The sequence below is a fragment of the Arthrobacter sedimenti genome, assembly GCF_042652025.1.
GTDB classification, from domain to species: Bacteria; Actinomycetota; Actinomycetes; order Actinomycetales; family Micrococcaceae; genus Arthrobacter; species Arthrobacter sedimenti.
Map to the genome: position 1 here is coordinate 50,338 of NZ_JBHSDQ010000001.1, position 57,671 is coordinate 108,008.

Sequence of the window (57,671 nt, forward strand, 5' to 3'; positions counted from 1 at the left end):
GCGCCGGTGGGTGGGCCCACGCCGGCAGGGTTCCCTGACCGAAGCGAAGCGAGGTTAGGGTGCCGGTGGGTGGGCCCACGCCGGCAGGGTTCCCTGACCGAAGCGAAGCGAGGTTAGGGTGCCGGTGGGTGGGCCCACGCCGGCAGGGTTCCCTGACCGAAGCGAAGCGAGGTTAGGGTGCCGGTGGGGCCTAGCGGAGGCCAGTCTTGCGGTTCAGCGCCAAGTAGATAAGCTCATCGATCAGGTCGGCGTATTCCAAGCCGGAGGCTGCCCACATCTGCGGGTACATGCTCTTGGGCGTGAAGCCGGGCATCGTGTTGATCTCGTTGATGATCAACTCGCCGTCGGGCGTGTAGAAGAAGTCCACGCGGCTCAGGCCCTCGGCTCCCACGGCGTCGAACGCGGTGGCCGCCAGTTCGCGGACCCGGGAGATAGCCTCTGCCGGGATGTCCGCTGGGCAGCTCAGCGCCGCGGCATCATCCTCGACGTACTTGGCATTGAAGTCGTAAAACTCGTGGGTTCCGCCGGACACCTCGATTTCCCCCGGCATGGATGTCCGCGGCGCGTCGGTGCCCCTGCCTTCCAGGACCGCGCATTCGATCTCCCGTCCCACGATCCCGGCTTCGATCACGAGTTTGAGGTCGTGGCGGCGGGCTTCTTCGATGGCGGCATCCAGTTCCTCCAGGGAGTCCACCTTCGAGATGCCCATGGACGAGCCCGCACGGGCCGGCTTGACGAATACGGGGAACCCGAGCCGGTCCACCTGCTTGCGGACAGATTCGGGATCCCGGCGCCACTGCCTGTCCGTCACTGCGACGTAGGGGCCCACGCGGAGCCCGGCAGCTTCGAAAACAACCTTCATGTAGTGCTTGTCCATGCCGACGGCGGAGGCCAGTACGCCCGCGCCAACGTACCGGGTATCTGACAGCTCCAGGAGCCCCTGGATGGTGCCGTCCTCGCCGAACGGGCCGTGCAGCAGCGGGAAAACCACGTCCACGGCGCCCAGTTCCTGCGGGACCTGGTTGGGCGACGCCACGATCAGCTGGTGTTCCCCGCCGATCTCGGCCAGGGTGACAGTGTCCGACGACGGCACGACCTCCGGGAGGGATGATGCCGCGAGGGACCACTGGGCCGTTTCCGCCGGGGCAAGGACCCACTGGCCGGTCTTGGCGATCCCGATGGGGATAACGTCGTACTTGTCCTTGTTGATCGCGCCCAGGACACCGGCGGCGGTAACGCAGCTTACGGCATGCTCGCTGGATCGTCCGCCGAAGAGCACGGCAACGCGCGGTTTCCGGCTGGAGGCGGTTTCCCCGTGGGTGTTTGTGTCGTGGGACATGGTCAGTAATCGCCTTCAGGTTTCAATTCCCGGGACAGCAGAACCGGCCCCAGTTGGTCAACGGACAGCTTGCCTGCCAGCACCGCCACAACGGCGGCAGTAATGGGCATTTCGACGCCGAGCTTGCCGGCGAGTTCATGGACGGCCTGGCCTGACTTGATGCCTTCGGCGGTCTGGGTCATCTTGCGGCCCACCTCCTCCAGCGTCAGGCCCTGGCCCAGCAGCCTGCCGGCGGTATGGTTCCGGGACAGCGCGGACGAACAGGTCGCCACGAGATCGCCAAGCCCGGCGAGCCCGGCCATGGTCTTGGCCTCGCCGCCCAGCGCCAGCGCGAGGCGGGACGTTTCCGCGAGCCCCCGGGTGATCACCGAGGCCTTGGTGTTGTCCCCCATCTCCTTGCCCTCACAGATTCCCACGGCCAGCGCGATCACGTTCTTGACGATGCCGCCGATTTCGACGCCGACGACGTCCGTGGTGGTGTACGGCCGGAAGTAGGGGGCGGTGCACGTCCTGGCAAGCCAGCCTGCCGTGGCGGAGTCCGTGCAGGCCACGACGGACGCCGTAGGCTCCTCGCGGGCAATCTCCATGGCGAGGTTGGGCCCGGAAACGACGGCGATGCGTTCCGGCGGGAGGCCCAGTTCCTGGCTGATAACCTCGCTCATCCGGGCATCGGTTCCAAGCTCCAGGCCCTTCATGAGGGATACGACGACGGCCCCGGGGGCGATCATGTCCTTCCACTCCCGCAGTTGCGGGCGCAGGGATTGGGCCGGAACGGCAACCACCACAAGTTCGGCTCCGGCCAACACCTGGCGGACGTGGGTGGACGCTGTGATGCTCTCCGGCAGGACGATGTCCTTGAGGTAGTCGCTGTTGCGGTGGCTGGTGTTGATCTCCTCCACCACTTCGGCGCGCCTGCCCCACAGCTTGATGGCACGCGGAGTCCCCGTGGCGATGGCTGCGTCCGCGAGGATTTTAGCGAACGTGGTCCCCCAGGACCCTGCCCCGAGGACAGCCACGGTGCGGGCTGCTCCCGGCTTTGCGTCAGCGGTCACGGAGCGTCCGTTCCTGTCCCGGGCTGCTGTCCGCGTTCGACGAACCGTCCGTGCTTGGATTGCTGCTGCTTGGCCGGGTCCCAGCGTTGGGCCGGCGGCTGCTCGCCGCGCAGGCCGGCCAGGAGTGTGGTGATGGCGTCCATGATCACGTCGGTGGCTTCCGTCAGCGTTGCCTTGTCCAGGGGACGGCCGCTGAAAGCGCTGAGGTCCACCGGATCTCCCACCACCACGCGGGAGCGCTTACGCGGGAACAGGTGGAATGTCTTGCCGTACCTGGGGAAGACTTCATGCGCGCCCCAGTGGGCGATGGGCACTACCGGAATTCCGCCTTCAAGGGCCAGTCGGGCTGCGCCCGTGTGCCCCTTCATCGGCCACAGGTCCGGGTCGCGCGTCAGCGTGCCCTCAGGGTAGATGATGATGGCTCCGCCCTCAGCCACGATCTCCTGCGCCACCTGCAGCGAGCGGTTCGCTCCCGCCGTCGAACGCTCCACCGGCACCTGCTTGGTGGCCGTAAGGAGCGGGCCCAGGCCGGGGACTTTGAACAGCGAGGCCTTGGCCAGGAAGTGCGGCGCCCGCTTCTGGTTGTAGAGCATGTGGCCCACCACCAGGGGGTCGATCTCGGTGCAGTGGTTGGGGGCGGCGATGAAGCCGCTGGCGGGAAGTTTTTCGGTGCCTTCCCACGTCTTGGACATCATGAAGTTCAGCAGCGGCCGGGCGATGCCGGCAATGAACACAAATGTGGCCCTGCTCTTGGCAGATTCCTTCACAGTCCGCTCTACTTCGTGGTGGTGATGTCGAAATCGGCACCGAGACCGGCAAGCTTTTCGGTGAAGCGCTCGTAGCCCCGGTTGATGATGTCGATGCCGGTGACCCGGGAGGTTCCCGTAGCCGCCAGGGCGGCAATGAGGTGGCTGAAGCCGCCGCGCAGGTCCGGAACATCGATGTCGGTGCCCTTGAGCTGGGTGGGCCCCGAAATGACGGCTGAGTGCAGGAAGTTACGCTGTCCGAACCGGCACGGGACGCTGCCCAGGCATTCGCGGTGAACCTGGATGCTGGCGCCCATGCGGATCAGGGCGTCTGTGAAGCCGAAGCGGTTCTCGTAGACGGTTTCGTGAACGATCGAGACGCCCTCGGCCTGGGTGAGCGCCACGACGAGCGGCTGCTGCCAGTCGGTCATGAAGCCTGGGTGGACGTCCGTTTCAAGCACCAACGGATTGAGCTTTCCGCCCTTGTGGTAGAACCGGATGCCGTCCTCGCCGATATCCATTCCGCCGCCCACCTTGCGGTAGGTGTTCAGGAACGTCATCATGTCGCGCTGGGACGCGCCCTCGACGAAGATGTCGCCGCGGGTCACGAGAGCAGCTGAAGCCCAGGATGCCGACTCGTTGCGGTCCGACAGCGCCCGGTGGTTGTAGCCGCCCAGGTCGCGGACGCCCTCGATGCGGATGGTGCGGTCCGTCTGGACGCTGATGATGGCGCCCATCTTCTGCAGCACCGCGATGAGGTCAACGATTTCCGGCTCGGTGGCTGCGCCGGAAAGTTCGGTGATGCCCTCGGCGCGGGTGGCGCTCAGCAGGACCTGCTCGGTTGCGCCCACGGACGGGTACGGCAGCGAGATCTTGGCCCCGTGCAGTCCCTTGGGCGCGGAGATGTGGATGCCGCCGGGGCGTTTCTCCACCACGGCGCCGAACTGGCGCAGGACGTCCAGATGGTAGTCGATGGGGCGGTCGCCGATCTTGCAGCCGCCCAGGTCCGGGATGAAGGCCTCGCCGATGGCGTGGATCAGCGGCCCGCACAGCAGGATGGGAATTCGGGAGTCTCCGGCGTGCGCGTCGATGGCCGTGCTGGGCGCCGTCTTGGCCGCCTTGGGGTCGAGGGTGAGATCTCCGTTGACCGGATCCTTCTCCACGGTCACGCCGTGCAGCTGCAGCAGGGAGGTGACCACCTCCACGTCCTTGATTTCCGGCACGTTCCGCAAAACCGAGGGTTCGTTGCCCAGCAACGCCGCCACCATTGCCTTGGGGACAAGATTCTTTGCCCCGCGGACGCTGACGCGGCCTGTAAGCGGGACACCGCCGCGGATTGTCAGAACACTACTCATATACCGGTTTCCTCACGATCACTAGCCCCCAAATACCTTGCAAAGGCTCCAACCAAGCATAGGAGGTCGCGTTACCGAACCGAAATAAGGGGGCACCGGCGGCGGGGCGTGGCGGGACGCATCCCGCCACGCAGCTGCCAGGCGGCTAGGAAAGCTTTGCCGGCAGGGTCTTGGGCTTGAAGGCCGGGCGGGTCGCCTCGTACGCGGTGATGTCGGCCTCGTGCTGGAGGGTCAGTCCAATGTCGTCCAGGCCTTCCAGGAGCCGCCAGCGGGTGTAGTCGTCAATCTCGAAGGGTGCCACGATGTTGCCGCACACCACGGTCTTTGACTCGAGGTCCACCGTCACCTGGGTGCCCGGGGCGTTCTCGAGCTCCTTCCAGATGAGCTCGATGTCGTCCTGGGCCACCTGGGCGGCCAGCAGGCCCTGCTTGCCCGAGTTGCCGCGGAAGATGTCGGCGAAGCGGGAGGACAGGACGGCCTTGAAGCCGTAGTCCTTCAGCGCCCACACCGCGTGCTCGCGGGAGGAACCGGTACCGAAGTCCGGGCCGGCCACCAGTACTGAACCGGCGTTGTACGGCTCCTGGTTCAGGATGAAGGAGGGGTCCTTGCGCCAGGCGGAGAACAGGGCGTCTTCGAAGCCGGTGCGGGTGATGCGTTTGAGGTACACCGCCGGGATGATCTGGTCGGTGTCAACATTGCTCTGGCGCAGCGGGACGCCGATGCCGGTGTGCTTGGTGAACTTTTCCATGGTGTTGTCCTAGGCTGCGTCGATGCGGATGGCGGCGGGTTCGGGAGCCGGTTCAAGGTCCGACGGCGAGCTGAGCGTGCCGCGCACCGCCGTGGCCGCCGCCACCACCGGGGAGACCAGGTGCGTGCGGCCGCCCTTGCCCTGGCGTCCTTCAAAGTTGCGGTTGGACGTGGAGGCGCACCGCTCCCCCGGCTCCAGCTGGTCCGGGTTCATGCCCAGGCACATGGAGCAGCCGGCAAACCGCCATTCGGCGCCGAAGTCCTTGAACACCCGGTCCAGGCCCTCGACCTCGGCTTCGAGCCGGACACGGGCCGAACCCGGAACCACCAGCATCCGGACCTTCGGGTCCTTTTCGCGGCCGCGGATGATGTCCGCCGCGGCGCGCAGGTCCTCGATGCGCGAGTTGGTGCAGGAGCCCAGGAAGACGGTGTCCACGCGGATGTCCTTCATGGGGGTCCCGGCTTCCAGGCCCATGTACTGCAGGGCGCGTTCGGCGGCCGCCTTGGCATTTTCATCACCGAAATCTGCCGGGTTTGGTACGGCCTGGGACAGGGAGACGCCCTGCCCGGGGTTGGTGCCCCAGGTGACGAACGGCTCCAGCGTGTCGGCGTCCAGGTCCACCTCGACGTCGAAGGTGGCGTCGTCGTCGGTCTTCAACGTGTTCCAGTATTCGACGGCGGCATCCCACTCAGCGCCTTCCGGCGCGTGCGGGCGGCCCAACATGTAGGCATAGGTGGTTTCGTCCGGGGCCACCATGCCGGCCCGGGCGCCGGCCTCGATGGACATGTTGCAGATGGTCATCCGCGCTTCCATGGACAGGGCGCGGATGGCGGAGCCGCGGTATTCCAGGACGTAGCCCTGCCCGCCGCCCGTGCCGATCTTCGCAATGACGGCCAGGATAATATCCTTGGCCGTGACACCGGGACGCAGCGTCCCTTCAACATTGATGGCCATGGTCTTGAACGGCTTCAGCGATAGGGTCTGGGTGGCCATGACGTGCTCCACCTCGGAGGTGCCAATGCCCATGGCCAGGGCACCGAAGGCGCCGTGTGTGGAGGTGTGGGAGTCGCCGCAGACGACGGTCATGCCCGGCTGTGTGAGGCCCAGCTGCGGGCCCACCACGTGGACGATGCCCTGTTCGGCGTCGCCCAGGCTGTGCAGCCGGACACCGAACTCCGCGCAGTTGTGGCGCAGGGTCTCGATCTGCGTGCGGCTGGTGAGATCGGCAATCGGCTTGTCGATGTCCAGGGTGGGGGTGTTGTGGTCCTCGGTGGCGATGGTCAGGTCCGGGCGGCGCAGTTTGCGGCCGGCCAGGCGCAGGCCTTCAAACGCCTGCGGGGACGTGACTTCATGGACCAGGTGGAGGTCGATGAACAGAAGGTCGGGCTGGGCGTTGGCACCTTCGCCGTCACCTTTGCGCACCACGTGTGCGTCCCAGACTTTCTCGGCCAATGTCTTTGCCATGGCCATCTCCCTTCACTGCTGTTTGGCTGATTAGTCCAACTGAATCAGGACGGCTCCGCGCTGCGCCAGCCGAAAGATTTGCATCTCAGATACTGAGACGGCAATATCATTACATGGACAATTCTAGTGGAGTCGGTGTCATTGATAAAGCGGCCCAGGTGCTCGACGCACTCGAGGCAGGACCCACCACGCTGGCGCAGCTGGTGGCCGCTACCGGACTGGCCCGGCCCACCGTCCACCGCCTCGCTTTGGCACTGGTGCACCACCGGCTGGTCAGCCGCGACATCCAGGGCCGGTTCGTCCTCGGCAGCCGGCTCGTGGAGCTTGCCTCGGCCGCCGGCGAGGACCGCCTGATCGCCTCCGCGGGCCCCGTGCTGATGCAGTTGCGCGATGCCACGGGTGAAAGCGCCCAGATCTTCCGGCGGCAGGGCGACTGGCGCGTGTGCGTCGCCTCCGCCGAACGCCCCATCGGCCTTCGCGACACCATCCCCGTCGGCACCCAACTGTCCATGAAAGCAGGCTCCGCCGCCCAGGTCCTGCTCGCCTGGGAGGACCACGACCGGCTCCTCGAGGGACTGCAGTCGGCGCGCTTCACGCCCACCGTCCTGGCAGGCGTACGACGTCGGGGCTGGGGACAAAGCCTTGGCGAACGCGAGCCCGGGGTCGCCTCCGTCTCGGCCCCCGTCCGCGGTCCGTCCGGAAGGGTGATTGCCGCCGTCTCGATTTCCGGCCCCATCGAGCGGCTGACCCGCCAGCCGGGGCGGCTGCACGCGGAAGTGGTGTGCAACGCCGGCCGGATCCTCACCGAGGCGCTGCGGAAAAACAACGACTAGCACCTTCCACTCCCCCGCCCGTTCCCGCCGCTAGGCTGTGGCCATGGACAGCTACGCAGTGTTCCTCCGCGGCATCAATGTGGGCGGAATCAATATCAAGATGGCGGACCTTCGGGACGCCCTGAAGAACTGCGGTTTTCCGGACGCAAAAACCCTGCTGGCCAGTGGAAACGTGGTGCTCTCCAGCAACCTGGACGCGGCGGCCGTCAAGCAGGAATGCGAAAAGTGCCTCCGTGCCACCTTCGGCTACGACGCATGGGTGGTGGTCCTGGATGCCGGCAGGGTGGCCCAACTGGTGGATGCCTGTCCCTATCCAGAAGACGACAAGTCCACGCACACGTACATCACCATCTCGTCGGACATCCCTAGCCTGGATGAGCTGGAAGCAGCGGGGTCGTTGCTGGAGAAGCATAACCAGCAGCGGCTGGGGCCGGAGGCCCTTGCCTGGCTCGCCCCGGTGGGCGGAACCCTTGACAGCCCCTTCAGCAAGGTCAGCTCCAAGGCGAAGTTCAAGGCGGCCACCACCACGCGGAACCTGCGCACCTTGATAAAGGTCCGTGATGCCGCGGCCGCCCTCGACGCCGGGCAGGCAAAAGGCTCCTAGCCTGGCCCTGCCTTCTTCAGCGCCTTGTTGAAGGCTGCCAGCCGGGCAATCTCCGCCTCCACCGGGGCCACCACCAGCTCCTGAGCCGCACCTGCAACGGCACTGTTGAGCCGCCGTCGGGCCCTTGCGGCACGCGCCCGTGCAGCGCCTGCCGCAATAAAGCGGCCGGTGATGGCGAGGAAGATCCCCAACACCAAGCCGAACGCGATCATCAGGGTGGGCACCGGCCATCCCTCTACGCGGGGCACTTCCGGCACCGGCAACTGCAGGTAGGCCAGCCCGGCCAGGACACCCAGCCAACCCAGGCCGCCCAGCACCGTCAGCAGCGCCAGCCACTGCGGGATGTTGAAGAGCCCCCACCACCAGGCTTTGCGGTTGGCTCCGAGATCGGTTCCGGCGATGGCCTGGTCCAGCGCGTCGGGAAGCCGGTCCCTTCCGGCCCTTGCCGTCGCCCGGATCGCCGCCCGCCAGGGTCCCGGCGCTCCCGCACTGGCCGAATCCGCAAACTCCCTGACCGCCGCATCCGTCCTGGCCCGTTCCGGGGCGCCGGCTGGCGGCAGCGATGTCCTGTTCAGCTCCGCAGGAGCGTCCCTCCGCAGGTTGAGCCGCCGCAGCGGGTCCGGCCGGAAGCGGGAGAGCCAGCGGGTTACAGGCCAGCCCGTCCTGCGCACGGACTCCAGCCGGTAGGACTGCCCCACGGCCCGTACCACGGCAGGGACGTTCGCTGCCTGGGCCAGTTCCTCAGCCAGCCTCGTCTTTGCCGCGGCACGCACCCCCGCAGCCTCCCCTTCGCCGGAAGCACGCCGCAGGTCCTCCGCCGCTTTGGTCAGATCGGCGTCCAACCGCCGGGACTGGGCCTGGCGTAGGACGGCGACCTTGCGGATGGCAGCGCGCACTTCGGGGATGCCCGCTCCCGTGACGGCCGACGAGGCAAGCACCCGCACCTGTCCCAGTCCTTCCCCTGCGAGGATCGCGTGCAGCGAGTCGAGCACCGGCTGCACATCATGCGCCGGCAGTCGGTCCACCTGGTTCAGGACCACGAGCGTGACGGCCCCGTGGGTTGCGAGGGGCGCCAGGAATCCGTTGTGGAGGGCGGCATCGGCATATTTTTGCGGGTCGAGCACCCAGACCAGGACGTCCACCATGCCCACCATCCGCTGCACGATCTCGCGGTTTGCCGCCCGGGTGGAGTCAAAGTCAGGCAGGTCCAGCAGGATCAGCCCGGTCTGTTCATCGGCGAAGCCGTCCACCGCCGCCGCTTGGTGCCGGTTTCCCACCTCCAGCCAGTCAAGGAGTGCCTCGCTCCCCGTCGCCCCCCAGACACCTGCCAGTGGTTCCGACGTCGTGGGACGGCGGGCGGCCGCCGTCGCGACTTCCGCGCCGCTAACAGCGTTGAACAGGGAGGACTTACCGCTGCCTGTCGCGCCGAAAAAGCCCACCACGGTGTGGTCGGCGGACAACGAGCGGCGGGAACTGGCGCGCTCCAGGACATCGAATGCTTCCTGCAGCGCCTCGTCCGGAACCACCCCCTCCCCCAGTTCGCGGGCGTCCTGGAGTGACTGGAGCCGGTCGTCCAGCCGCGTGGACCCCCGCGCCCCGCTATGGCGGCTCACGCCTTCTCCGCCAGCCGTGCAAGTTCCCCGGCCTGGGCAGCAAGCCGCTGCGCGAGCTCGGAATTTTCGTCCGGCAGGCGCTGCAGGAACTTCTGCTGTTCATCCTCCAGCAGTTGTTGGCAGCGCGCCGCCAGGTCCTCGCGGGCCTTGTCCGCCATGCGGCGCACCGCGTCCTCGCCGAAAACGGCCTCCAGCAGGCGCTGGCCCACGACGGCGGTGCCGCCCGCGACGCCGATCTCAAGACCGGTCAGTCCGGCTGTCATGGAGAACACCACGATCATCAGCGCGGCACCGAGCCCGTTGATGCCAAAGGACAACCAGCGGGCCTGAGTGCGCTTGCCCTGCCCTTCCGTGCGGATCAGCTCCATCAATGCTTCCTGCCAGGCCCGGATTTCGGCCGCCGCCCGATCGGCGAAGTCCGGCGTGGTACCGGACAAATCGTCCAGGCCCAGCAACTGGCGGCCGGCCGGATCCGACCGCCACCGCCGGTCGGTGTCGTCTGCAGCGTTGGCTGCTTCATCAACGATCACTGCCTGCAGCCCGGTCTCGATGGCCGCCTCAACCCGGACCGCCGGAGCCGGCTCACCCCGGAAGAAAGCGCCCAGGCGGTCCCTGAACCGCCCCACGTTCTGCTCAAGCGTCCGGAAGAACTCGCCGGTGCCCACAAAGTCCTGCCAGCGCGCCAGGACCTCGCCGCGAAGCAGCGCGCCGTCCCGGGTGGCATCGAGGATCCGGGTGGCCGCGTCACCGTAGGCTGCCACGGCATCCGCTTCGAGCCGTGCAGCTGCCCTTTCCTGTTCACGGACGGCGTCCGCGATGTCCGTGATGCGCTGGGCCAGTGCGCGGACGGCGCCGTTCAGGGTCCGACGTGCGACGTCGGCTCTGCCAGCGGCGTCGGCGGCCAGCGACGAGAGCCACCCGTGCAGCTCGTCCACGGTTCCCGCAGGCAGCATGCCGCCTTGGTCCAGGACGGTTTCCTGGATTACGAAGAGGCGGCTTGCCGAGAGTCCTTCACGGTCGAGAAGTCCCCTGAGGTCCTGGCTCACCTCGGCCTCGGCGCCCTGCGGCACACGGTCCAGCACCACCGCAACGGTGATGTCCCTGGAAGCGGCGTCCAGGAGCAGCTTCCAGGGCACGGCGTCCGCGTACCGGTTGGCTGTGGTGACAAATACCCATAGGTCCGCCGCGGCCAGGAGCTGCCCTGCCAGCAGGCGGTTTTGGTCGGAGATGGAGTCGACGTCGGGGGCGTCAAGGAGGGCGATGCCGGCAGGCACGGCAGGATCGGCCAGCAGCACCAGCGAGTCGATGGCAGTGTTTGCCGCGCCGGTCCGGACCGTGGGTACGGGGCTGGCCGCCAGGGTTCCGCGGATCCGGCTCAGTCCCGGCAGGACGCGCTGGCCTTCAAACCAGCCCGCCTCAGCGGGATTGTGCAGCAGGATGGGCTGGCGGGTGGTGGGGCGGATGGCGCCTGCGCGGGTCACGGGGTGCCCCACGAGCCCGTTCACCAGCGTGGATTTCCCGGCGCCGGTGGAACCGCCGACGACGGCGAGCAGCGGGGCGTCCAGGCTGCGGTACCGGGGAAGGACGTAGTCATCAAGTTGCGCTCTTGCAGCCGACGTTTCCCTCCGCGCCTGCTCCGCACCCGGCAGGGCCAGCGGCAGCGCGACGTCGTCCAGGCCGTCACGGACCTCCTCCAGCAGCGTCACCGCCGCCGCAGCCTGCGGTGCCGTCTGGGCGGGGCGGTGGTGCTCGTTGTGGGAGGTCACAGCAACATCATGCCAGTTCAGGATTCCTTGGGCGCTGGCGCGGCGCGTCCCCCACAGTCTTGCACTCCCCGCCTGAAGGACAACTCCCCACTAAAGGACGAGGGGTCTTGTCCATCTACAGGGGATTCCAGCAACCGGCATTGGGGGGAAACAAAAATGGCCCCGGGCTATTGCCCGGGACCATTTTCGATGGTGACCCCAGCGGGATTCGAACCCGCGTTACCGCCGTGAGAGGGCGGCGTACTAGGCCGCTATACGATGGGGCCAGGTACTTTCAACAGCATTTCCGCTGCTCAAGCTCAGTGAGTATTTCACACACTTTGCTTTGGTTTCAAATCGGCGAACCGAGTGGAAACCTCCTGTTTGGCCGCTGAAATCAGCGTTCAAATCAGAGCTGGGATACCAGGACTCGAACCTAGAATGACGGTACCAGAAACCGTAGTGTTGCCAATTACACCATATCCCAATGGTACTTTCGGGCCGGTTTTCAGGGCGTTCTCCCTGCTCCGTGCGCCTCAGCACGAGAAATTACTTTACCCGAGACTTTCGGCTGGCACAAATCGGCATCCGCGCCCCCGGTGGCCCGGCCAAAGCAATCCATCAAAACCCTTGCCGTCCCTCCAGCCCTGTGGTTACTCTCGAGTAAGTTACCCATCGGTAACAACCTCCCCGCCCTACCCACCGGGCACCCATGAGGAAAACGGGAACGCCTTACCAACCACGGTTCACACCGCCGGGCAGCGCCGTCCAGCGGAGAGTTAGGAAGTGTCAGCGTTGACAACCCGCACAGCAACCATCGCAGCAGCCAAACCTCGAATCCGCTCCCAGTCCACCGCCATCATCGTCCTGTCCCTCTTGTTGGTTCTCTTTCTTGCCTTCTACACCTATCTCACAGGCCAGATCTCCAACGGTGCCGCACAGCTCATGGATGGAGCTGAGCAGGCCGCCGCAGGAGCTGCCCAGCTCAAAGACGGTTCGGGCCAGCTGGCCACTGGCGCCGGGGCAGCCAACCAGGGAGCGGTGCAGGTCAAGGACGGCGCCGTCAAAGTCAAGGACGGCAGCACCGCATTGAACGCGGGCGCGGCGGAACTGCAGACGGGTGCCGGGAAGATCTATACCGGAGTCCGCGACCAGCTCGCGCCGGGGGTGGACAAGCTGCACGCAGGCACCACCAAGCTGCAGAATGATGTCCTGAACAAGCTTGTTCCGGGCGTCTACCAGGTGGACGACGGCGCCAAGAAGCTGCAGGCGGGCGCCGTCGCCCTGTCCGCGGCACTGACCCCCACTCCTGCTGGAAACGCCCCCAACAACCTTGCGGACGGGGCTGGCCAGTTGGCTGCCGGCACCAACCAGCTCGCAGCGGGAGCCGGACAACTGGATGCCGGGGCCGGCAGCCTGAGCGCCGGCACTGGGGCGCTCAAGAGCGGAACAGCGCAGCTGAAGGGTTACCCGGGTGCGGGCAATGATCCCACCAAGGGCGACGGGCTGGCCGCGCTCAGCCAGGGGCTGGACCAGCTTGAAGCGGCGGCGAACGGCCCCCAGGGCCTGGTGCCGCTTGCGGTGATCAAGGACCAGATTGCCAAGCTGGCCGACGGCGGGCGGAGGGCCTACGCGGGGGCAGGGCAGCTCGATGCGGGGGCAGCAAAGCTGAACGACGGCGCCGCGCAGCTCAAGGCCGGAACGGACAAGTTGAACACGGGAGCCGGCCAGTTGAACGACGGCGCAGGCCGGTTGAAGGCAGGCTTCGCCACCCTGGCGGAGAAGCTCAATGCGACGGACCCGCAGAATCCAGGCGTGGTGCTGGGCACCACCATGCTGGCGGAGGGCACCACAAAGATCCGCGTGGGCATGGACGGTGTCCCAGGCAACCCGGACAGCCCCGGCCTGATCTACGCAGCGAACAGCCTGCAAGATGGCACCACCAAACTCAGCGCGGGAGTTAACGGCGACGGCGACCCGGCCAACCCTGGCCTGCTGGCCGGAACCCAGGCGCTCTCCGACGGCACGGTAACCCTAAGCCAGGGCACAGGCCAGCTGCAGTCCGGTTCCGCTAAGCTCGCTGACGGCACGGGGCAGCTGGCAGACGGCAACGGCAAACTGGACGACGGATCAGGCAAACTGGCCGAGGGTGCCGGCAAGCTGGCGGACGGCAACTCAAGGATCGCTGCCGGAACCGAGGAACTGCACACGAAGGTTGCGGCTGTCTCGCCGTCGTCGTGGCTCAACAGCCCCGCAATCGCGCTGCTGCTCGTGGCACTGCTGGTGGCTGCCGCCGTCGCCGCCTACCTGGTCCTTCGCCGACGGGCAGTTGGCCTCAAAGCCGCCTGACGGGCATCAAACCAGTTGACCTGATGGCCGCGGTCCTTTGCGAAGGGCCGCGGCCGACGGGTTTATGCCAGCAGCTGGCCTATGGCAGCAGCTGATTCAGGGAAGCCACCATGCCGCCGTCGAAGTCCTCCACGACCTCGCCCGAACGGTTGAGCCACACGCCTACCAAACCTGCAGCCGTGGATCCCTCAGCATCAAGCAGCCGGTTGTCGCCCACATAGAGCGTCTCGCCGGGGGCAGTGCCCAGCAGCCGGACGCCTTCCAGGTACATTGCCGGATTCGGCTTGGCGACGCCCAGGGTGTCGGTGCCCACCAGGTGGGTGACCCGCTCCAGTCCGGCACCGTCCAGCTTGGCCCGCTGGTAGTCGTGGACGTTGTTGCTCACGGCACCGTAAGGAATGCCCGCGGCGTCGAGAATGTCCAGCAGGGGCAGCACGTCGGGAAATGGTTTGACGTATGCGGGCTGCTTCTCCATATAGGCGCTCAGCCACCGGTGTGATTCCTCGCCGTCGGCAAGTTCCACACCGAAGTGCCCCAGGGCGGCCCGCCCCCGGAGCAGGCGCTGTTCGTTGAACGTCAGCTCCCCCGCAAGGTAGCGGTCGTAATAGTGCGTGGTTTCGTGCGTGAAGATGCGCCCAAAGTGTTCCCACCCGGCCTGGTCCAGGCCGGGCAGGAGGTGTTCGCTGACCTCGCGCAGGGCGGTGGTCATGGAGTACTCAAGGTCCACCAGGGTGTCATCGATGTCGAACAGGACGCCCCGGACCACCCCGAACGGCGTATTCAGGGCGGCGGCACGTGCCGGGCTGGGGGCGGCCATCAGCCGCGGAAGGCGCGAAGCCGGCGCAGTGAGGACTCCTTGCCCAGGATCACCATGGACTCGAACAGCGGCGGCGACACGCGGCGGCCGGAAACAGCCGTCCGCACGGGGCCGAAGGCAAGCCGCGGCTTGATCCCCATGTCCTCCACCAGGGCCTGCTTGAGGGCAGCCTGGATGTCCTCCGCGGTCCAGTCCTCAACCGACTCCAATGCGGCAATGGCGGCGTCCAGCACCTCGGAAAGGTTGGCCGAGAGTCCCTTGCGGGCGTCATCGGCAATATCGATGGCGTCGTCCGCCTTGAACAGGAACGCCAGCATCTCCGGCGCCTCACCCAGCAGGGTGATGCGCTCCTGGACCAGCGGTGCGGCCTCGGTGAGGATCTCTTCCTCGCGGTCGGTGAGGATCTCCCCCACCAGGCCCGCCTCGCGCAGGTAGTGCGCCACGCGGTCGCGGAACACCTTGGGCTCGAGCATCCGGACATGGGTGCCGTTGATGGCCTCGGCCTTCTTGAGGTCGAAGCGTGCGGGGTTGCCCAGGACGTCGTGGATGTCGAAGTGCTGCACGAGCTGCTCCACGGTGAAGATGTCCTCGTCCGCGCTGAGGGACCAGCCCAGCAGCGACAGGTAGTTCAGCAGCCCTTCGGGAATGAAGCCCCGCTCGCGGTGCAGGAAGAGGCTGGACTCTGGATCGCGCTTGGAGAGTTTCTTGTTGCCCTGTCCCATGACGTAGGGCAGGTGGCCGAACTCCGGCATGTACTCGGCCACGCCAATGGCGTACAGCGCCCGGTACAGGGCCACCTGGCGGGGCGTGGAGCTGAGCAGGTCCTCGCCGCGCAGCACGTGGGTGATGCCCATCAGGGCGTCATCCACCGGGTTGACCAGGGTGTACAGCGGCGCGCCGTTGGCCCGGACCACCGCGAAGTCGGGCACGGATCCGGCTTTGAAAGTGATCTCGCCGCGCACCAGGTCGGTGAAGGTGATGTCCTCGTCCGGCATGCGCAGGCGGAGGACAGCCTGCCGGCCCTCCGCCCGGTACTGGGTAAGCTGCTCCTCCGTCAGGTGCCGGTCAAAACCGTCGTAGCCAAGCTTCGGGTCCCGGCCCGCGGCACGGTGACGTGCCTCGATCTCCTCCGGGGTGGAGAAGGACTCGTAGATGAATCCGCCCTCATGCAGCCGCTTGATGACGTCCTGGTAGATGTCGCCGCGCTGGGACTGACGGTAGGGCTCGTGCGGGCCGCCCACTTCCACGCCCTCGTCCCAGTCGATGCCCAGCCACTTCAGCGCGTCCAGCAGCTGGTGGTAGCTCTCCTCGCTGTCCCGTGCCGCGTCCGTGTCCTCAATCCGGAAGACCAGCGTGCCCTTGGTGTGGCGCGCGTAGGCCCAATTGAACAGGGCCGTGCGGATCAGTCCGACGTGCGGGGTACCCGTGGGTGAGGGGCAGAAACGGACGCGGACGGGCGTTTCGGCAGTGACGGGCGGAATGGAGGCGGCAGGTGACGAAGAAGCGATACTCATAGTGGCTTCAACTTTACCCGCCTGGCCGGGCCCGGCCTCCCGCCCGGCAGGACGGTGCCCGGGACAGCGTTACCGGCGGACGATGGGGTTGGACAGCCGCCCGATGCCCTCGATTTCCACCTCGAAGCGGTCGCCTTCCTTGACCAGGCCCACGCCTGCGGGTGTCCCGGTCATGATCACATCGCCGGGCAGCAGGGTGAAGGCCTGCGACACCAGCGACACGAGTTCGCGCACGCCGCGGATCATCTGGCTGGTGCTGCCGTCCTGGCGCACCTCGCCGTTGAGCCGGCCCTGGATCTGCAGGTCCTCCGTGTCCAGGTCGGTCTCGATCCAGGGACCCAGCGGGGCGGAGGTGTCAAAGCCCTTGGCACGGGTCCACTGCAGGTCGGTCTTCTGGACGTCGCGGGCAGTAAGGTCGTTGCCGCAGGTGTAGCCAAAGATGACGTCGTCCACGCGCTCTTCCGGCACGTCCTTGCAGATGCGGCCGATGACCACGCAGAGTTCGGCTTCGAACGAGACCTCTTCGGAGAACTCGGGCAGCACCACCGGATCATTCGGGCCCACGACGGCAGTGTTGGGCTTGAGGAACAGCAGCGGCTGGGCCGGCACTTCGTTGCCCAGTTCCTTGGCGTGCTCCACGAAGTTCCGGCCCACGCCGATCACCTTGCTGCGCGGAATGATGGGTGCAAGCAGCCGGACGTCCTCCAGCTTGTGGCGCACGGAGGTGCGCTCCACGCCATTGAAGAAGGGGTCGCCGTGGATGACAGTGATTTCCTCACTGCCGGGTTCACCTTCCACGACGCCGTACAGGGGATCGGAATCGACTACAAACCTGGCAATACGCATGGCTCCTACCCTACCGTCCCGCCGCCGTCGTCCTGCCCGCCATTCCCGCCGCGCAGGTAGGAAAGCTGCGCCGCCACGGACAGTTCCGCGGCCCGCCGGACGGAAGGCTCGACGTCGGCATAGACGGCGTCAGCCACCTCCCCTACGGACGCGTCCCGGCCCAGCCGGTGCAGCGCCGCGCGGATCTGCGCCAGCCGTTCCTCCCGGTGGCTCCGGTAGCTGCGGACGATGCCTTCAAGGGACGGCAGCACCGGCCCGTGCGCCGGCAGGACGGTTGCGGGGCCCAGCGCCGCCATCCGGTCCAGGGACGCGAGGTAGTCACCCAGCGTGCCGTCCGGGTAGTCGAGGACGGTTGTCCCCCGCCCAAGGACGGTATCACCGGTCAGCACCGCACCGGACTCCCCGTCTGCGGGCAGGTGGAAGCAGACGGAGTCCGATGTGTGGCCAGGCGTGGCAAGCACAGCGATCTCCAGCCCCGCCGCCCTGATCAGCTCGCCGTCCTGGAGCGGGTCTCCCCCACCATGGCAGTGGAGTGGGTCCGCTGCGCGGACCGGCGCCCCTGTCAGCTGGTGCAGGCGGGCAGCACCCGCGGTGTGGTCGGCGTGCCGGTGGGTCACCAGGACGAGCTCGACGGCGCCGGCACCGGCGAGTGCCGCCAGGTGCGTTTCGTCCCGGGGCCCCGGGTCCACCACCACTGTGCGCGGGTGGCCGGGGGCGCGCAGGATGTACGAATTGGTACCGTCCAGGCTCATGGGCCCGGGGTTGGGGGCAAGGATGAACTGGGTGAGGCCGGAGCTGCGCTGCAGGGTGGGGCCGGAATCAGAGGTCACGACCCCATCCTTGCATGCAGGGCCCCTGCAATTTAGGTCGGCGGCTCCCAGCCTGTGCCCTTCACCGCAGCGGCGGAATAGAACGCCCGCAGCCCGGAGTTGGCACCCAGTGACAGCACTACGATCACCACCAGGAAGCCTGATACCTCCCATGAGCACAGCAACACTCGCAGACCTTCTCGCCCAGGCGGACACGGACGGCCACGACCATTCCGCAACCGAGAAGGCCACCGGCCTCCTGCACATCCACAACCACGCCACCGGCAGCATCGTCTGGTTCCCCACGTGGAAGAAATTCCGCGAAACGGCTGACTGGACGGAAGCTGTTTCCGGGATCACCGCGGAATTGGATGCGGCCTCCGCACCTGCGGACCAGGCCGGCGCGGCCATCCTGGCCGCCGACCTGGAGGCCCTGCTGGAGCAGGCGTCCCGGTCCGGCGACGCCAGCGTGTTCGTACAGGAAAACCTCACCCGCCACCTGACCAGGGCCTGGGCCGTGGGCGACGCCGTGACCAAGGCCAACAACAAAGACCTGTTCGGTGCCGGCGCCACGCCCTCCGTCTACGCCGGTTACCCGTACGACGTCTACGCCCAGGACGGCGGCGTTTTTGCCACCACGCTCTGGAACGACCTGATCGATGCCCGCCGCAACCGGGCCCTGGCGGAGGAAGCTGCCCGCAAGGCACTCAAGCCGGTCTCGCGCAAAGCCATGAAGAACGCCGCCCGGAAGGCAGCGCGGCGCTGACCACCCGCCGTCGGCGGAAACGCAGAACGGCGCCTGCCGGACCTAAATCCGGCAGGCGCCGTCGTACTTAAGACGCCTGACTATGCCAGGCGGGTGAGCCAGCCGTGGGTGTCCGGTTCCGCGCCGGTCTGGATGCCCAGGAGCCTTTCGCGGATGGCCATGGTCACCTCGCCTGCCTTGGCGTCCTCGGAGCCGATGAACTCGGTGGCGTCCTTGAGGACCCCGATGGGGGTGATGACCGCTGCGGTGCCGCAGGCAAACACCTCGGTGATCTCGCCGGAGGCCACGCCGTCGCGCCATTCGTCCAGGGTGATTTTGCGCTCGGCCACCTTGCGCCCCATGTCCTTGGCCACCTGGATCACGGACATCCGGGTGACGCCTTCCAGGATGGTGCCGGTGAGCGCGGGCGTTGCCAGCGAACCGTCCTTCAGGACGAAGAACACGTTCATGCCGCCGAGCTCTTCCACCGCGTTGTCGTTGGCCTGGTCCAGGAACAGCACCTGCTTGCAGCCGTTGGCTTCCGCTTCCTGCTGGGCGATCAGCGAAGCTGCGTAGTTGCCGCCGCACTTTGCGTCGCCGGTGCCGCCGCGGCCGGCGCGGGCGTACTGGCGGGAGATCCAGATGGAGACGGGCTTGAGCTCGCCGCCGAAGTAGTTGCCGGCGGGCGAGGCGATCACCCGGAAGGACACCTCACGGGCAGCCCGGACACCCAGGAAGGCCTCGGTGGCGATCATGAAGGGCCGCAGGTACAGGGCTTCGCCGTCGCCCGAGGGCACCCATTCCTTGTCGGCGGCCACCAGTTCGCGGATGGCGCTGAGGAAGTACTCGGCCGGTAGTTCGGGCAGGGCCAACCGGCGGGCTGACTTGTTCAGGCGCGCCGCGTTGGCCTCGGGACGGAAGGTCCAGACGGAGCCATCGGCATGCCGGTAGGCCTTGAGTCCCTCGAAGATCTCCTGGCCGTAGTGGAAGACGGCGGCGGAGGGGTCCAGGACGATCGGACCGTAGGGTTCGATCCGGGCATCGTGCCAGCCGCCGTTGCCGTCCGCGTCCACGCTGTAGTCGACGATGGCGGTGTGGTCGGTGAAGTAGTTGCCAAATCCCGGGTTCGCCAGGATGGCTGCACGCTCTTCGGCGGACTTCGGGTTCTCCGAGGGCTGCCGGGTGAATTCGACGCCATGGGCGGTCTGAGTCATGGTTCCTCCACGATCGGCCGCCCGCGGTTCAGCGCTGAACAACGAGGCGGCATTTGGTGATTCGAGACAAGCTTACGCCCGAAGCCGGCGGCAACCTGCCGGGGCAGTTGCAGCTACAGGCCGGCGGCGATGGCGTCGCCGATTGCGCTGGTGCTGCGCACGGTTCCGTCGCGCTTTTCGACGTCGGCAACCACTGCGGTTTCGATCTTCCGGGCGGCTCCGGGGTAGCCCAGGTGGTCCAACAGGAGCGCGGCGGAGAGGATGGCCGCGGTGGGGTCCGCCTTGCCCTGGCCGGCGATGTCCGGCGCGGAACCGTGGACCGGCTCGAACATGGACGGTGCGGTGCGGTCCATGTTGATGTTGCCGGAGGCGGCCAGGCCGATCCCGCCGGTGACGGCCGCGGCAAGGTCGGTGATGATGTCGCCAAACAGGTTATCGGTGACGATCACGTCGAAGCGGGACGGGTCCGTGACCATGAAGATGGTGGCGGCATCAATGTGCAGGTAGTCGTGGGTGACCTCAGGGAATTCCTGCGCAACGGCTTCGACCGTGCGCTTCCACAGGTGCCCGGCGTAGACCAGGACATTGTGCTTGTGGACCAGCGTGACGTGCTTGCGCTCCCTTGCACTGGCGCGGCGGAACGCGTCGCGGACCACCCGCTCCACGCCGTGGGCGGTGTTCAGGGACACCTCCGTGGCGACCTCGTGCGGGGTTCCGGCCCGGAGGCTGCCGCCGTTGCCGACGTAGGGGCCCTCGGTTCCTTCGCGCACCACGATGAAGTCGATTGTGCCGGGGTTGGCCAGCGGGCTGCCGACGGTGCCGTAAAGCCTCGAGGGCCGCAGGTTGACGTAGTGGTCCAGGCTGAAACGGAGCTTGAGCAGCAGTTCACGCTCGATGAGTCCGGATGGGATGCGGGTGTCGCCCGGGGCAGCGCCCACGGCGCCGAAGAGGATGGCGTCGCGCTTCTTCAGGTCTTCCAGGACGTGGTCCGGGAGGGTTTCCCCCGTGGCCAGCCAGTGCCCGGCGCCCAGTTCGTAGTGCGTCGACTTGAGCTCCACACCCTCCGCGGCCACCGCCTTTTCCAGGACTTTGAGGGCCTCGGCGATGACCTCGGGGCCGATGCCGTCGCCGGGAATTACTGCAAGATCGATGGAGGATGCGCTCATGTTTTCAGGGTAGCCAAGACATCCATATGGTGGTCAAGCTGTCTCAACCTTTGGACACGAGCGCATCGCCCCAGCGTTTTGCTACTCCGCGGGTTCCTCGAATTTGGGGAACACAGGCGTGGGAGCGGGCAGTGCAGCGCCCGGAACAATGGGGGTGGCAATCGCGGTGAACAGCCGTGCATCGCCTTCCGGCTGGCCGAGCGCATCGAGGAGCTTGGCGGTGGCGTTCGGCATCACCGGCTGGGCCAGGATGGCCACGATCCGCAGTACCTCCAGCGTCACATACAGCACCGTGTTCATGCGTTCGACGTCGGTCTTCCGCAGCACCCAGGGCGCCTGCTCGGCGAAGTAGGCGTTGGTGTGGTGCAGTACGCCCCAGATGGCCTCCAGGGCGCGGCTGAATTCCTGCTTGTCGAAGGCGGCGCGGGCTGCGTCCAGCAGACCGTTGGCCTGGGCCAGGATGGCGTCGTCCTCCGCAGTGAACGCACCGGGCGTGGGCACGGCAGCGCCGCAGTTCTTGGCCACCATGGACAGCGACCGCTGGGCCAGGTTGCCGAAGTTGTTGGCCAAGTCGGAGTTCATCCGGCCCACAATGGCGTCGTGGTTGTAGCTGCCGTCCGCCCCAAACGGGACCTCGCGCAGGAAGAAGAACCGCACCTGGTCCAGGCCGTAGCGGGCCACGAAATCCGCCGGGGCCACTACGTTGCCCAGGGATTTGGACATCTTGACGCCGTTGTTGTGCAGGAAGCCGTGGATCATTACCCGTTTGGGCAGCTCCAGTCCGGCGCTCATCAGGAAGGCAGGCCAGTAGATGGCGTGGAACCGGGAGATGTCCTTGCCGATGATGTGCACGTCGGCGGGCCAGAACTTCCGGAACTTCTCCGAGTCCACGTCCGGGTAGCCCACGCCGGTGAGGTAGTTGGTCAGCGCATCCACCCACACGTACATGACGTGCTTGTCGTTGCCGGGTACGGGAACACCCCAGTCGAAGGTGGTGCGGCTGATGGACAGGTCCTCCAGGCCGCGCTTGACGAAGCTGATGACCTCGTTGAAGCGGTACTGCGGGGCGCCGAACTCCGGGTGGGACTCGTAGAGGGCCAGCAGCTTGTCCTGGTAGGCGGACAGCCGGAAGAAGTAGCTCTCCTCCGCCGTCCACGTCACCTCGGTGTCCGTCTCTTTCGAGTAGCGCACGCCGTCGTCCTTCACCACCGTCTCATCCTCGGCGTAGAAGGCTTCGTCCCGGACGGAATACCAGCCCTCGTACTTGTCGAGGTAGATGTCGCCGTTGGCTTCCATCTTCTTCCAGATGGCCTGTGACGCCGCGTAGTGGTCGGCGTCGGTGGTGCGGATGAACCGGTCGTAGCTGATGCCGAGGGCCGAGTGCGCCGCCTGGTAGATCTCCGCGTTCCGGTCCACCAACTCCTTGGGGGTGATGCCTTCCTTCTCCGCCGTCTGGGCAATCTTCATGCCGTGCTCGTCGGTGCCGGTCAGGAACATCACGTCATAACCGTCCAGCCGCTTGAAGCGCGCCATGGCGTCGGTGGCAATGTACTCGTAGGCGTGTCCAATGTGCGGCACGCCGTTGGGGTAGGTGATGGCCGTGGTGATGTAGAACGGCGTTTTCTCTGGAGCAGTCACGGTTGGACGGTTACCTTCGGTGCAGTGGAGTGGGCTAGATCAGTTCTGTCAGGGTATCGCTCAACCGGACCAGTTCGTGGTCGTGCGAGGCCACCAAGACGGCGATGCCGTCGGAGGTGGTGTCCTTCAGGATGCTGATGATGCGGTTGGCTGAGGCCCGGTCCAGCGAGGCGGTGGGCTCGTCCACCACCAGCACCCTGGTGCCCAGGATCAGTGCACGGGCGATGGCCACGCGCTGCCGTTCACCGCCGGACAGCTGGGCGGGACGGTGCCGCATGCGTCGTCCCAGGCCCACCAGGTCCAGCAGGTCCTTGGCCATGTCGCGGCGCTGGTCCACTTCGCCGTCGGGGACGGCGGGCAGGAGCACGTTCTCGAGGGCGCTCATGCCGTCGATAAGGGCGCCGCCCTGGTCCACGTAGCCAATGAGGGCACGACGGCGGTCGGCGATTTCATCGTCGCCCATGCTTTCGAGCGAATCGCCTTCCCAGAAGACGCGGCCCGACGTCGGCAGGGTAAGTCCCGCGCCGACGGTCAGGATGCTGGTCTTGCCGGAGCCGCTTCGGCCGGCGACGCAGTGCATCTCGCCCGAGTGCAGGGTCAGGTCGAAGCCCTCCACCACGCTTACAGCCTCGGCACCGCCCTTGCCGCCGCCGTAGCGGATGGTGATGTCGCGCATCTCCAGCGGGGTGGCGTGGTCTGCCGACTTGACGATGGTGTTGGCCCGGGTCTGCAGGGGGACCTCATTGGAGCCGCTCCTGCGGCTGCGCTGGACGTTCGTCGGGTTTGTCATTGGACCACTTTCGTTGCAATCGGTATCCAGCAAATTACAGCCACCAGCCCGGCCACGGCAGCCCAGATGGCTGCATAGGGGGCCAGCAGCAGGCCGATGCCCAGGGCGCCCAGCACGCCCAGCGGCAGGGCCACGGTTCCCACCAGCGCGTTTTCGAACAACCGGACCTGGCGGAGCATGTCCGGGTTCCAGCCCATGGCCTGGAGGATGCCCAGGTACTGCCGCTTGGCGTTGAGCTCGAACCGGCCGGTGACCAGGGTCAGCACCAGGCCCACGGCAACCCCGGCGACCGCCAGCAGGATGCTGGGCAGCGTCACGCTGGCTGCGGCCAGGCCGCTGAGGGCGCTGGCGCCGGCTGCCCGCGGGATGTCGATCAGCAGCGAGATCAGCCCGCCCACGGCGGCACCGAAGACGCCGACCGCGACAGCCAGGGACAGCGTGTTGAACTTGTTGGTGCTCAGCTGCCGGTTGGCGAAGGTCAGCGGGGAATCGACCTGGATGAGCCGTTCGTCATGCTGCGGCTCCTGGTCGATCACGTCGCGGTGGCGCAGCTGCTGGGCGGCAAAGAGGGCCGCGCCGCAGTACAGGACCAAGACGGCGGCACACACCAGCGCTGTGGCAAGGCTCCAGCTCAGCAGGCTAAGCACAATCCCGGCGGCGGCGAGCAGCACGGCTCCCACGCCGAATTCCTCAAGCACCCAGCTGCGGATCCGCCGCTGGGTCCAGCCCATGGCCCGCAAGGTGCCCGCTTCGCTGCGGCGCTTCCGGATGTAGCTGACGGTCGATGCGCCCGTCAGCAGGGCTGCTCCGCACAGCGTCAGGAAGAGCAGGGTGATGTTGGTTCCGGACAATGCTCCGGTGACGGCATCGGCCGCGTTCTGCCGGACCCAGGACTGCTGGACCGTGCCCAGGGCCGATTCCTTGCCGGCTCCGTCCTTGGAGTAGCCGGGGACGAAGATGCTGGTGTCCTCGCGGGCCGAACCGGCCACCACGGTGGCGTCCAGGCCCATGTCCCGGATCTCGGCGGCGAGCTTCTCCACCTCGGGCTGGGCGTCCTTCCAGCTGCCCGGCGCCTTGGCGCGGACGCGTACGGCGTCGATGACGGCCGCGTTCTGCTTGTAGCCACGCGCCGCTGCGAGGCCGTAGAAGTCGGTAATGGCACCGGCGGACTGGCTGGCGAGTCCTGTGGCACTCAGCGACGGCTTCAACTGTGCCTCGGGAACGTCCTTCCCGGCAGCATCCTTGACCAGGGTGAACGGGGTGGGGTCGTACCCGCCCAGCGGAAGCTTGTTGACGTCGCCCGAGGCTGCCTCCACGGCAGCGGGGTCGAACGTGCCGTAGACCATGGGCAGCGGCTGGGCAGCCTGCTGCTGGCCGGTGGACAGGTTGTCCCGGTAGGACCGCTCGTCCACCGGGTCGCGCTGGGTCTGGTCAACGGGCGCGCCGTTGGACGCCTTGTCCGGCAGGCGGTTGACGGTGACCCATTCTCCCGGCACGGCCGTCTTGTCCACTGCGCCGTTGGAGGCGGTGCCGCCATCGGTGTACTTGGGTGCGCCGGCGAAGTTGGTGCTCCACTTGGCCGGCGTGTACAGGCCCGGGTTGAAGTTGCCGTTGGCCCCCAGCAGGGAGGAGTGGTCGGTCGAACCCGGCCACGACAGCGTGAAGGGGTCCTTGGAGACAAAAGGCAGGTAATCCTTGCCCAGGGACTTCGAAACGGTACCGACGTCCTTGACCACCTTGCCGGCGTCGTCAATTTCCTCGATCTTGACGTTGTACTTCAGGTCCAGCGACGTGCCGGAACGAACGATCAGCGGAACCGCCTGGGAGGCGCTGGTCAGCTGGCCGGTGCGCTTGGCCTGCTGGTACTGGGTCATCAGGGGTGCCCAGTACTTAAGCTTGACGCCCAGGAAGTCGGGGCCTTCCTTGAGCTGGTCCATGCTGATGCCGCTGGTGAAGAGGCCTTCCAGGTAGCGGCCCACAGCGCCGGCGTCACGTGCGTCGGCCGGCGGCGCCTTCTCCAGCGGAGCCAGGAAGTCACCGGCCGAGCCAAGCAGCGCACGCTCGGCGGCGGGGTCCACGGCAACCACGGACTCGGTGACCTCAGGGGCGAGCGGCAGTGCCACGGAAAGGTTGAAGAGGTTGTGCTCGGAGCCGCCTGCCGGGGCAGGGAACTTGATGCCGGTCTCCCCTGCCGGCGCGGCAATTCGGATGCTGCTGCCGCCGGCCGCCTTCTCCTCCACGAGCTTGGCCTTGCCAAGGGTTCCTTCGGCGGTGGTCTTGAACAGCGTCTGCTCGGAGCTGCCGTCGGAGCTGACGGCGCTGGCCGTGAGCCGGTACTTCTTGGCGGAGTCGGTCAGCACGGATTCGGCTGCAGGCCACTTGTCCGGGGCGGTGGCACCGGCGGCCTGGTCGGAGGTGGCGGTGCCGGCCAGGCCGGCGTTGTAGCCCAGGTAGTCCATGGCGTCGAGGCGGGGCGTTTCCAGGTTCTGCGTGACGCGGGAAACCAGGCTGATCGGGGCGGCCACGGAGGTGCCGGACAGCTTCCTGATGGAGTCCAGCTGGTCGAAGCCGATGCCACCGGCGCCATTGGCGATTTCCGGCTGCAGGAGTGCCCCGGAGGGAGCCTTGGCCTGGACCAGGATGTCGTAGAGCCCCCTTGAGTTTTCATCGACTGTCCGGTTGAGCGCAGCCTGTGACTGGCTTTGGACGAGGACCGACAAGCACATGGCTGCGATCAAGATGGCCGCGGTCAACAGCAGCACCCTGCTTCTGATGAACCTCTGGACGGCGTTCATGGAACTCCCTGAAACCTGGATTGCGTGCGCACACGTCCATCCGCCCGGGCAGACGTGGACAATGACGGACGGATGTGCAAAAGGTATTGGCCGGTCTGCCGGCTACGGTCCTGAATCAGGACTTAGCCATTGTAAGCAGACCGGCCAATCATATGTGGCTCCGCCTGGACGTGCCCTTGCGGAGGAGCGGTTTACGGCGTTTCGGCCGGTGTGTCGCGCTGGTCCTGCCGCGCTAGTCTTCCAGGTCCACTTCCCGGACCATTTCGGCGCCGATGCCCGCCTTGATGGCATCCAGCACCTGCTGGGGAACGGAGCTGTCGATGGTCAGCAGCGCCAGGACCTGGCCGCCCTCGTTGGAGCGGGCCACCTGCATGCCGGCGATGTTGATGTTGTTCATGCCCAGGATGTGGCCGATGGTTCCGATGACGCCGGGGCGGTCGGTGTAGGCAACCACCACGAGGTGCTCGCTGATTGGGATCTCAACCTCAAAGCCATTGATGCCCACCAGCTTCTCGATCTGCTTGGGTCCGGTCAGGGTGCCGGACACGGAGATCTGGCTGCCGTCGCTGAGGGCGCCGCGCAGGGTCAGGACGTTGCGGTAGGACTCGGTCTCCGGGGTGGTGATCAGGCGGACGTTGATGCCGCGCTGCTCGGCGATGACCGGTGCGTTGACGTAGGACACCTGCTCGGTCACGACGTCGGCGAAGATGCCCTTCAGTGCCGCGAGTTCCAGGACCTTGACGTCGAGGGAGGAGATCTCGCCGGCCACTTCGACGTCGAACTGGGTCAGGGAGGCGTGGGTCAGTGCGGTGAAGATGCGGCCCAGCTTCTCGATCAGCGGGATGCCCGGGCGGACGTCGGGGGCAATGACGCCGCCGGCAACGTTGACCGCATCCGGCACCAGCTCGCCGGCGAGGGCCAGGCGGACCGACTTGGCAACGGAGACGCCGGCCTTTTCCTGGGCCTCATCCGTGGAGGCGCCCAGGTGCGGGGTGACCACAACGTTGTCGAGCTTGAAGAACGGCAGGTCGGTGCTGGGCTCCTTGGCGAAGACGTCAACGCCGGCGCCGGCGATCTCGCCGTCCTGCAGGGCAGTGAAGAGTGCTTCCTCGTCCACCAGGCCGCCGCGCGCCACGTTCACCACGTAAGCGGTCTTCTTCATCTTCTTGAAGGCGTCGGCGCCCAGCATGCCCACCGTCTCGGGTGTCTTGGGCATGTGGATGGTGATGAAGTCGGACTGTGCCAGCAGCTCATCCAGGGTGACCAGCTGCACGCCCAGCTGCGCGGCGCGGGCCGAGGTGATGTAGGGGTCGTAGGCCAGGATCTTGGTGTCGAAGCCCTTGAGCCGGGCTGCCACCAGGGCGCCGATGCGGCCAAGGCCGATGATGCCGATCTTTTTCTCGAACAGTTCGATGCCCGTGTACTTGGAGCGCTTCCATTCGCCGTCCTTGAGGGCGGCGCTGGCCTGCGGGATGTGGCGGGCCAGGCTGAGGATGTGGCCCACGGTGAGCTCGGCAGCGGACACGATGTTGGACGTGGGGGCGTTGACCACCATCACGCCGGCCTGGGTGGCGGCCTTGATGTCCACGTTGTCCAGGCCTACGCCGGCGCGGGCGATGACCTTGAGGTTCTTGGCCGCGGCGATGGCTTCGGCATCCACCTGGGTGGCGGAGCGGACCAGGATGGCGTCTACGTCACTGATCGCCGAGAGCAGCTGGGAACGGTCGGCGCCGTCGGTCTGGCGGATTTCGAAGTCCGGGCCGAGGGCCTCGACGGTGGCGGGGGAAAGTTCTTCGGCGAGCAGTACTACGGGTTTTGACACGGCTGATCCTCTGCGTTGCAGTCCTGGGGATGGAAACAAGTCTAGGCCGACGGAAAGGCCGGGCTCACATTGTTAAGTGTGAGCCCGGCCTCACCGGTGCGGTCTCTGTGGTTGCGTCGCAGCCTTAGCGGGCTGCGGAGCCTTCCACGTAGTCGACGTCCTGCTGCTGCCAGGAGAACAGGGAGCGCAGTTCACGGCCCACAGCCTCGATGGGGTGCTGTTCTGCCTTGGCGCGCAGTTCCTTGAACTCCACGGCGCCGTTGTCCTGGTCCTCGATGAAGCGCTTGGCGAAGGCACCGGACTGGATGTCGGCCAGGACAGCCTTCATGTTTTCCTTCACCTCGGGGGTGATGACGCGCGGGCCGGAGACGTAGTCGCCGTACTCAGCGGTATCGGAGACGCTCCAGCGCTGCTTGGCGATGCCGCCTTCCCACATGAGGTCGACGATGAGCTTGAGTTCGTGCAGCACCTCGAAGTAGGCGATCTGCGGCTGGTAGCCGGCCTCGGTGAGGGTTTCGAAGCCGTACTGGACCAGCTGGGACACGCCGCCGCAGAGGACAGCCTGCTCGCCGAAGAGGTCGGTTTCGGTCTCTTCGGTGAAGGTGGTCTTGATGACGCCGGCGCGGGTGCCGCCGATGGCCTTGGCGTAGGACTTGGCCAGCTCCCAGGCGTTGCCGGACGCGTCCTGCTCGACGGCGATGATGTCCGGGATGCCGCGGCCGGCCTCGAATTCGCGGCGCACGGTGTGGCCCGGAGCCTTCGGGGCCACGAGGATGACGTCAACGCCTTCCGGAGCCTGGATGTAGCCGAAGCGGATGTTGAAGCCGTGGGCGAAGGCCAGGGCCTTGCCCGGGGTCAGCTTGTCCTTGATGGAGTCGTTGTAGATGGCGCGCTGGTGCTGGTCCGGCGCCAGGATCATGATGACATCGGCCCATTCGGCGGCGTCCGCAACGTTCTTGACCTGGAAGCCGGCGTCCTCGGCCTTGGCGGTGGACTTGGAGCCTTCCTTCAGGGCGATGACGACCTCGACGCCGGAATCGCGCAGGTTCAGCGCGTGGGCGTGGCCCTGGGAACCGTAGCCAACGATGGCAACCTTCCGGCCCTGGATGATCGAGAGATCGGCGTCGTCGTCGTAGAACATTTCAGTCACTTGCGTAACTCCTCTTGAGTGGTTTTCTAGATAGTGGTCTTGCGGTGCTGCGGTTACGGGCGCGGGTGCCGCCGTGGGCTGGACGCCTAGGCGGAGCGGAGCGCCCGGTCACTCATGGAGCGGGATCCCCGTCCAACGGCCAGGGTGCCGGACTGCACAATTTCGCGGATGCCGAAGGGCTCCAGCACTGAGAGCAGGGCTGTGAGCTTTTCGGGGTGGCCGGTGGCCTCAATGACGACGGAGTCGGTGGACACGTCAACCACTGAGGCGCGGAACAGGTCTGCGGCCTGGGTTACCTGCAGGCGTGTTGCGGCATCCGCACGTACTTTGACCAGGATGTGGTCGCGCTGTACGGAAGATTCGGGGGTGAGCTCAACGATCTTGATGACGTTGACCAACTTGTTGAGCTGCTTGGTGACCTGCTCGATGAGGTCGCCGTCGGCGTCGACCACCACAGTCATGCGGGAGACACCCGGCACTTCGGTGGGGCCAACGGCCAGGGAGTTGATGTTGAAGGCGCGGCGGGCGAAGAGGCTGGCCACGCGGGTCAGGACGCCGGGCTTGTCCTCAACCAGGACGGAAAGTGTATGGCGGGTCATGCTCAGTCTTCCTCTTCCCATTCCGGGGTCATGTTGCGGGCAACCTGGATCTGGTCGTTGCTCACGCCGGCGGGCACCATCGGCCACACCATGGAGTTGGGGCTCACCACGAAGTCGATAACCACGGGGCGGTCATTGATCTCGAGGGCCTTCTGGATGGTGGCATCAATGTCCTCTTCGCGCTCAACACGGAAGGACGCGCAGCCGTAGGCCTCCCCCAGCTTGACGAAGTCCGGGATGCGGACGGTGTCATAGCCGGTGTTGAGGTCGGTGTTGGAGTAGCGGCCCTCATAGAAGAGGGTCTGCCACTGCCGCACCATGCCCAGCGAGGAGTTGTTGATGACAGCAACCTTGATGGGGATGTTGTTGATGGCGCAGGTGGCCAGTTCCTGGTTGGTCATCTGGAAGCAGCCGTCGCCGTCGATGGCCCAGACCACGCGGTCCGGCTCGCCCACCTTGGCACCCATGGCCGCCGGGACGGCGTAGCCCATGGTGCCGGCGCCCCCGGAGTTGAGCCAAGCGTGCGGGCGCTCGTACTTAATGAACTGGGCAGCCCACATCTGGTGCTGGCCCACGCCCGCCACGTACACGCCCTCGGGACCGGTCAGCTCGCCAATCCGCTTGATGACCTTCTGCGGGGCGATGAGGCCGTCGTCCGGTTCGGTCCAGCCCAGCGGGTAGGTGTCCTTGAGGTTGTTCAGGAACGCCCACCAGGTGGTGAGGTCCGGGGTGCCGGAAGCCTCAAACTGGCTTCGGACGGCCTCGGTCAGCTCCGGGATGATCTCCTTGACGGACCCGACGATAGGCACGTCCGCGGTGCGGTTCTTGGAAATCTCGGCGGGGTCGATGTCCGCGTGGATGACCTTGGCGTTGGGCGCAAAGGTCTTCAGCACGCCGGTGACGCGGTCGTCAAAGCGGGCGCCGAGGGTGATCAGCAAGTCGGACTGCTGCAGGGCAGTGACGGCCGAAACGCTGCCGTGCATGCCCGGCATGCCCACGTGCTGGGGGTGCGAGTCCGGGAACGCGCCCTTGGCCATCAGGGTGGTCACCACGGGGGCCCCGGTTGCTTCGGCGAGGGCGAACAGTTCGGCCGAGGCGTGGGCCTTGACCACGCCGCCGCCCACGTACAGGACCGGCTTGGTGGAAGCGGCGATGAGCTTCGCGGCCTCCCGCACCTGCTTGTTGTGGCCGCGGGTGACCGGGCGGTAGCCGGGAAGGTCGATCTTCGGCGGCCAGGAGAAGGTCATCTGGCCCACCTGGGCGTCCTTTGCGACGTCCACCAGGACGGGGCCGGGACGGCCGGTGGAGGCCAGGTGGAAGGCCTCGGCCATCACGTGCGGGATGTCGTTGGGGTCGGTCACCAGGAACGAGTGCTTGGTGATGGGCATTGTGATGCCCACGATGTCTGCTTCCTGGAAGGCGTCGGTGCCGATGACGCCGCTGGATACCTGGCCGGTGATGGCCACCAGGGGCACGGAGTCCATGTGGGCATCCATGATGGCGGTAACGAGGTTGGTGGCCCCGGGTCCGGAGGTGGCGATGCAGACGCCCACCCGCCCGGTGACCATGGCGTAGCCTTGCGCGGCGTGGCCGGCTCCCTGTTCGTGACGGACCAGCACGTGGTTCATGGTGGAGGCCATCAAGGGGTCGTAGGTGGGCAGGATCGCGCCACCAGGCAAACCGAAAATGTCGTCGACGCCGAGTTCTTCGAGCGAGCGGACGATTGCTTGCGAGCCGGTCATCACCGTCGGGGGTACGACGTTGTTCGGCCCAAGGACAGGAGAGACGGCAGCAAGGTCGGCGACGACGGCGGCATGGTCAGCCGTCCGGTCGGCGCGTTCCGGGGCCTTGGCGGCTCCAGCGGACTTGGTGGCCATCAGCGAGGGGCTGATGGGCGATCCTTTGCTCATCGGACTCTTCCTTGTGGATCTTCTCTGGTTTTGGAACTGGTTAAAGCGGTGGGAATAAAAAAACCCCTCGGCCTGGCGGCTTGTGAGGGGTTTGCGCGTGACTGTTCGTTACCAGGGGCTAATGTGCCACGCGCTTGGTAAGGACGACGACGGTGCCGGCGGTAACGAAAGTCATGCGTTCAGTTTTCCCTCTTGGCAAGATGGGTGTCAACGAGCAACAACCCTATCTCACCATGTGGACCCCGTTGTCCACCTATTGATCCTATCGCAGCTCGATCACGCCCGGAGCCTGCCCAACTCAGGCGGCAGGCGGAGGCTCCTTCCCCAAGCGTACGGCGCGGACGCCGAACGCTTGGGTCCCCTCGGAGCTTCCTTATTAAGCCAAGCCACTAAGCGTAGGGCTTGCTAGCCGGTCCAGGCGCCCTGACTGGCGCTGTGGACCAGCTTGGCGTACTTCGCCAGGACGCCTTTGGTGTACCTGGCGGGCAGCGGCTCCCAGCCCACCTTGCGGGCCTCGAGTTCCGCGTCGTCCACCAGCAGGTCGAAGGTGCGTGCGGCGATGTCCACCCGGATCCTGTCTCCGTCCTTCACGAAGGCGATGGGGCCGCCGTCGACCGCCTCCGGCGCAACGTGCCCGATGCACAGGCCGGTGGTGCCCCCTGAGAACCGCCCGTCAGTGAGGAGCAGGACGTCCTTGCCCAGGCCGGCGCCCTTGATGGCGCCGGTGATCGCGAGCATTTCACGCATCCCCGGGCCGCCCTTGGGGCCCTCATAGCGGATCACCACGACGTCACCGGCGTGGATCTGGCCGTTGTCGAGCGCGTCCAGGGCGCCCTGTTCGCGCTCGAAGACGCGGGCGGTCCCTTCAAAAACGTCGGCGTCGAACCCGGCGCTCTTGACCACGGCGCCTTCGGGAGCCATGGAGCCGTGCAGGATGGTGATGCCACCCGTCTTGTGGATGGGGTTGTCCAGGGCGCGCAGGATCTTGCCGTCAACGTCCGGTGGGTTGATTGCGGCGAGGTTTTCCGCGACGGTCTTGCCGGTAACGGTGAGGCAGTCGCCGTGCAGCAGGCCGGCGTCGAGCAGTGCCTTCATGATCACCGGCACGCCGCCGATCCTGTCGACGTCCGTCATGACGTAGCGGCCGAACGGCTTGAGGTCGCCCAGGTGCGGAATCTTGTCGCCGATGCGGTTGAAGTCGTCGAGGGTCAGTTCCACTTCGGCTTCGCGGGCGATGGCCAGCAGGTGCAGGACGGCATTGGTGGAGCCGCCGAACGCCATGGTGACGGCGATGGCGTTCTCGAAGGCCTTCCTGGTCATGATGTCGCGGGCGGTAATGCCCAGGCGCAGCAGGTTGACCACCGCTTCGCCGGACTTGCGTGCGAATTCGTCACGACGGCGGTCTGCCGAGGGCGGTGCGGCCGAGCCGGGGAGGGACATGCCCAGGGCCTCGCCGATGCAGGCCATGGTGTTGGCCGTGTACATGCCGCCGCAGGCGCCTTCGCCCGGGCAGATGGCCTTTTCGATGCGGGTCAGGTCTTCCATGCTCATCTTGCCGGCCGCGCAGGCGCCGACGGCTTCGAAGGCGTCGATGAGGGTGACTTCCTTTTCGGAGCCGTCCTCAAGTTTGACCCAGCCGGGCATGATGGACCCCGCGTAGAGGAAGACGCTGGCAAGGTCCAGCCGGGCGGCCGCCATCAGCATGCCGGGCAGGGACTTGTCACAGCCGGCCAGCAGGACCGAACCGTCGATCCGTTCGGCCTGCATCACGGTCTCCACGGAGTCGGCGATGACTTCGCGGGAGACCAGGGAGAAGTGCATGCCTTCGTGGCCCATCGAGATGCCGTCGGACACGGAGATGGTGCCGAACTGCATCGGGAAGCCGCCGCCCGCGTGCACGCCCTCCTTGGCGCCCTGGGCAAGCCGGTTGAGGGAGAGGTTGCAGGGGGTGATCTCATTCCACGAGCTCGCCACGCCCACCTGGGGCTTGGCGAAGTCGTCATCACCCATGCCGACGGCCCGGAACATGCCCCGCGCTGGGGCTGCATGGATTCCGTCGGTTACGACGCGGCTGCGGGGCTTGATGTCAGGCTGGGTATCGGTTGCGATCCGGCTGTCACTCATAGCGGAAAGTCTAGGGCTCGGACAGCGCCAGAACGACCGGTTGGCGGAGGTAAAGGCGGAAATGCGACACATTTCTGCCCAATTGGTGGACGCGCATCTCATATTTCGAGACAGGCCGGGCGCCAGGCCGCCCAAGAGCTCTCCGACGGCGGGCAACCGCGCGGCATTTCCCCCGTGCGCGCGGCTTCTCTGGACAGCAGTGGTGACCCGACGTAGCGTCGGGGCAGGACACCCATCCACCTTGGACCGAAGGGCCTGCCATGGACATTATTTTCTGGATCATCCTCGTCGTCATCATCGCCGCCATCATCCTGTGGCTGCTGAACCGCAAGAGAACAGCCAACCCGCCCGGCGGACCGTCAGCCGGCACCGGGACCGGCGGGACCCGGACCGACGGGGCCCTCGAGGGCGGCAGCGCTGCAGCGTCCGCCCAGGCCGCTGGAACCACCGGCATCCCCACAGCAGCTGGATTCGGCCGGCCGGCTGAACCGGCAGCGCCCTCCACGGCCGAGGAACCGGCGGACTCCGCGGCCACCTCCACGCGCGAAGCAGCGGGAGGTGCCACCGGAACCGGGGACCAGGGCAACGCCAGCGAGGGCATGCCCGGACAGGAAACCAGCGGGCACGGCACCTCCGACAGCAGCCAGGAGCAGGAAGAACGACGGCGCCAGGACGAGGCCGCCGACCAGGCGGAGTGGGAAACCCAGTGGTCCGAAGCTGGGGCCGGATCCCGGTCCGGTTCCTCCACTACAAGCGGAACAGCAACGCCGCCGGCGGCTTCGGCCGGCACCGCCTCCCCGGAGACGGCCCCGCATCGAGGTGCAGCGGCGGAGGCTCCCACAGGCCAGCCCTCCCCCGCCACTGCCCGCCCCGTGCACCATGACGAATACACGGCGCCCCACGCCCCGACGCTTCCGGGCGCGGAAACAGCCGCAGTGGAAAGCGCGGACGACGCCGGCACCCCGGCAGCCGAGCAGGCCGGCGGGCAGGCGCCCCAGCACCGGGCAGACACTTCCGGTTCAGTAAGCGCACCAGAAGGGGCTGCACAGCCAGCCTCCGCCGGCACTGCCCCGGGCGACGCCGGTGCCGCCGAAACACTGGAACGGGCACAGTCCTCCGCGCTGGTCGAGAACGGGGCTGACCATCACCAGCCATCCGGTCAGGGCGGGGAATTCCCCCAGGGCCCGAGCAGCGCCCCGGGGCACGGCACCGCCACCACTGAACCCTCCGGACACCTCGCAGCCGACGAGCCTTACGGCGCCGGCTCCGCAGCTGCGGGCCCCGACGGGAGCGGACCCGAGGACTACACGGTCAAGGGTGATGCGGCCGCGATGGTCTACTACGAAGAAGGACACCCTGACTATGAGCAGACCAAGGCGGAAGTGTGGTTTGAATCCGCTGCGCACGCCGAGGCCGCGGGCTTCCGCGCTCCGCGGCGCAAGCGGCTCTAGCAGGACGAAGGCCCGTCGCTTTGCGGCGGGCCTTTCTTGCCTGGCCATATGCCTTGCTGTCGCCGCCTGCACAGGACCGCCCGCGCCGGCACCCGCCACGAGCCCTGCCGGTACTGGCCCCCAGGCAGGAAGCGCCGTCGCTGTCCCCACTCAATCTGCTGCTCCCGTTCCTACGCCCGCCGTCCAGGAGCGCCTGGAGTTTCAGTTGGACACTCCCTGGGCTGCAGTCTTCCTCCCGGACGGAACGGCCGTCATCTCCGAGCGCGGCACCGCACTGCTGAAAGCAGTGCGGGATGGGATGGCCACTACCCTCGGGAAGGTCCCTGGCGTGGTAGCAGGCGGAGAGGGCGGCCTGCTGGGCCTGGCCCTCTCCCCGCACTTTGACTCGGACCGCTACCTGTATGCATACCTGACAAGCCGGGAGGACAACCGGGTTGTCCGGCTTGCCCTGAACAGTGCTCCCGACGGCGCCCTGACGCTCAGCCCGCCCCAGCCGGTGTTTTCGGGAATACCCAAAGCCAACACCCACAACGGCGGCAGGATCCGCTTCGGTCCTGACGGGTTCTTGTATGTGGGCACCGGCGACGCCCAGCGCCGCGACCAACCCCAGGACCGCAACGCGCTGGGTGGCAAAATCCTCCGGCTTACGCCTGATGGCAGTCCGGCACCGGGCAATCCGTTCGGCAACGCCGTCTACAGCCTGGGCCACCGCAACGTGCAGGGCCTGGCCTGGGACAGCGCAGGCAGGTTATGGGCCACCGAGTTCGGACCCGATGTGGACGACGAACTGAACCTGATCCTGCCGGGCGCCAACTATGGCTGGCCGGAAGTGACCGGGGCACCGCACCGCGCCGGCTTCGAGGACGCGAAGGTCGTATGGCCCTCCACCAGCGAGTCTTCCCCCAGCGGGCTGGAAATCGTGGATGGCGTTGCCTACCTGGGAGCACTTCGCGGAGAGAGGTTGTGGGCGGTACCGCTGTCCGGAACGGAAGCCGGAGTTCCTGTGGCCTATTTCACAGGACAGTATGGGAGGATACGGGACGTGATTCGCACTCCAGAAGGCGGCTTGTGGTTGCTGACGAACGGCGAAAACCCTGATTTCGCGCTGGTTTTGCTGCCTTCCCAGCGAATCGGACACCGCTGGCGGCGCCGATTTCACTTGCACCAAAAGTTCGTGTAGAGTTTCATGTCGTTGCGGAGATCAACGGGAAAGAAAAAGCCCGCGGATGGAAGCGAAAAAATGCACCTCTAGCTCAATTGGCAGAGCAATTGACTCTTAATCAATGGGTTCCGGGTTCAAGTCCCGGGGGGTGCACCACTGGGAAAACAGCCTCCGGTTTGTGGAAACACAAGCCGGGGGCTGTTTTGTTTGCCCGCCCCTTCATCGACTGCTCCCCCTCGGCCCCCGGCGTTCGGGTGGCACCGCTTCATCGATTGCTGAGTAACTGTCGTTTTCACGGCTCAAAACGGCATTAACGGAGCAATCGATGGTGGTGAGGGCGGAAGGGTACGACGGCGGATGGCAGCCGGGCACAAAAAAGCGCGGCCCCGGCCATTCAAGACCAGGTCAGAGGGCAAGCTTCAGGAGTTGCTGCCGCCGCCGCAGTCCCCCTTCATCGATTGCTGAGTAACTGCCGTTTTCACGGCTCAAAACGGCATTAACGGAGCAATCGATGGTGGTGGGGGCGGAAGGGTACGACGGCGGACGGCAGCGGGGCACAAGAAAGCGCGGCTTTGGCCATTCAAGACCAAGTCCGCAAGCCTCAGGAGCAGATGCCGCCACCGCAGTCCCCCCTCATCGATTGTTGGGTAAGTGCCGTTTTCGCCGCTCAAAACGGCAGTTACGGAGCAATCGATGGTAGTGGGGCGGAGAAGTACGACGGCGGGCGGCGGCCGGGCACAAAAAAGCGCGGCCCGGTCATTTGAGACCAGGTCCGCGCTTAGGGTGTCGGTGCCCGCGGCTACTTGGCCACGTTGTCCATGAGGGCTCCGGCATTGCTGGGTGTGGTGGCGAACTGGCTGGCGAGCTCGCGCACAACGGCTTTGAGTTCCTGGCGCAGCAGTTCGGGGTCGATCGACGCGGATGCCAGCACCGAACGCTCCATCTCCACGGCCTGGGCAACGGCTTCCTTGCCCTGCTCAGTCAGCGACACCACATGGCTCCTGCGGTCCGAGGTGCTGCGGACCCGGGCGATGTGGCCGTGGGACTCAAGCCGGCTGAGCGTCTTGCCCATTGTCTGGGCCTGGACGCGGACGTACTGGGCGAGTTGGGCCTGGGTCATGGGTCCTTGCGCGGCAAGGACTTCGATGGCGATAACACCGGCGTGGGTGAGTCCGATGGCGCCAAGTTTTTCGTTCCATGAGTGTTCAACGAGGCGCGCAGCAGTGGACAGAAGGCGCCCTGTGGGCCAGTGATCCATATCAGGCATAGCAGCAAGTATAACCAAGTGCCGATTAGCACTCGCTCCACCTGCTTATTAGGCTGTTGTGTCCCGCCCGCAACAAGGAGAAAAACAATGGCTGAAAGACTCGTTACCGGCGACAATGCACCCGCTTTCACCCTGCAGGATTCAACCGGCAAGGATGTCAGCCTGGCTCCCCGGCCCGGGCGCTCCACGATCGTCTACTTCTACCCGGCCGCCTCCACCCCCGGCTGCACCAAGGAGGCCTGCGATTTCCGCGACAGCCTGGCTTCCCTCCAGGCCGCCGGCTTCGATGTCCTGGGCATCTCGCCGGACCCCGTCGAAAAACTCGCCAAGTTCGCTGACAAAGAGTCCCTGACGTTCCCGCTGCTCTCCGACGCGGACCACGCGGTGGCCGAGGCGTACGGCGCCTGGGGCGAGAAGAAGAACTACGGCAAAACCTACGAGGGCCTGATCCGGTCCACCATCGTGGTGGATCCGGACGGCAAGGTGGCACTGGCCCAGTACAACGTGCGTGCCACGGGACACGTTGCCAAGCTGAGGCGGGACCTGAACCTGGACGCCTGACCCGGCCGCGGCTGCCCGGCCCACCGCCCGGGCGACGCTACAATGGAACCTGTCATCCGCCGTCGTACTTTCAACGCGCCGGGTGACGCGCGCGAGTGGTGAAATTGGCAGACACGCAGGATTTAGGTTCCTGTGCCTTCGGGCGTGGGGGTTCAAGTCCCCCCTTGCGCACCTGGCGAATCCCCCGGCTCCGGCCGGGGGATTCGTGCTTTAAGCAGCCGCCGGCCCGGTGCCTGTTCCTGCTTCAATTCGAAAAACTCCAAAGATCCACCCATCCGCCGCTGCCCACCGGCCGAATAGCCATTGAGACACCAGCCAAGGGCAGGTGCTTACCGCAAGGCAGACCGCACGGCGACGGCACACGTCCGACGGCGGCAGGCAAACGATCCAAGGAGAACTGAAATGCAGACCTTCAAGCGCACCACTTTCACCGTCGCAGGCGTTGCAGCGGCCGCTCTGCTCAGCCTCACCGCATGCGGCGGCTCGGGCAGCACCTCAGGATCCTCAGCGTCGTCGGCGCCGATGTCATCCTCCCCCAGCTCGAGCATGGCATCGCCGTCAAGCTCCGCCATGGCGTCCCCGTCCGCCAGCTCCTCGGCCGGCATGATGGACCCCGCAGCCAACCTGGTTGGGCCGGGCTGCGCCGCCTACGCCAAGCAGGTTCCCACCGGCGCAGGCTCGGTGGAGGGCATGGCCCTTGACCCGGTGGCCGTGGCAGCTTCCAACAACCCCATCCTGACCACCCTTACCGCAGCCGTCTCCGGCAAGCTGAACCCGAAGGTGAATCTGGTGGACACCCTCAACGGTGGCGAATTCACCGTCTTCGCCCCGGTGGACGACGCCTTCAAGAAGATCGACCCCGCCACCATCGAGACCCTGAAGACGGACGATGCCCTCCTGAGCAAGATCCTGACCTACCACGTAGTCCCCGGCCAGATCACCCCTGACAAGATCGCCGGCACCCACGCCACGGTCCAGGGCGGTTCCGTGACCGTGACAGGCAGCGGCGACAACCTCAAGGTGGACAACGCCAACGTGGTTTGCGGCGGTGTCAAGACCAAGAACGCAACCGTGTACCTGATCGATTCGGTCCTCATGCCCAAGTAAGCCCTCCCGTAAGGCCCCCCAACAAAAGGCCGGGTCCGCTGGCGTCAGCGGACCCGGCCTTGGCGCGCCGGATGGCCTTTCGGGACCAGCTCCGGTTCCTGTCCCCTAGACTGGATCCCGGCCCGCATGCGGCGGAACCGGCAGCATCCAGAGGTGATAAACGAGTGCCCAGCAGTACTTCGCGGCGTACGGTCATCAAGGCCGGCGCCGTCCTCATGGCGCTGGGCATGACATCGTGCACAGGCATGCCGTCCCCTTCCCCCACCTCCGGACCCCCCAGCACCACGTCGGCGGAACCTGCGGCCACCTTCAACTTCGGTACGGCCGCCCAGCCCCTGGGCCTGGACCCGGCGCTGTCCAACGACGTGGAGTCGCAGCGCATCACCCGGCAGATCCTCGAAGGCCTGGTGGGCGTGGACCAGACCACCGGCAAGCCCACCCCGCTCCTGGCCACCGAGTGGAATGAGTCCAACGACGGCCGCACCTACACATTCAAGCTCCGCACGGGAGTTACCTTCCAGGACGGCACCCCCTTCAACGCCGACGCCGTCTGCGCCAACTTCAACCGCTGGTTCAATTTCCCCGTGGCACTGCGGAAGCAGGCACCGGGAAGCTCCTTCAAGGGCGTGTTCAAGGCATACTCGGACGAGCCCGGCCTCTCCATCTTCAAAAGCTGCACGGCGCCGGCCCCCGACACAGTGCAGATCGACCTCACCCAGCGCTTCACCGCGTTTCTCCAGGCGCTGACCCTGCCCGCCTTTGCCATCGCCTCCCCGGCAGCCCTCGCGTCCGGGAAAGCCGACGTCCTGGACCAGAACCGGGGCGGCCAGGCCATGTCCGCGTTCGCCACAAACCCGGTGGGAACGGGCCCTTTCACCCTCGCCGCCTGGGGCACTGACAATGTGACCCTGTCCAGCAACCGGAACTACTGGGGAGACCGGGGCCAGATCGCCACCATCAACTTCCTGGCCTACAACCACCCGCAGACCCGCCTCCAGGCACTGCTGGACGGCACCATCGACGGCTACGACGCCGTGACCGTGGGCAACTTCGACCAACTGGTGAAACGCGGCAAGCAGATTGTCCAGCGCGATCCGTTCTCGGTGATGTACGTGGGCATCAACCAGGACGTCCCGGTACTGCAGAACCTGAAGATCCGGCAGGCGGTGGAGCTGGCCATCGACAAGGAAACTTTGATCCGGAAGTTCTTCATCGACAACACCGCCAAGGCAACCCAGTTTGTGCCGCCCAAGATCAGCGGCTTCAACAACGACGCACCGGAGCTTGGACACGACCCGACGAAGGCCAAGGACTACCTGAAGGAGGGTGGCTACGCGGGCGAGGAACTGAAGTTCTACTACCCCCTGAACGTCACCCGGCCCTACCTGCCCACGCCGGAGAAGGTGTACGCCGAGCTCAGCCGCCAGCTCACCGCCGTCGGCTTCAACATCAAGCCGGTCCCGGTGGACTGGTCCGACGGGTACCTGCAGAAGGTCCAGTCCGCCGGCGACCACGCGTTCCACATCCTCGGCTGGAACGGCTCCTACTCGGACGCGGACAACTTCGTGGGGCCGCTCTTCGGGGAGAAAAACGGCGAGTTCGGGTACCAGGATCCGCAGGTGTTCTCGAAGATCAACCGGGCCCGCGGACTGCCCGACGGCAAGGAGCGGGATGACCTTTATCACACCATTAACGCCCAGATAGCTGCGACGGTGCCGGCGGTTCCCGTCGCCTTCCCCATTTCCGCGCTTGCCCTCTCAGACCGGGTTCAGAGCTACCCGGCATCCCCGGTCTTAAACGAAGTTTTTACGAAGGTCCAGCTAAAGTCTTGACGGGCCGGGCCAATTTCAGTATGTGGCCCGCGCGGGGATATTCTGTGACAGCCAGAGCCGCTGCAATCGGAGACTGATCGTGACCTTCATTTCCAAGACCCCACACGCCGACGTTGTCCTGATAGGCGGCGGCATCATGAGCGCCACGCTGGGGGCATTCCTCAAGCAGTTGGAGCCGGACTGGACCATCTCCCTGTTCGAACGGCTGGACCAGCCGGGGCTCGAAAGCTCAGATCCCTGGAACAACGCAGGAACGGGCCACGCCGCCCTCTGCGAGCTCAACTACTCCCCCGCAGCCAAGGACGGCTCGGTCAACCCCGCCAAGGCACTGCTCATTAACGAACAGTTCCAGCTGTCCCGCCAGTTCTGGTCCCATCTGGTGGACAACAACCTGATCGGGTCACCCAAGGGCTTCATCAACACGGTTCCGCACATGAGCTTCGTGATCGGCGAGGACCACAGCCGGTTCCTGAAGACCCGCTACGAGGCACTGAAGCCGCACACCCTGTTCCGGAGCATGGAGTTCTCCGAGGACCACGCGCAGATCGCCAAGTGGGCGCCGCTGATCGTCAAGGGCCGCGACCCCAAGCAGCGCATTGCCGCCACCCGGGCCGCCGAGGGCACGGACGTGGACTTCGGCGCGCTCACCCGTGAGCTGACCACCTACCTGGGGAACAACGGCGTCGAAATCAACTACGGACACGACGTCACCGGCATCACACGGGCGTCCGACGGCGGCTGGGACCTGACGCTGAAGTACCCCAAGTCCGGGGAACACGGCAAGATCCACGCCAAGTTCGTTTTCGTCGGCGCCGGCGGCGGTGCCCTGCACCTGCTCCAGGCGTCCGGCATTCCGGAGAGCAAGGGCTACGGCGGGTTCCCCGTCTCCGGCCAGTTCTTCCGCTGCACCGATGAGACCATCGCCGCCCAGCACAGCGCCAAGGTGTACGGCCAGGCCTCCGTGGGCGCTCCCCCCATGTCCGTCCCGCACCTGGATACCCGCTACGTCAATGGCAAGCGCTCCCTCCTGTTCGGCCCGTACGCAGGCTTTTCCACGAACTTCCTGAAGAACGGCTCCTACCTGGACCTGCCCCTGTCCATCCGCCCGGGCAACATCATCCCAATGCTCGCTGTGGCCAAGGACAACATGGACCTCACCGCCTACCTGGTGAAGGAAGTGGTCAAGAAGCACGGCCAGAAGGTCGAGGCGCTGCGCGAGTACTACCCGGAGGCAAAGGGCGGGGACTGGGAACTCATCACCGCCGGCCAGCGTGTACAGATCATCAAGAAAGACCCGCAAAAGGGCGGCATCCTTCAGTTCGGAACCGAAGTGATCGCCGGCCGCGACGGCTCCATCGGTGCGCTCCTGGGCGCTTCGCCCGGAGCCTCGACCGCTGTCCCCATCATGATTGAGCTGCTGCAGAAGACGTTCCCGAAGAACTTCAAGGGCTGGCAGTCCAAGCTCAAGGACATGATGCCCGGCTACGGGGTGAAGCTGGATGAAAATCCGGACCTCGCCGCGGAGCTGGAACGGGCCACGGCCAAGTCCCTCCAGCTGGAGAGCGTTTCCGCCAGCCACTGACCCTGCCGGGGCCAGCGGCTGGCACCCCCAGGGCATGTACCAGTCACTTAGACCCCCAGGAGACCACCCATGTTCCGGCTGGCCCACCTTTCCCTGGCGAACCGGGCCCTGATCGCGCTGATCACCGTCTTCGCCTCGGTCTTCGGCGTGATCACCATGTCATCGCTGAAACAGGAGCTCATCCCTTCCATTGAGTTTCCGCAGATCACGGTGCTCAGCTCCATGCCGGGCGCATCACCGGAAGTGGTGGACAAGCAGGTCAGCGGTCCGCTCGAGAAGGCGCTAAACGGGGTGGAGGGGCTGGAATCCACCTCCTCCACGTCGCGCACCGGCGTCTCCCAGATCACCATGGTGTTCACCTATGGATCGAACCTGGACCGGGCGCGGAACCAGATCGACCGGGCCATCTCCAACGCCAAGCGGACCCTGCCCAGCGACGTCCAGCCGCAGGCCATCGCCGGCAGCATCAGCGACTTCCCCATCGTCTTCCTGGCAGTGTCCTCAGACAAGCCGCTCAGCGACCTGAACGCTGACCTGCAGCGCCTCACGGTGCCCCGGCTGCAGAAGATCGACGGCGTCCGCAGTGCCGACGTGACCGGCGGCGCCTCCCAGCACATCGAGATCCTCCCCCGGGCCGACGCGATGGCGGCGGCAGGGACGGGCCTCACCGCCATCAGGGACGCACTGTCCAACAACGGCGCGCTGGTCCCTGCGGGCACCCTTCAAGACCAGGGCAAGACCCTCTCGCTGCAGATCGGCAGCCCCGTGGATTCCCTGGATGCCATCAAGGCGCTGCCGTTGGCCGGCGCCAAAAACGGCGCCACCATCGGCTCGGTGGCCGACGTATCGATCAAGGACGACGAACGTACCTCCATCACCCGCACCAACGGGGCAGAGACCCTTGCCGTCTCCGTCACCAAGAAGCCCGAGGGCGACACGGTGGCAATTTCGCACGCGGTGCGGGACTCCCTGAATGAACTGGAAGCGGAACTGGGCTCCAACGCCAAGTTCACCCCCGTCTTCGACCAGGCACCCTTCATCGAAAAGTCCATCAAGGACCTCACCACCGAAGGCCTGCTGGGACTGGGGTTCGCCGTCGCCGTCATCCTCCTGTTCCTAATGTCCGCCCGTTCCACGCTGGTCACGGCGGTGTCCATCCCGTTGTCCCTGCTGATCACCTTCATCGGGCTCTCGGGCACCGGCTACTCCCTGAATATCCTGACGCTGGGCGCGCTCACCATCGCGATCGGCCGGGTGGTGGACGACTCGATCGTGGTCATCGAAAACATCAAGCGGCACCTGAGCTACGGCGAGGAAAAGTCGACGGCGATCCTCACCGCCATCCGGGAGGTGGCAGGTGCCATCACGGCGTCCACCCTGACCACGGTGGCGGTGTTCCTGCCCATCGCCTTCGTCGGCGAGCTTGCCGGAGAGCTGTTCCGGCCGTTCGCCCTGACGGTCACCATGGCCCTGCTGGCCTCATTGTTGGTCTCCCTCACCATCGTTCCGGTGCTCGCCTACTGGTTCCTCAAAAACCCCAAGGCCGGCGGGGCCCCCGCAGGTTCCGCGGATGCCCGGCGGATCGCCGAAGAGGCGAAGGCAAAGGCCCATGACGCCGAGCAGCGCAGCCGCCTGCAGCGCGGCTACCTCCCCATCCTTCGGTCAACCCAGAAGCACCCGGTCATCACGCTGGTGGCCGCTGTCCTGGTGCTCGGTGCCACCGGCGCCATGACCCCGCTGCTGGCCACGAACCTGCTGGGCAATTCCGGACAGAACAGCCTGACGGTCCGCCAGGTGCTGCCGGCCGGCACCAGCCTCGCTGACACGAGTGCTGCCGCCATCCGCCTCGAGGAGGTACTGCGCGGCATCGACGGCATCAAGGACGTCCAGGTGACCTCGGGCAACGCCCAGGCCGGCTTCGCCGCCCTCACCTCCACCGGATCCTCCAACTCCACCTTCACGGTGGTCACGGATGAAAAGGCCGACCAGGAACGGCTCCAGGACACCGTGCGCTCGGAGCTGGCCAAGGTGCCCGACGCCGGCAAGGTTTCCGTAGGCACCCAGCAGGGCGGCTTCGGCACCTCCTCCACCGTGGACATCACCCTGAAGGCGGCCACCAGCGCCGATCTGAAAGCCGCCAGCGACACCATGGTCTCCTCAATGACCGGCGTGCCCGGCACCAGCGAAGTGGAAAGCAACCTGGCCGCCAGCCACCCGGTGGTGCAGGTCAAGGTGGACAGGGCCAAGGCCACAGCCGCTGGACTGAACGAGGAACAGGTGGCCGGGGTCCTGGCGTCCACCATCAGTCCCATCCCCGCCGGGACCGTGCGGATCGACACCAACGACTTCCCCGTCCGGATCGGCCAGGGCACAAAGTTCACCAGCATCGACGCCGTCCGGAACATCCCGCTGCCTGCCGGTGGCCGGCCGGTGACGCTGGGAAGCATCGCCTCAGTGGAGCAGGTGGACGTGCCCGTCTCCATCACCGCCAGCAATGGTGAGCGCACCGCCAAAGTGTCCATCACGCCGTCGGGCTCCAACCTGGGCGCGGTGAACAGCGAAGTCCAAAAGCGCCTGGCCGATGTCCAGCTGCCGCCGGGCGTCACCGCAACCATCGGCGGCGCCACCACCCAGCAGGCCGAATCCTTCCGCCAGCTGGGCCTGGCCCTGCTGGCGGCCATCGCCATCGTGTACGTGATCATGGTGGCCACCTTCAAGTCCCTCATCCAGCCGCTGATCCTGCTGGTCTCGGTTCCGTTCGCGGCCACCGGTGCCGTGGCCCTGCTGCTGCTCACCGGAGTGCCCCTGGGACTGCCGTCGCTCATCGGCATGCTGATGCTGGTGGGCATCGTGGTCACCAACGCGATCGTGCTGATCGACCTGATCAACCAGTACCGGCAGCCGCGCGACGGGCGCCCCGGCATGAACGTGGCGGATGCCATCACCAACGGCGCACGCCAGCGCCTGCGGCCCATCCTGATGACGGCGCTGGCCACGGTCTTCGCCCTGACCCCCATGGCGCTGGGCCTGACCGGCGGCGGCGGCTTCATCTCGCAGCCGCTGGCCGTGGTGGTGATCGGCGGCCTGGTGTCCTCCACCGCCCTGACCCTGATCCTGGTGCCCGTGCTGTACCGGCTGGTGGAGGGGCGGCGGGAGAAGAAGGCTCTGCTGAGGGACCTTCAGGCCCGCCCGGAAGCCGGCGTGAAGACAGGCCCGGGTTCCGACGTCGACGCCGAGTTCAGGGACTGGACCACCGGCCAGGTCCCCAAGGTCAGCGGCCGCCGGGCCGCACCCGGCGCCGAATAGGCCCCCTCCCCAAACGATGCCCGTACCGCCCTGCGGTGCGGGCATCGCCGGTTAATGCGTGGTCCGGCGGCGGGCCTGGGCCGGGAATAATGACCGCCGCCCAGTGTTACAGAAGGCAATAGATGCAAATGCATCTATATTGGTCTAGACTGAAACCAAGCCCAGCAAGTCCAGGAACGGAAAGGCACGCCATGCAGATCGGTGTTTTCAGCGTCAGCGACATCACCACGGACCCAACCACGGGCCGCACCCCCACCGAGCACGAACGCATCAAGGCCTCGGTGGCCATCGCCAAAAAGGTCGAGGAAATCGGCATGGATGTCTACGCCCTGGGCGAGCACCACAACCGGCCCTTCTTCTCCTCCTCCCCCACCACCACCCTGGCCTACATCGCAGCGCAGACCGAACGGATCATCCTTTCCACGGCCACCACCCTGATCACCACGAATGACCCCGTGAAGATCGCCGAGGACTTCGCCATGCTCCAGCACCTCGCGGACGGGCGCGTGGACCTGGTCCTTGGCCGCGGCAACACAGCCCCCGTGTACCCCTGGTTCGGCAAGAACATTCAGGACGGCGTGGAACTGGCCATCGAGAACTACAGCCTCCTGCGCAAGCTCTGGGACGAGGACACCGTAAAATGGTCCGGCAAGTTCCGCACACCGCTGCAGAACTTCACCTCCACACCCCGGCCGCTGGACGGCGTAGCCCCTTTCGTATGGCACGGCTCCATCCGCACCCCGCAGATTGCCGAGGTGGCGGCCTACTTTGGTGACGGCTTCTTCGCCAACAACATCTTCTGGCCCAAGGAGCACTACCAGCAGCTGATCGGCCTTTACCGCGAGCGGTACGAGCACTATGGCCACGGCAAGGCGGACCAGGCCATCGTGGGCCTCGGCGGCCAGTTCTTCATGCGGAAGAACTCGCAGGACGCCGTGAAGGAATTCCGGCCGTACTTCGACAACGCCCCCGTCTACGGCCACGGACCGTCCCTCGAGGACTTCACCTCGCAGACCCCGCTGACCGTGGGAAGCCCGCAGGAGGTTATCGAAAAGACCCTGACCTTCCGCGAATACTTCGGTGACTACCAGCGCCAGCTGTTCCTGATCGACCACGCCGGCCTGCCGCTGAAGACTGTACTGGAGCAGCTGGACCTGTTCGGCGAGGAAGTCCTGCCCGTGCTGCGGAAGGAATACGCGGCCCTCAAGCCGGCGCACGTCCCGGAACCGCCCACCCACGCCGGCCGCGTGGCAGCCCTCCTGGCATCGCCGGACGCCGCAGAAGCCACCTCGGAGGCGTAATGGCTGCGGGAGGATCGGAATCGCCGGTGCGGCTGGCGGCGGAGACGTGGGAATCGCTGTTCCGGGCGCAGGTTGCCGTGATGCGGAAGCTGCAGTCCGGGCCGGCGTTCCGGAAGCTGGCCCTCAATGAGTACGACGTGCTCTTCACGCTCTCCCGTTGCCCGTCCGGCTGGCTGCGGCTCAACGAGCTCAACGACAACGTCCTGTTGAGCCAGTCCAGCCTCAGCAGGCTGGTGGAGCGGCTCGAAAAGCGGGGGCTGGTGGCCCGGATGCCCGCGCCGGAGGACGGCCGTGGCGTGTTGCTGCAACTGACGGACGAAGGGCGGGAGCTGCAGAAGGAGATCGGCCGCGAGCACGTGCGGGACATCTCGGCGCTGGTGGGGCCGGCACTGACGGCTGCCGAGCAGAAGGAACTGATGCGGCTTACGGACAAGCTGCGGAGTTCACTGGGCCCGCTGCCGCGGAAGCGCTAGCCGAGCTGCACCAGCCGTGCAGGATCCTCGGCCGGCAGGTCCCCGTTGACCACCGCGGTGACTTTCAGCTGGTTCAGCACCAGGCTGCCGCCCACCGTGGAAAGGAAGGCCGTGTCCGATGAGTCGCGGCCGGCGGTAATGCGCAGCATCGACTCCCGCGGGGCCAACCCCGTGGGGTCGATAATGTGCCAGGCGCCCTCCACGTAGGCTTCGGCCACCGCGTGGAAGTCCATGGGGTTCAGGCCTGGAGCGTAAACCGCGGCCAGGCGGGCGGGGATGTCCTTGGAGCGGAGCAGCGCGATGGCCAGGTGTGCGAAGTCCCGGCAGACGCCGCGCCTGCTGAGCAGGGTTTCCACCGCACCGTCAGTGCCGCGGGAAGAACCGCTGATGTACCGCAGTTCACCGTTGACCCAGTTACGGACAGCGTGGACCAGGTCCGCACCCTGGATCCCCTCGAACTCGGCGTAGGACGTGGGCAGCAGCCTGTCCGATTCGGCGTAGCGGCTTGGACGCACGTACCGGATCCGGTCCGCCAGGCTGGCCTCTTCCGGCACGCCCCGCCCGGTCACCGTGGCTGAGTATTCCACCGTGACGTCGGTGGGTTCGGGGAACTCCATGTAGTGGAACCGGCCGCCGTGGTGGTCCGACACATCCGTGAGTGGAACGTCCGCTCCGCCTGCGGTGACGGACAGGGTTTCCTCGAAGGACGAGTAGCCGCTGTTCCTCGCTACGGCGATGGCCATGGCCACCTTGGTGTTGGCGATGGTCCTGAAAACCAGGCGTGCGGAAACAGAGCGTTCCATGTCTCTCCGGGGGTGTTGGGGGCGGACGGAAAGTCGCGTGCCCCGGCACCGGGTGAGTGCGGGAAGCGGGACTAGTTTTTGACCTTCAGCGACATTAGCATCCGCTGCACGTTGGCGAAGTCACTGCCCTCGTTGACGTACTGCGCCGCCTGGCCCAGGGTGTCAAAGGCCTTCGCCGGAGCCACTTTCTGGTCCGGGGCGAAGGCTGTGAGCGCCACCAGGTCGCCGAAGGAGTAGTCCCCCTTGCCGGCGGGGCCGCGAACCACGTTCCGCAGTTCGCACGCCTTGCCGTCCGCTCCACCCACCAGGTTAGTGATGCCGTAGGAACCGAAGTAGCGGTAGCCCTGGATCACCCGGTAGACCATCCGCGGCGGGATGGTTCCCTCCCCGCCCTGCGCGGCGAGCTCGAACGGTACGCTGCTGATCACGGTGTACGGGTGCTTTGCGCTGTCCGGGCAGTCAGCGGACGACGGCGGGAGTCCCGTCCTGAGTGCGGCAACGAAGGTACCGTCTGGCTTCTTCACGTCGACCTTCAGTCCGCCGGGAAGGACGCCTTCCTCCGGCGGCACGGATTGGGCGATCCAGTCCGCCGGCAGGTCGAAGCTGACTGTCTTGGCGGAGTCCGAGAACGTCTTCCAGGCAGCGGCGGTGGCCGCGCCCTCCGGTGCGGCCGGCGTTGCGGAGGTGGATGCAGCGCTGCTCCCGGTTGCACCCGGGGTGGCTCCCTGCGTTGGGCTGCCGGACGTTGCAACCCCGTTCGCAGCCGCTCCGGAGGGTGCCGGCTGCGCTGTCCAGCCAGGACTTCCGGCCGGTGTTCCGGAGCACGCCGCCAGGAAAACTGCGGCGGCAACAAGAGACGCGCCGGAAAGGACGGTGGATGCTGCCTTGCCTGTCATGGAAGCCAGCCTAGCGGCGCTCCGTCCGCTCTCCTGCGCGCACGCGGGGGTGTTTTCGACATCATTGGCGCGCCCCTCCGCCAGCCGCCTGACCAGCTCCCAACCCGGGCACGTGCCCGCCGTGCCGCCGTCGGACATTTACCACCCCGGGCTGGGACTAGGCTGGAAGCTATGGCGGAAGAGCAGACCGGCGCAGCCGAAGAGAATCCCGCGGACAACTCCGCCCTGAACATGTCCGCCGTGGACGTCGCCGACTGGCGGCTGCGGACCTTTGCGCTGTACGACGCCGTCCGCCGGATCTCTGCAGAGAGCCCGTCCGAGGCCCACTCTTACTGGCGCCACCAGCGCGACCTGATGTTCGCCACCCACCCCGCGTCCGCGCTCACCGCAGCGGACAAGGCGCACTTCTCCGGCCTGAAGACCGCCGACTACGATCCCATCTACCGCTTCCACGTGCCGCTGACCAAAGAGGGTGCCGGCAGGGAAATGAGTGTCGATACCGGGACCGACGGCGTGGTCCACTTTGTCCGGCTGGGCACCTTTGATCTTCCGGAGATGGGCCAGTTGGGTGTGTGGAAGATCCATGGCTACGGCGGGGGCATCTTCGTCCCGTTCCGGGACGCCACGGCCGGCCAGCCGGGTGGAAGCTACGGGGCGGGCCGCTACCTGCTGGACACCATCAAGGGTGCCTTCCATGGCCTCAACGGCAGCGGCCCCGATGCCACGTTCGTCCTGGACTTCAACTTTGCGTACAACCCGTCCTGCGCCTATAACGAAGCGTGGGCCTGCCCCCTGCCCGGGCCGTCCAACCGGCTGGCAGTGGACATCCCCGTGGGCGAGCTGTACTGACCTATGGCGGGTCTTTACAGGGCTTCCGGGTGCGCAGCTTTGCTGGTCCCTGCCCGCGGCACTGACAATTTTGCCGGTGCCTCCGCGTGATGGAGGGAACGCCAGCACCGGCAGGGCCGGAGACCACCACCCGGCGTCTTCCCGCCACCAGGCACTACCCCGGGGTCCTGCGCTTTCCCGTCGTCCGGCAGCTGATCCGCTTCTCCGGCGTCGGCGTCATCTGCACGGCGGCGTCCCTGGGAATCTATGCGCTGCTGCGGCCCTGGCTTGGCGCGCAGCTGGCCAACGCGGTGGCACTGGTCCTTACGTCCCTGCTGAACACGGCCCTGAACCGGCGGCTGACCTTCAAGATCGCCGGCCAACAGCGCCGCACGCGGGACCACCTCAACGGCCTGGTGGTGATCGGCGTGGCCCTGGTGATTACCGGCAGCAGCCTCGGTGTGCTGCACTGGTTCAATCCGCACGCCACGGTAGGGGACGAACTCGTTGCCACCACGCTGTCCGGGTTCCTCGCCACCGCTGTGCGGTTCAGCATGCTGCGGCACTGGATCTTCCGCCGGGCACGGCACCGCTGATTCGGGGACCGGGACAGTCAGGGGCGCTGGCCCGCGCCCAGGTTTTTGACGCTGCCCACCGCCGCCCGGACAGCGGCCGCCGCAGCCGCCAGGTCCTCCTCTGTCACTGAAGCGTCGAAACTGAACCGGACAGCGGTCTGGGCCACCTCGGCGGAAATCCCCATGGCGGTGAGTACGGGCGACGGCGCATCAGAGCCGGCAGCGCACGCCGAGCCGCTGGAGCAGACTACGCCGCGCCGTTCCAGTTCCAGGAGGACGGACTCGCCGCTGGTTCCAGGGAAGCAGAACGAGGCCACCGACGGGAGTCGTTCCGAGGGGTGGCCGGTAAGGATGGCCTGGGGCACTCCCGCCAGGACGGCGCCGATGAACCGGTCACGCAGTGTTTCCACCCGTGCCTGCTGCTCTGGCTGGCGGTCCTGGGCAAGTGTGAGGGCAGTGGCCAGTCCCACCGCTCCGGCTACGTTTTCGGTGCCGGAACGGCGGCCCCGTTCCTGCCCGCCACCGTGGATGACCGGTTCCAGCCGGACGCGGCTCCGGACGAACAGCGCGCCGCAGCCTTTGGGTGCACCGAGCTTGTGACCGGAGATGCTCATGGCGTCCACGCCCAGGGAGCTGGTGTCCAGCGGCAGCCAGCCTGCGGCCTGGACGGCGTCCGTATGGAACGGAACGCCGCGGGCGTGGGCCAGCTCCGCCAGGGCGGGGATGGGCTGGACGGTTCCCACCTCGTTGTTGGCGTACATGATGCTTACCAGGGCCGTTTCCGGATGCAGCACGGCTGCCAGCGCCTCCGGCGTGACGCGTCCGGTGGCGTCCACCGGCACCACGTCCACGGTAAAGCCGTGGAAGCGTTCCAGGTACCGGGCGGACTCCTCCACCGCAGGATGTTCAACGGCGCTGATCACTACCCGGTCCAGCTGCGGGTTTGCGGCCTGCCGGGCCAGTGCGATTCCCTTGACGGCCAGGTTGTCCGCCTCGGTGCCGCCGGAGGTGAACACCACTTCGCCCTGCCGGCAGCCAAGGACCGACGCGACTGCCGACCGTGCTCCTGCGAGCGCCGCTGCGGCCGACTCGCCGAGAGTGTGGTGGCTGGACGGGTTGCCGAACCCGCCGGTGAGGTGGGGCCACATGGCGTCCAGCACTTCCCGGCGGACGGGGGTGGTGGCGGCTGCGTCGAGGAAGATCACGGCAGCGTCACCGGGCGGTCAGTTCGACGTCGAGGCCCAGGTCCAGGGCGGCCACGGTGTGGGTGAGTGCACCCACGGAGATGACATCCACGCCCGTGGCGGCAATGGCGCCAACCGTGCCCAGGTTGACGTTGCCGCTGGCTTCCACGCGGGCGCGTCCGGCCACGAGCGCCACGCCGTCCTTCAGCTCCGGCACCGTGAAGTTGTCCAGCATGATGGTGTCCACTCCCGCGGCCAGCACGGGTTCGATCTGGTCCATGCGGTCCACTTCCACTTCGAAGTGGGTGGTGTGCCCCAGCTGTGCCTTGGCAGCGAGCAGGAGTTCCGTGAGCTTTGCAGGGTCTCCCCCGGTCATCACCGCGAGGTGGTTGTCCTTGGCCAGGACGGCGTCGGAGAGGCTGTAGCGGTGGTTCGCTCCGCCGCCGCACCTTACGGCGAAGCGTTCCAGGATCCGCAGGCCGGGCGTGGTCTTGCGCGTGTCGGTAATGCGGGCCCGGGTTCCCTCGGCGAGGGCCACGTACTCTGCCGTTTTCGTGGCGATGGCGGACATCCGCTGGACCAGGTTCAGCGCCACCCGTTCTGCCATCAGCACGGAGCGGGCGGTGCCGCTGACCCGCGCGAGGTGCGTGCCGGCGTCGAACGCTTTGCCGTCCGCTACCAGGAGTTCCACCTGGGTGTTGGGGTCCACCAGTTGCATGGCGTCCCGGAACACGGTGGCGCCGCTAAGGACGCCGGGCACGCGGGCGTTGAGGACTGCGGTGGCGCGGGCATCTGCCGGGATGAGCAGCTGCGAGGTGATGTCGCCACCGGGAGCATCCTCGTCGAAGGCCCGTTCCAGGATTTCCCGGACGGGGGCCGGCGGGAGGGTGAGGTCCAGCGCCGGGCGCGGGGCGGCAGCGAGGGCGATCACGGCGGGTTCAGTCATGGAGCAGGCTCGCTTTCGGGCGGGAAGGACGGGAGGGTTCGGCGTGTACGGGTTCGTCACTGCGGTAGTGCGCCCCCAGGGAGTCACGGCGGTCAAGGGCGGCAGCGACCAGCAGTTGGGCAGCCAGTAAGAGGTTGCGGTCCTCGCAGGCAACAGGGTCAGCGGCGGATTCCAGGTCAGGAAGGACGACGGCGGCCCAGGACTCAAGCGTCCGGCCAGCCTTGAGCAACAGCTCCCCGGAGCGCAGCACCCCGGCATGCGAGGCCATCAAAGAACGGAGCGCCCCGCGGGAAAAGGGCTCCCCGGCCCCTTCACTCCCGCCGAAGTTGGACGGCCAACCCCCGGCGAGCGCACCTGGCCGATCCCCCGCACCTTCTAAAGCAGCAGGGACGGTGACGTGCGCACTTGCGTTCCGCGGCAGGGCTGCGGAAGCGTAAGGCAGCTCCGGAGGTCCCGAAAGCGCCGTTGTTGCGTGAGCGTCCGCACCGGCCGCCGAGCTTGCGAGGCGATCGCCGGTGCGAGGCGCGAGTGCAGGCGCCGAGGGACTTGCGGAGCTGCCCTCCAGGAAAGATTCAACAGCACGGCGGCCGAAGACGAGTCCCTCGAGGAGGGAGTTGCTGGCCAGCCGGTTTGCCCCTTGGACGCCCGTGCACGCAACTTCCCCGGCAGCGTAGAGGCCGGGAACGGTGGTGCGGGCGGAGAGGTCGGTGCGTACCCCGCCCATCCAGTAGTGGGCGGCGGGGGCGACGGGGACCAGTTCGCGGGTCCAGTCGATGCCGGCGTCGAGGGTTTTGCGGGTGAGGGTGGGGAACCGTTGTTGGAGGAAGCCTGCACCCCTGGCCTGTTCAATGACGCGGGCGTCGAGGTAAACGTGGCCGGTGGGGTCGCCGAGTTTGGCCAGGTGGAGGGCGATGCTGCGGGAGACGACGTCGCGGGGTGCCAGTTCGGCGTCGGGGTGGTAGGCCTGCATGAACCGGCGTCCGCCGGAGTCCAGCAGGATGGCCCCTTCGCCGCGGACGGCCTCAGAGATCAGCAGTGGCCCGTCCAGCCGGGCCGGGTGTGCCGTGGCAGAGCTGACCAGGCAGGTGGGGTGGAACTGGAAGAACTCGAGGTCTGCCACTGCCGCTCCGGCGCGGACGGCGAGCGCCAGTCCGTCGGCGGTGGCAACGGCGGGATTGGTGGTTTGGGCGAACAGCTGGCCTGCTCCCCCCGTGGCCAGCAGGACGGCGTCCGCGTCCAAGCTGAGGTTCCGGCCGGTGTGCTGGTATTGCACGCCTGCCACCCTTCCGTTGCGGGTGACGAGCGCAGTGGCGTGGGCATGCGTGAGGACGGCGAGTTTTCCTTCGTCCTGCCGGGACAGCACCGCCTGGATCAGCGCGCCGGCGACGCGCGCACCCGTCGCGTCGCCGCCTGCGTGCAGAATGCGCGGGGCGCTGTGGGCCGCTTCGAGTCCAAGGGCCGGGCCGTCGTCGTGCGTTGCCCCATCCGTGCCTGCCTTGGCCTGCCCGGCATCGAAGGCAACCCCGTAGCCCTGCAGGCCGGCGATGTCCTGCCGCGCCTCAGTGCACATCAGCCGGACCGCGGCCTCGTTGCAGTGCCCGGCCCCGGCGCGCAGGGTGTCCGCGATGTGCGCGGCGACGGTATCCCCAGGGGCAGGTTCGTCGAGGACGGCGGAGATGCCGCCCTGCGCGTACCAGGTGTTGCTCTGATCCAGCGCGCCTTTGGTCAGCAGCACCACGTCCGCGCCGGCATCGGCGGCAAGCAGTGCGGCGTAGAGGCCTGCGATGCCGCTTCCGACGACGGCCAGACGGCGCGTCATCAGGGCCTCGCAGCGAGCATGCGCTCAAGCGCAATCCTGGCGTTGGCCTGCACGTGGTCGTCAACGGTGATGCGGTTGACGACACGGCCGGCCACCAGTTCCTCCAGTACCCAGGCCAGGTAGCCGGGGTGGATGCGGTACATGGTGGAGCACGGGCAGATCACCGGGTCCAGGCAGAAGATGGTGTGCTGCGGGTACTCGGCCGCAAGCCGGTTCACCATGTTGATCTCGGTGCCGATGGCGAACGTGGTGGGCTCGGTGGCGGCGGCGATGGCCTTCTTGATGAAATCCGTGGAACCGGCGGAATCCGCGGCGTCCACCACCTCCATGGGGCACTCGGGGTGCACGATCACCTGGACGCCGGGGAACTCAGTCCGGGCCTTCTCGATTTGCGCCACGCTGAACCGCTTGTGCACGGAGCAGAACCCATGCCACAGGATCACGCGGGAGTCCAACAGTGCCTGTTCGTCGTTGCCGCCCAGGTCCTTGCGCGGGTTCCACATGGGCATCTGCTCCAGCGGCACGCCCAGCGCCTTGGCGGTGTTGCGGCCCAGGTGCTGGTCCGGGAAGAACAGCACCCGCTGGGCGCGCCGGAAGGCCCACTCCAGGACCGTCTTTGCGTTGGAGGAAGTGCAGACGATGCCACCGTGTTCGCCGCAGAACGCCTTGAGGGCTGCGGAGGAGTTCATGTAGGTGACGGGGAGGACCGGGACCCGGCCCTCGGCGTCGGGCTCGGTTCCGAAGATGTCCTCGAGCTGCTCCCAGCATTCCTCCACCGAGTCCGCGTCCGCCATGTCGGCCATGGAGCAGCCGGCGGCGAGGTTGGGCAGGATGACGGCCTGCTCCGGCGTGGAGAGGATGTCCGCGGTCTCGGCCATGAAGTGGACGCCGCAGAAGATGATCGCCTCCGCATCCGGCCGGGTGAGTGCCGCGTTGGCCAGCTGGAAGGAGTCGCCCACGAACTCCGCGTACTGGATGACTTCATCGCGCTGGTAGAAGTGGCCCAGGATCACCGCGCGGTCCCCCAGTGCGGCCTTGGCTGCTTTGATGCGCTCCCCGAGCTCGGCGTCGCTGGCCAGCTTGTATTCTTCGGGAAGCTGGCCCTGGCGCGGCGTGCCGGCCGGGGCCGGATCGGCGCTGGATGCCCCGGGACCGTAGGCCGGTACCCCTGCAAGCGCCTCGGCCAGGTCGTAGTCCCACGGGCCCTTGGCCAGCGCCGGGCTGCAGGTGCTGCGTTCAGCGGCTGCGCCCTTTTCGGCCTGTTCGCGCGTGATCAGCTGGATTGCCGTGTTGACGCTGCTCATGGTGTGCTCCTGTTATCTGGGTCAAGGCCTGGCCGGCCGGTAAAGCGGTAGAGGCGTGGCGGGCGGTGCTTGCCGCCCTGGAGGTATTCCCCGGTTTCTTCGATTTCCGGGGTGGCTTTGAGTTGCCGCCGGAAATTTGCGGGATCCAACTGGCGGTCAAGGACTGCTTCATAGACTTCGCGGACCTGGGCCAGCGTGAAGTACTCCCCCAGCAGGTGGTACGCCACCGAGCCGTAGGCCAGCTTGTTGCGCAGGCGCCAGAGCGCGTAGTCCACGATGGCGTTGTGGTCGAACGCCAACTCACCCAGCCGGTCCGCGCGGAACCACTTCACGTTTTCGGACTCGTCCGCGAGGGCTGCTTCCGTAGGCTGGACCAGGGCCCAGTAGACGATGGAGACGACACGCTGGGTGGGTGAACGGTGGAGTCCGCCGAAGGCGTACAGCTGCTCAAGGTAGCTGGGGGCAAGGCCGGTGGTCTCCCGCAGGTTCCTGGCGGCGGCGTCCTGGAGCGATTCGTCATGGCTCAGCGGGCCGCCCGGCAAGGCCCACATCCCCTTGAACGGTTCCCGGATGCGGCGCACCAGGGGAAGCCACAGGGTGGGACGGCCGGAGGTGGCGCTGGGCCGGAGGGCGAAGATCACCGTGGAGATGGCCAGCGACGGCGGCGCGGCCTGCCGCTCGGAAACATTAGCCGAGCTGTAGTACACCTGTCCCACCACCTTCCATCTTCCTCGACCGCCGGCATTGGACCGGTCGACCATCAGTTATAGTCATCTTGACCAAAACTAATTCTACGGCTGGGCATCCCCTAAAGGGAAATGTTTCTGCCCACGCATTTACGGGCGCGGCCGGGACTGGAGACATTCCGTCAGCTACGGGCGATCGAACTCCTGCTGCTAATCCCGGTTACCGGTTTCGCCCCCCATTTCGGGGCAGCCGCCCGGAAGCGGTAAATTCAATAGGTCCCAAAAGGACCCCCGGGCCTCTTACCCCGGACCCATCCAGCCCCAGAAGGTGCACCTGCCCATGACGATGAAGTCTGCCCATACGCCATCAACCACCACACCAAAGGCCGCCGCCGTCCACAGCATGAAGCCCCGCCAGCTGACCATGATGGGGCTGGGCAGCGCCATAGGAGCGGGGCTGTTCCTGGGGTCCGGTGCCGGAGTCCAGGCGGCAGGGCCGTCAGTACTCATCTCCTACCTGGTGGCCGGAACGCTGATCATCCTGGTCATGTGGGCCCTTGGTGAGATGGCGGCAGCACACCCGAACAGCGGGGCCTTCTCCGTGTATGCGCAGCGCGCGCTGGGCCGCACGGCAGGCGCCACCATCGGCTGGCTGTGGTGGCTGCAGCTGGTGGTGGTGATCGCGGCCGAGGCCCTGGGCGCGGCCGGGCTGCTGTTCTCCGTGTGGCCAGTAGTCCCGGTCTGGGCCCTGGCGCTGCTGTTCATGGTGGTCTTCACCGCCATCAACCTGGCCGGGGTCCG

Annotated in this window: 46 protein-coding genes and 4 tRNA genes (1 of these 50 running past the window's edge); 18 read left to right on the forward strand and 32 right to left on the reverse strand. The window is 66.7% G+C overall.

What is annotated here, in order from left to right; translation table 11 throughout:
• Positions 1-190 precede the first annotated feature (190 nt).
• From ACFO0G_RS00240 to leuC, 6 genes are all read right to left on the reverse strand, one after another.
• The gene (locus ACFO0G_RS00240; RefSeq protein ID WP_376976020.1) at positions 191-1,339 is read right to left on the reverse strand and encodes a D-alanine--D-alanine ligase family protein; all 1,149 of its coding nucleotides are present in this window, start codon (positions 1,337-1,339) and stop codon (positions 191-193) included.
• A 2-nt stretch (positions 1,340-1,341) separates the two neighbouring features.
• Entirely contained in the window at positions 1,342-2,391 is a 1,050-nt protein-coding gene (locus tag ACFO0G_RS00245) for an NAD(P)H-dependent glycerol-3-phosphate dehydrogenase (protein ID WP_376976021.1), read from the reverse strand.
• Positions 2,388-3,158, reverse strand: a complete 771-nt coding sequence (locus tag ACFO0G_RS00250) for a lysophospholipid acyltransferase family protein (protein WP_376976022.1) — start codon at positions 3,156-3,158, stop codon at positions 2,388-2,390. Before ACFO0G_RS00250 ends, ACFO0G_RS00245 begins: the two co-directional genes overlap by 4 nt.
• A gap of 8 nt (positions 3,159-3,166) precedes the next feature.
• Complete coding sequence (murA, locus tag ACFO0G_RS00255; RefSeq protein ID WP_056335305.1) at positions 3,167-4,492, reverse strand: UDP-N-acetylglucosamine 1-carboxyvinyltransferase; 1,326 nt, start codon at positions 4,490-4,492, stop codon at positions 3,167-3,169.
• 145 nt (positions 4,493-4,637) lie between these two features.
• On the reverse strand, positions 4,638-5,240 hold the full coding sequence (gene leuD, locus ACFO0G_RS00260; RefSeq protein ID WP_142133504.1) for a 3-isopropylmalate dehydratase small subunit: 603 nt from the start codon (positions 5,238-5,240) through the stop codon (positions 4,638-4,640).
• Between the two features lie 9 nt (positions 5,241-5,249).
• Positions 5,250-6,704, reverse strand: a complete 1,455-nt coding sequence (gene leuC / locus ACFO0G_RS00265; RefSeq protein ID WP_376976023.1) for a 3-isopropylmalate dehydratase large subunit — start codon at positions 6,702-6,704, stop codon at positions 5,250-5,252.
• Between the two features lie 113 nt (positions 6,705-6,817).
• Here leuC and ACFO0G_RS00270 point away from each other — a divergent pair, with 113 nt between their 5' ends.
• Positions 6,818-7,537: an IclR family transcriptional regulator gene (locus ACFO0G_RS00270; protein WP_009356552.1), complete on the forward strand. Its 720-nt coding sequence runs from the start codon at positions 6,818-6,820 to the stop codon at positions 7,535-7,537.
• Between the two features lie 43 nt (positions 7,538-7,580).
• The gene (locus ACFO0G_RS00275) at positions 7,581-8,141 is read left to right on the forward strand and encodes a DUF1697 domain-containing protein (RefSeq protein WP_286397652.1); all 561 of its coding nucleotides are present in this window, start codon (positions 7,581-7,583) and stop codon (positions 8,139-8,141) included.
• Here the strand turns inward: ACFO0G_RS00275 and ACFO0G_RS00280 are convergent.
• The 4 genes from ACFO0G_RS00280 to ACFO0G_RS00295 form a co-directional block, all read right to left on the reverse strand.
• Positions 8,138-9,754 (reverse strand): GTPase, encoded by a 1,617-nt coding sequence (locus tag ACFO0G_RS00280; RefSeq protein WP_376976024.1) that lies wholly within the window; start codon positions 9,752-9,754, stop codon positions 8,138-8,140. The genes ACFO0G_RS00275 and ACFO0G_RS00280 overlap by 4 nt on opposite strands.
• A complete protein-coding gene (locus ACFO0G_RS00285; protein WP_376976025.1) occupies positions 9,751-11,520 on the reverse strand; it encodes a dynamin family protein in 1,770 nt (589 codons plus the stop codon). The genes ACFO0G_RS00280 and ACFO0G_RS00285 overlap by 4 nt, the downstream gene beginning before the upstream one ends.
• Before the next feature lie 190 nt (positions 11,521-11,710).
• Positions 11,711-11,786, reverse strand: a tRNA-Glu gene (locus tag ACFO0G_RS00290).
• 128 nt (positions 11,787-11,914) lie between these two features.
• Positions 11,915-11,986 (reverse strand) — tRNA-Gln (locus ACFO0G_RS00295).
• 299 nt (positions 11,987-12,285) lie between these two features.
• On the opposite strand from ACFO0G_RS00295, the gene ACFO0G_RS00300 reads away from it, so the two are divergent.
• Positions 12,286-13,848, forward strand: a complete 1,563-nt coding sequence (locus ACFO0G_RS00300) for a hypothetical protein (RefSeq protein WP_376976026.1) — start codon at positions 12,286-12,288, stop codon at positions 13,846-13,848.
• A 79-nt stretch (positions 13,849-13,927) separates the two neighbouring features.
• Here ACFO0G_RS00300 and ACFO0G_RS00305 read toward each other — a convergent pair whose 3' ends face one another.
• From ACFO0G_RS00305 to ACFO0G_RS00320, 4 genes are all read right to left on the reverse strand, one after another.
• The gene (locus tag ACFO0G_RS00305; RefSeq protein ID WP_286397660.1) at positions 13,928-14,665 is read right to left on the reverse strand and encodes an HAD family hydrolase; all 738 of its coding nucleotides are present in this window, start codon (positions 14,663-14,665) and stop codon (positions 13,928-13,930) included.
• Positions 14,665-16,179, reverse strand: coding sequence for a glutamate--tRNA ligase (gltX, locus tag ACFO0G_RS00310; RefSeq protein ID WP_376976027.1), 1,515 nt, complete (start codon positions 16,177-16,179; stop codon positions 14,665-14,667). Before gltX ends, ACFO0G_RS00305 begins: the two co-directional genes overlap by 1 nt.
• Positions 16,180-16,248: 69 nt before the next feature.
• Entirely contained in the window at positions 16,249-17,025 is a 777-nt protein-coding gene (locus ACFO0G_RS00315; RefSeq protein WP_142133497.1) for a fumarylacetoacetate hydrolase family protein, read from the reverse strand.
• 5 nt (positions 17,026-17,030) lie between these two features.
• Positions 17,031-17,855 carry an MBL fold metallo-hydrolase gene (locus tag ACFO0G_RS00320; RefSeq protein ID WP_286397666.1) on the reverse strand — a complete coding sequence of 275 codons (825 nt, stop codon included), beginning with the start codon at positions 17,853-17,855 and terminating at the stop codon, positions 17,031-17,033.
• A gap of 151 nt (positions 17,856-18,006) precedes the next feature.
• Here ACFO0G_RS00320 and ACFO0G_RS00325 point away from each other — a divergent pair, with 151 nt between their 5' ends.
• Positions 18,007-18,600 carry a hypothetical protein gene (locus ACFO0G_RS00325; protein WP_376976028.1) on the forward strand — a complete coding sequence of 198 codons (594 nt, stop codon included), beginning with the start codon at positions 18,007-18,009 and terminating at the stop codon, positions 18,598-18,600.
• Positions 18,601-18,680: 80 nt separating this feature from the next.
• Here the strand turns inward: ACFO0G_RS00325 and ACFO0G_RS00330 are convergent, their stop codons facing one another.
• The 10 genes from ACFO0G_RS00330 to ilvD all read right to left on the reverse strand — a co-directional run bounded on the left by ACFO0G_RS00330 (position 18,681) and on the right by ilvD (position 33,787).
• Positions 18,681-19,793 (reverse strand): branched-chain amino acid aminotransferase, encoded by a 1,113-nt coding sequence (locus tag ACFO0G_RS00330; protein WP_376976029.1) that lies wholly within the window; start codon positions 19,791-19,793, stop codon positions 18,681-18,683.
• 113 nt (positions 19,794-19,906) lie between these two features.
• A complete protein-coding gene (locus tag ACFO0G_RS00335; protein WP_376976030.1) occupies positions 19,907-20,959 on the reverse strand; it encodes a 3-isopropylmalate dehydrogenase in 1,053 nt (350 codons plus the stop codon).
• An 81-nt stretch (positions 20,960-21,040) separates the two neighbouring features.
• On the reverse strand, positions 21,041-22,597 hold the full coding sequence (metG, locus tag ACFO0G_RS00340; protein ID WP_376976031.1) for a methionine--tRNA ligase: 1,557 nt from the start codon (positions 22,595-22,597) through the stop codon (positions 21,041-21,043).
• A 34-nt stretch (positions 22,598-22,631) separates the two neighbouring features.
• Positions 22,632-23,387, reverse strand: a complete 756-nt coding sequence (locus tag ACFO0G_RS00345; protein WP_286397674.1) for an ABC transporter ATP-binding protein — start codon at positions 23,385-23,387, stop codon at positions 22,632-22,634.
• Positions 23,384-26,182, reverse strand: coding sequence for an ABC transporter permease (locus ACFO0G_RS00350; protein ID WP_376976032.1), 2,799 nt, complete (start codon positions 26,180-26,182; stop codon positions 23,384-23,386). Before ACFO0G_RS00350 ends, ACFO0G_RS00345 begins: the two co-directional genes overlap by 4 nt.
• 232 nt (positions 26,183-26,414) lie before the next feature.
• On the reverse strand, positions 26,415-28,004 hold the full coding sequence (gene serA, locus ACFO0G_RS00355) for a phosphoglycerate dehydrogenase (protein WP_286397677.1): 1,590 nt from the start codon (positions 28,002-28,004) through the stop codon (positions 26,415-26,417).
• 124 nt (positions 28,005-28,128) lie between these two features.
• On the reverse strand, positions 28,129-29,154 hold the full coding sequence (gene ilvC, locus ACFO0G_RS00360; protein WP_142133489.1) for a ketol-acid reductoisomerase: 1,026 nt from the start codon (positions 29,152-29,154) through the stop codon (positions 28,129-28,131).
• Between the two features lie 86 nt (positions 29,155-29,240).
• Entirely contained in the window at positions 29,241-29,753 is a 513-nt protein-coding gene (gene ilvN / locus ACFO0G_RS00365; RefSeq protein WP_141160110.1) for an acetolactate synthase small subunit, read from the reverse strand.
• Between the two features lie 2 nt (positions 29,754-29,755).
• The gene (locus tag ACFO0G_RS00370) at positions 29,756-31,663 is read right to left on the reverse strand and encodes an acetolactate synthase large subunit (protein WP_376976033.1); all 1,908 of its coding nucleotides are present in this window, start codon (positions 31,661-31,663) and stop codon (positions 29,756-29,758) included.
• A 405-nt stretch (positions 31,664-32,068) separates the two neighbouring features.
• Positions 32,069-33,787 (reverse strand): dihydroxy-acid dehydratase, encoded by a 1,719-nt coding sequence (gene ilvD / locus ACFO0G_RS00375; RefSeq protein WP_286397682.1) that lies wholly within the window; start codon positions 33,785-33,787, stop codon positions 32,069-32,071.
• A gap of 260 nt (positions 33,788-34,047) precedes the next feature.
• On the opposite strand from ilvD, the gene ACFO0G_RS00380 reads away from it, so the two are divergent.
• From ACFO0G_RS00380 to ACFO0G_RS00390, 3 genes are all read left to right on the forward strand, one after another.
• Complete coding sequence (locus ACFO0G_RS00380) at positions 34,048-35,238, forward strand: sunset domain-containing protein (RefSeq protein WP_286397684.1); 1,191 nt, start codon at positions 34,048-34,050, stop codon at positions 35,236-35,238.
• Between the two features lie 40 nt (positions 35,239-35,278).
• A complete protein-coding gene (locus ACFO0G_RS00385; protein WP_376976652.1) occupies positions 35,279-36,418 on the forward strand; it encodes a PQQ-dependent sugar dehydrogenase in 1,140 nt (379 codons plus the stop codon).
• Positions 36,419-36,480: 62 nt separating this feature from the next.
• Positions 36,481-36,556: transfer RNA gene (locus ACFO0G_RS00390), tRNA-Lys, on the forward strand.
• 643 nt (positions 36,557-37,199) lie between these two features.
• On the opposite strand, the gene ACFO0G_RS00395 is transcribed toward ACFO0G_RS00390, so the two are convergent.
• Positions 37,200-37,658 (reverse strand): MarR family winged helix-turn-helix transcriptional regulator, encoded by a 459-nt coding sequence (locus ACFO0G_RS00395; RefSeq protein WP_286404460.1) that lies wholly within the window; start codon positions 37,656-37,658, stop codon positions 37,200-37,202.
• A 96-nt stretch (positions 37,659-37,754) separates the two neighbouring features.
• Between ACFO0G_RS00395 and bcp the strand changes: the two genes are divergently transcribed.
• The 8 genes from bcp to ACFO0G_RS00435 all read left to right on the forward strand — a co-directional run bounded on the left by bcp (position 37,755) and on the right by ACFO0G_RS00435 (position 47,829).
• A complete protein-coding gene (gene bcp, locus ACFO0G_RS00400) occupies positions 37,755-38,228 on the forward strand; it encodes a thioredoxin-dependent thiol peroxidase (RefSeq protein ID WP_142133484.1) in 474 nt (157 codons plus the stop codon).
• Positions 38,229-38,317: 89 nt separating this feature from the next.
• Positions 38,318-38,399 (forward strand) — tRNA-Leu (locus ACFO0G_RS00405).
• Between the two features lie 231 nt (positions 38,400-38,630).
• The gene (locus ACFO0G_RS00410; protein WP_286397687.1) at positions 38,631-39,335 is read left to right on the forward strand and encodes a fasciclin domain-containing protein; all 705 of its coding nucleotides are present in this window, start codon (positions 38,631-38,633) and stop codon (positions 39,333-39,335) included.
• Positions 39,336-39,499: 164 nt separating this feature from the next.
• Complete coding sequence (locus tag ACFO0G_RS00415; RefSeq protein ID WP_286397689.1) at positions 39,500-41,167, forward strand: ABC transporter substrate-binding protein; 1,668 nt, start codon at positions 39,500-39,502, stop codon at positions 41,165-41,167.
• A 79-nt stretch (positions 41,168-41,246) separates the two neighbouring features.
• Positions 41,247-42,749, forward strand: coding sequence for a malate:quinone oxidoreductase (locus tag ACFO0G_RS00420; RefSeq protein ID WP_286397691.1), 1,503 nt, complete (start codon positions 41,247-41,249; stop codon positions 42,747-42,749).
• A gap of 69 nt (positions 42,750-42,818) precedes the next feature.
• A complete protein-coding gene (locus ACFO0G_RS00425) occupies positions 42,819-46,055 on the forward strand; it encodes an efflux RND transporter permease subunit (protein WP_376976034.1) in 3,237 nt (1,078 codons plus the stop codon).
• 191 nt (positions 46,056-46,246) lie between these two features.
• Complete coding sequence (locus ACFO0G_RS00430; RefSeq protein WP_376976035.1) at positions 46,247-47,356, forward strand: LLM class flavin-dependent oxidoreductase; 1,110 nt, start codon at positions 46,247-46,249, stop codon at positions 47,354-47,356.
• Entirely contained in the window at positions 47,356-47,829 is a 474-nt protein-coding gene (locus ACFO0G_RS00435; protein WP_286397697.1) for a MarR family winged helix-turn-helix transcriptional regulator, read from the forward strand. Before ACFO0G_RS00430 ends, ACFO0G_RS00435 begins: the two co-directional genes overlap by 1 nt.
• On the opposite strand, the gene ACFO0G_RS00440 is transcribed toward ACFO0G_RS00435, so the two are convergent.
• Together ACFO0G_RS00440 and ACFO0G_RS00445 are read right to left on the reverse strand one after the other, a co-directional pair.
• Complete coding sequence (locus ACFO0G_RS00440) at positions 47,826-48,632, reverse strand: transglutaminase-like domain-containing protein (protein ID WP_376976036.1); 807 nt, start codon at positions 48,630-48,632, stop codon at positions 47,826-47,828. The genes ACFO0G_RS00435 and ACFO0G_RS00440 overlap by 4 nt on opposite strands.
• A 71-nt stretch (positions 48,633-48,703) precedes the next feature.
• Entirely contained in the window at positions 48,704-49,528 is an 825-nt protein-coding gene (locus ACFO0G_RS00445) for a hypothetical protein (protein WP_376976037.1), read from the reverse strand.
• A gap of 171 nt (positions 49,529-49,699) precedes the next feature.
• On the opposite strand from ACFO0G_RS00445, the gene ACFO0G_RS00450 reads away from it, so the two are divergent.
• Together ACFO0G_RS00450 and ACFO0G_RS00455 are read left to right on the forward strand one after the other, a co-directional pair.
• On the forward strand, positions 49,700-50,377 hold the full coding sequence (locus tag ACFO0G_RS00450; protein ID WP_286397703.1) for a DUF1684 domain-containing protein: 678 nt from the start codon (positions 49,700-49,702) through the stop codon (positions 50,375-50,377).
• An 89-nt stretch (positions 50,378-50,466) separates the two neighbouring features.
• Entirely contained in the window at positions 50,467-50,952 is a 486-nt protein-coding gene (locus tag ACFO0G_RS00455; protein WP_286397705.1) for a GtrA family protein, read from the forward strand.
• 17 nt (positions 50,953-50,969) lie between these two features.
• On the opposite strand, the gene ACFO0G_RS00460 is transcribed toward ACFO0G_RS00455, so the two are convergent.
• Genes ACFO0G_RS00460 through ACFO0G_RS00480 form a run of 5 tightly spaced genes read right to left on the reverse strand, consistent with a single transcriptional unit; the run spans position 50,970 to position 56,891 of the window.
• A complete protein-coding gene (locus ACFO0G_RS00460; protein WP_376976038.1) occupies positions 50,970-52,136 on the reverse strand; it encodes a cysteine desulfurase family protein in 1,167 nt (388 codons plus the stop codon).
• A gap of 7 nt (positions 52,137-52,143) precedes the next feature.
• On the reverse strand, positions 52,144-53,061 hold the full coding sequence (gene nadC / locus ACFO0G_RS00465; protein WP_286397708.1) for a carboxylating nicotinate-nucleotide diphosphorylase: 918 nt from the start codon (positions 53,059-53,061) through the stop codon (positions 52,144-52,146).
• A complete protein-coding gene (locus ACFO0G_RS00470) occupies positions 53,054-54,880 on the reverse strand; it encodes an L-aspartate oxidase (RefSeq protein ID WP_376976040.1) in 1,827 nt (608 codons plus the stop codon). The genes nadC and ACFO0G_RS00470 overlap by 8 nt, the downstream gene beginning before the upstream one ends.
• Positions 54,880-56,184 (reverse strand): quinolinate synthase NadA, encoded by a 1,305-nt coding sequence (gene nadA / locus ACFO0G_RS00475; protein ID WP_376976041.1) that lies wholly within the window; start codon positions 56,182-56,184, stop codon positions 54,880-54,882. Before nadA ends, ACFO0G_RS00470 begins: the two co-directional genes overlap by 1 nt.
• Positions 56,181-56,891 (reverse strand): NUDIX hydrolase, encoded by a 711-nt coding sequence (locus ACFO0G_RS00480; RefSeq protein ID WP_376976653.1) that lies wholly within the window; start codon positions 56,889-56,891, stop codon positions 56,181-56,183. The genes nadA and ACFO0G_RS00480 overlap by 4 nt, the downstream gene beginning before the upstream one ends.
• A gap of 319 nt (positions 56,892-57,210) precedes the next feature.
• On the opposite strand from ACFO0G_RS00480, the gene ACFO0G_RS00485 reads away from it, so the two are divergent.
• Positions 57,211-57,671: the beginning of an amino acid permease gene (locus ACFO0G_RS00485; RefSeq protein ID WP_376976042.1), read on the forward strand. 934 nt of this gene lie beyond the right edge of the window; 461 of the gene's 1,395 nt are visible here — the first part of the coding sequence; its start codon is at positions 57,211-57,213; the stop codon falls past the right edge of the window.

Excerpts from the sequence above, each read along its gene's own strand:
- ACFO0G_RS00240 (WP_376976020.1), bottom strand. The coding sequence starts at position 1,339 with ATGTCCCACGACACAAACACCCACGGGGAAACCGCCTCCAGCCGGAAA.
- murA (WP_056335305.1), bottom strand. The coding sequence starts at position 4,492 with ATGAGTAGTGTTCTGACAATCCGCGGCGGTGTCCCGCTTACAGGCCGC.
- leuD (WP_142133504.1), bottom strand. The coding sequence starts at position 5,240 with ATGGAAAAGTTCACCAAGCACACCGGCATCGGCGTCCCGCTGCGCCAG.
- leuC (WP_376976023.1), bottom strand. The coding sequence starts at position 6,704 with ATGGCAAAGACATTGGCCGAGAAAGTCTGGGACGCACACGTGGTGCGC.
- ACFO0G_RS00270 (WP_009356552.1), top strand. The coding sequence starts at position 6,818 with ATGGACAATTCTAGTGGAGTCGGTGTCATTGATAAAGCGGCCCAGGTG.
- ACFO0G_RS00275 (WP_286397652.1), top strand. The coding sequence starts at position 7,581 with ATGGACAGCTACGCAGTGTTCCTCCGCGGCATCAATGTGGGCGGAATC.
- ACFO0G_RS00305 (WP_286397660.1), bottom strand. The coding sequence starts at position 14,665 with ATGGCCGCCCCCAGCCCGGCACGTGCCGCCGCCCTGAATACGCCGTTC.
- gltX (WP_376976027.1), bottom strand. The coding sequence starts at position 16,179 with ATGAGTATCGCTTCTTCGTCACCTGCCGCCTCCATTCCGCCCGTCACT.
- ACFO0G_RS00315 (WP_142133497.1), bottom strand. The coding sequence starts at position 17,025 with ATGCGTATTGCCAGGTTTGTAGTCGATTCCGATCCCCTGTACGGCGTC.
- ACFO0G_RS00325 (WP_376976028.1), top strand. The coding sequence starts at position 18,007 with ATGAGCACAGCAACACTCGCAGACCTTCTCGCCCAGGCGGACACGGAC.
- ACFO0G_RS00330 (WP_376976029.1), bottom strand. The coding sequence starts at position 19,793 with ATGACTCAGACCGCCCATGGCGTCGAATTCACCCGGCAGCCCTCGGAG.
- ACFO0G_RS00335 (WP_376976030.1), bottom strand. The coding sequence starts at position 20,959 with ATGAGCGCATCCTCCATCGATCTTGCAGTAATTCCCGGCGACGGCATC.
- ACFO0G_RS00345 (WP_286397674.1), bottom strand. The coding sequence starts at position 23,387 with ATGACAAACCCGACGAACGTCCAGCGCAGCCGCAGGAGCGGCTCCAAT.
- ACFO0G_RS00350 (WP_376976032.1), bottom strand. The coding sequence starts at position 26,182 with ATGAACGCCGTCCAGAGGTTCATCAGAAGCAGGGTGCTGCTGTTGACC.
- ilvN (WP_141160110.1), bottom strand. The coding sequence starts at position 29,753 with ATGACCCGCCATACACTTTCCGTCCTGGTTGAGGACAAGCCCGGCGTC.
- ACFO0G_RS00370 (WP_376976033.1), bottom strand. The coding sequence starts at position 31,663 with ATGAGCAAAGGATCGCCCATCAGCCCCTCGCTGATGGCCACCAAGTCC.
- ilvD (WP_286397682.1), bottom strand. The coding sequence starts at position 33,787 with ATGAGTGACAGCCGGATCGCAACCGATACCCAGCCTGACATCAAGCCC.
- ACFO0G_RS00380 (WP_286397684.1), top strand. The coding sequence starts at position 34,048 with ATGGACATTATTTTCTGGATCATCCTCGTCGTCATCATCGCCGCCATC.
- ACFO0G_RS00395 (WP_286404460.1), bottom strand. The coding sequence starts at position 37,658 with ATGGATCACTGGCCCACAGGGCGCCTTCTGTCCACTGCTGCGCGCCTC.
- bcp (WP_142133484.1), top strand. The coding sequence starts at position 37,755 with ATGGCTGAAAGACTCGTTACCGGCGACAATGCACCCGCTTTCACCCTG.
- ACFO0G_RS00410 (WP_286397687.1), top strand. The coding sequence starts at position 38,631 with ATGCAGACCTTCAAGCGCACCACTTTCACCGTCGCAGGCGTTGCAGCG.
- ACFO0G_RS00425 (WP_376976034.1), top strand. The coding sequence starts at position 42,819 with ATGTTCCGGCTGGCCCACCTTTCCCTGGCGAACCGGGCCCTGATCGCG.
- ACFO0G_RS00430 (WP_376976035.1), top strand. The coding sequence starts at position 46,247 with ATGCAGATCGGTGTTTTCAGCGTCAGCGACATCACCACGGACCCAACC.
- ACFO0G_RS00435 (WP_286397697.1), top strand. The coding sequence starts at position 47,356 with ATGGCTGCGGGAGGATCGGAATCGCCGGTGCGGCTGGCGGCGGAGACG.
- ACFO0G_RS00440 (WP_376976036.1), bottom strand. The coding sequence starts at position 48,632 with ATGGAACGCTCTGTTTCCGCACGCCTGGTTTTCAGGACCATCGCCAAC.
- ACFO0G_RS00445 (WP_376976037.1), bottom strand. The coding sequence starts at position 49,528 with ATGACAGGCAAGGCAGCATCCACCGTCCTTTCCGGCGCGTCTCTTGTT.
- ACFO0G_RS00450 (WP_286397703.1), top strand. The coding sequence starts at position 49,700 with ATGGCGGAAGAGCAGACCGGCGCAGCCGAAGAGAATCCCGCGGACAAC.
- ACFO0G_RS00455 (WP_286397705.1), top strand. The coding sequence starts at position 50,467 with ATGGAGGGAACGCCAGCACCGGCAGGGCCGGAGACCACCACCCGGCGT.
- nadC (WP_286397708.1), bottom strand. The coding sequence starts at position 53,061 with ATGACTGAACCCGCCGTGATCGCCCTCGCTGCCGCCCCGCGCCCGGCG.
- ACFO0G_RS00470 (WP_376976040.1), bottom strand. The coding sequence starts at position 54,880 with ATGACGCGCCGTCTGGCCGTCGTCGGAAGCGGCATCGCAGGCCTCTAC.
- nadA (WP_376976041.1), bottom strand. The coding sequence starts at position 56,184 with ATGAGCAGCGTCAACACGGCAATCCAGCTGATCACGCGCGAACAGGCC.